The organism is Mixta theicola, from assembly GCF_002895925.1.
Taxonomy (GTDB): Bacteria; Pseudomonadota; Gammaproteobacteria; order Enterobacterales; family Enterobacteriaceae; genus Mixta; species Mixta theicola.
Window position 1 is genome coordinate 1 of the sequence record NZ_NWUO01000019.1, and the last position, 51,696, is coordinate 51,696.

At 53.3% G+C, this 51,696-nt stretch carries 40 protein-coding genes, 1 tRNA gene and 2 pseudogenes; 31 read left to right on the forward strand and 12 right to left on the reverse strand.

Features of this window, described 5'->3' with window-relative positions; translation table 11 throughout:
- The 5 genes from COO59_RS18445 to COO59_RS18470 all read left to right on the forward strand — a co-directional run.
- Nucleotides 1–332 (forward strand): flagellin (locus COO59_RS18445; protein WP_276308280.1); only part of this gene is annotated, 332 nt, incomplete at its 5' end.
- Between the two features lie 185 nt (nt 333–517).
- A complete protein-coding gene (locus tag COO59_RS18455; RefSeq protein WP_103061186.1) occupies nt 518–4,045 on the forward strand; it encodes a glycosyltransferase in 3,528 nt (1,175 codons plus the stop codon).
- A gap of 210 nt (nt 4,046–4,255) precedes the next feature.
- The gene (locus tag COO59_RS18460) at nt 4,256–5,386 is read left to right on the forward strand and encodes a DegT/DnrJ/EryC1/StrS family aminotransferase (protein WP_103061187.1); all 1,131 of its coding nucleotides are present in this window, start codon (nt 4,256–4,258) and stop codon (nt 5,384–5,386) included.
- Nucleotides 5,386–6,468, forward strand: coding sequence for an ATP-grasp domain-containing protein (locus COO59_RS18465; RefSeq protein WP_103061188.1), 1,083 nt, complete (start codon nt 5,386–5,388; stop codon nt 6,466–6,468). Before COO59_RS18460 ends, COO59_RS18465 begins: the two co-directional genes overlap by 1 nt.
- 48 nt (nt 6,469–6,516) lie before the next feature.
- Complete coding sequence (locus tag COO59_RS18470) at nt 6,517–7,302, forward strand: class I SAM-dependent methyltransferase (protein ID WP_103061189.1); 786 nt, start codon at nt 6,517–6,519, stop codon at nt 7,300–7,302.
- Between the two features lie 243 nt (nt 7,303–7,545).
- Here COO59_RS18470 and glgX read toward each other — a convergent pair whose 3' ends face one another.
- The 6 genes from glgX to rfbA all read right to left on the reverse strand — a co-directional run bounded on the left by glgX (nt 7,546) and on the right by rfbA (nt 16,509).
- Nucleotides 7,546–9,621 carry a glycogen debranching protein GlgX gene (gene glgX, locus COO59_RS18475; protein ID WP_103061190.1) on the reverse strand — a complete coding sequence of 692 codons (2,076 nt, stop codon included), beginning with the start codon at nt 9,619–9,621 and terminating at the stop codon, nt 7,546–7,548.
- Nucleotides 9,622–9,690: 69 nt separating this feature from the next.
- Nucleotides 9,691–12,225 carry a malto-oligosyltrehalose synthase gene (treY, locus tag COO59_RS18480; RefSeq protein WP_103061191.1) on the reverse strand — a complete coding sequence of 845 codons (2,535 nt, stop codon included), beginning with the start codon at nt 12,223–12,225 and terminating at the stop codon, nt 9,691–9,693.
- Nucleotides 12,222–14,009 (reverse strand): malto-oligosyltrehalose trehalohydrolase, encoded by a 1,788-nt coding sequence (treZ, locus tag COO59_RS18485; protein ID WP_103061192.1) that lies wholly within the window; start codon nt 14,007–14,009, stop codon nt 12,222–12,224. The genes treY and treZ overlap by 4 nt, the downstream gene beginning before the upstream one ends.
- A gap of 258 nt (nt 14,010–14,267) precedes the next feature.
- A complete protein-coding gene (rfbD, locus tag COO59_RS18490; protein ID WP_103061193.1) occupies nt 14,268–15,110 on the reverse strand; it encodes a dTDP-4-dehydrorhamnose reductase in 843 nt (280 codons plus the stop codon).
- Nucleotides 15,095–15,643 carry a dTDP-4-dehydrorhamnose 3,5-epimerase gene (rfbC, locus tag COO59_RS18495; RefSeq protein WP_103061194.1) on the reverse strand — a complete coding sequence of 183 codons (549 nt, stop codon included), beginning with the start codon at nt 15,641–15,643 and terminating at the stop codon, nt 15,095–15,097. The genes rfbD and rfbC overlap by 16 nt, the downstream gene beginning before the upstream one ends.
- Nucleotides 15,640–16,509 carry a glucose-1-phosphate thymidylyltransferase RfbA gene (gene rfbA / locus COO59_RS18500; protein ID WP_103061195.1) on the reverse strand — a complete coding sequence of 290 codons (870 nt, stop codon included), beginning with the start codon at nt 16,507–16,509 and terminating at the stop codon, nt 15,640–15,642. Before rfbA ends, rfbC begins: the two co-directional genes overlap by 4 nt.
- 426 nt (nt 16,510–16,935) lie before the next feature.
- Here rfbA and COO59_RS18505 point away from each other — a divergent pair, with 426 nt between their 5' ends.
- The 7 genes from COO59_RS18505 to COO59_RS18535 all read left to right on the forward strand — a co-directional run bounded on the left by COO59_RS18505 (nt 16,936) and on the right by COO59_RS18535 (nt 23,117).
- On the forward strand, nt 16,936–17,658 hold the full coding sequence (locus tag COO59_RS18505) for an RNA polymerase sigma factor FliA (protein ID WP_103061196.1): 723 nt from the start codon (nt 16,936–16,938) through the stop codon (nt 17,656–17,658).
- Between the two features lie 45 nt (nt 17,659–17,703).
- Nucleotides 17,704–18,207, forward strand: coding sequence for a flagella biosynthesis regulatory protein FliZ (fliZ, locus tag COO59_RS18510; RefSeq protein ID WP_103061197.1), 504 nt, complete (start codon nt 17,704–17,706; stop codon nt 18,205–18,207).
- Nucleotides 18,208–18,355: 148 nt separating this feature from the next.
- The gene (locus COO59_RS18515; protein ID WP_103061198.1) at nt 18,356–19,342 is read left to right on the forward strand and encodes a D-cysteine desulfhydrase; all 987 of its coding nucleotides are present in this window, start codon (nt 18,356–18,358) and stop codon (nt 19,340–19,342) included.
- A 257-nt stretch (nt 19,343–19,599) separates the two neighbouring features.
- Nucleotides 19,600–20,400 (forward strand): cystine ABC transporter substrate-binding protein, encoded by an 801-nt coding sequence (gene tcyJ, locus COO59_RS18520; RefSeq protein WP_103061199.1) that lies wholly within the window; start codon nt 19,600–19,602, stop codon nt 20,398–20,400.
- Entirely contained in the window at nt 20,400–21,068 is a 669-nt protein-coding gene (gene tcyL / locus COO59_RS18525) for a cystine ABC transporter permease (protein WP_103061200.1), read from the forward strand. The genes tcyJ and tcyL overlap by 1 nt, the downstream gene beginning before the upstream one ends.
- Complete coding sequence (gene tcyN, locus COO59_RS18530; RefSeq protein ID WP_103061201.1) at nt 21,065–21,817, forward strand: L-cystine ABC transporter ATP-binding protein TcyN; 753 nt, start codon at nt 21,065–21,067, stop codon at nt 21,815–21,817. The genes tcyL and tcyN overlap by 4 nt, the downstream gene beginning before the upstream one ends.
- Nucleotides 21,818–22,043: 226 nt before the next feature.
- Entirely contained in the window at nt 22,044–23,117 is a 1,074-nt protein-coding gene (locus COO59_RS18535) for an acyltransferase family protein (protein ID WP_103061202.1), read from the forward strand.
- A gap of 111 nt (nt 23,118–23,228) precedes the next feature.
- Here COO59_RS18535 and COO59_RS18540 read toward each other — a convergent pair whose 3' ends face one another.
- On the reverse strand, nt 23,229–24,224 hold the full coding sequence (locus COO59_RS18540; RefSeq protein ID WP_103061203.1) for an Rpn family recombination-promoting nuclease/putative transposase: 996 nt from the start codon (nt 24,222–24,224) through the stop codon (nt 23,229–23,231).
- A 110-nt stretch (nt 24,225–24,334) separates the two neighbouring features.
- A complete protein-coding gene (putA, locus tag COO59_RS18545; protein ID WP_103061204.1) occupies nt 24,335–28,285 on the reverse strand; it encodes a trifunctional transcriptional regulator/proline dehydrogenase/L-glutamate gamma-semialdehyde dehydrogenase in 3,951 nt (1,316 codons plus the stop codon).
- 435 nt (nt 28,286–28,720) lie between these two features.
- Here putA and putP point away from each other — a divergent pair, with 435 nt between their 5' ends.
- The 6 genes from putP to phoH all read left to right on the forward strand — a co-directional run bounded on the left by putP (nt 28,721) and on the right by phoH (nt 35,111).
- Nucleotides 28,721–30,205, forward strand: a complete 1,485-nt coding sequence (gene putP / locus COO59_RS18550) for a sodium/proline symporter PutP (protein WP_103061205.1) — start codon at nt 28,721–28,723, stop codon at nt 30,203–30,205.
- Between the two features lie 263 nt (nt 30,206–30,468).
- On the forward strand, nt 30,469–31,302 hold the full coding sequence (efeU, locus tag COO59_RS18555) for an iron uptake transporter permease EfeU (protein ID WP_103061206.1): 834 nt from the start codon (nt 30,469–30,471) through the stop codon (nt 31,300–31,302).
- Nucleotides 31,303–31,353: 51 nt separating this feature from the next.
- On the forward strand, nt 31,354–32,475 hold the full coding sequence (gene efeO / locus COO59_RS18560) for an iron uptake system protein EfeO (protein WP_103061207.1): 1,122 nt from the start codon (nt 31,354–31,356) through the stop codon (nt 32,473–32,475).
- Nucleotides 32,476–32,480: 5 nt separating this feature from the next.
- Complete coding sequence (gene efeB, locus COO59_RS18565; RefSeq protein ID WP_103061208.1) at nt 32,481–33,758, forward strand: iron uptake transporter deferrochelatase/peroxidase subunit; 1,278 nt, start codon at nt 32,481–32,483, stop codon at nt 33,756–33,758.
- 297 nt (nt 33,759–34,055) lie between these two features.
- Nucleotides 34,056–34,256 (forward strand): hypothetical protein, encoded by a 201-nt coding sequence (locus COO59_RS20810; protein ID WP_133158622.1) that lies wholly within the window; start codon nt 34,056–34,058, stop codon nt 34,254–34,256.
- A gap of 66 nt (nt 34,257–34,322) precedes the next feature.
- Nucleotides 34,323–35,111: a phosphate starvation-inducible protein PhoH gene (gene phoH / locus COO59_RS18570; RefSeq protein WP_103061209.1), complete on the forward strand. Its 789-nt coding sequence runs from the start codon at nt 34,323–34,325 to the stop codon at nt 35,109–35,111.
- 355 nt (nt 35,112–35,466) lie between these two features.
- Here phoH and COO59_RS18575 read toward each other — a convergent pair.
- Nucleotides 35,467–35,554, reverse strand: a tRNA-Ser gene (locus tag COO59_RS18575).
- Nucleotides 35,555–35,787: 233 nt separating this feature from the next.
- Here COO59_RS18575 and phoA point away from each other — a divergent pair.
- Complete coding sequence (phoA, locus tag COO59_RS18580; protein WP_103061210.1) at nt 35,788–37,197, forward strand: alkaline phosphatase; 1,410 nt, start codon at nt 35,788–35,790, stop codon at nt 37,195–37,197.
- Nucleotides 37,194–37,331 (forward strand): annotated as a pseudogene (locus tag COO59_RS18585) (type II toxin-antitoxin system HicB family antitoxin); the annotation flags it as partial. The gene phoA and the pseudogene COO59_RS18585, both read left to right, overlap by 4 nt.
- 49 nt (nt 37,332–37,380) lie before the next feature.
- Here COO59_RS18585 and msrA read toward each other — a convergent pair.
- Both msrA and COO59_RS18595 read right to left on the reverse strand, forming a co-directional pair.
- On the reverse strand, nt 37,381–37,920 hold the full coding sequence (msrA, locus tag COO59_RS18590; RefSeq protein ID WP_103061211.1) for a peptide-methionine (S)-S-oxide reductase MsrA: 540 nt from the start codon (nt 37,918–37,920) through the stop codon (nt 37,381–37,383).
- Nucleotides 37,921–38,043: 123 nt separating this feature from the next.
- On the reverse strand, nt 38,044–38,607 hold the full coding sequence (locus COO59_RS18595) for a flavin reductase family protein (RefSeq protein ID WP_103061212.1): 564 nt from the start codon (nt 38,605–38,607) through the stop codon (nt 38,044–38,046).
- A 199-nt stretch (nt 38,608–38,806) separates the two neighbouring features.
- Between COO59_RS18595 and COO59_RS18600 the strand changes: the two genes are divergently transcribed.
- The 3 genes and pseudogenes from COO59_RS18600 (at nt 38,807) to otsA (ending at nt 42,038) form a co-directional block, all read left to right on the forward strand.
- On the forward strand, nt 38,807–39,490 hold the full coding sequence (locus COO59_RS18600) for an SOS response-associated peptidase family protein (RefSeq protein ID WP_103061213.1): 684 nt from the start codon (nt 38,807–38,809) through the stop codon (nt 39,488–39,490).
- Between the two features lie 321 nt (nt 39,491–39,811).
- Nucleotides 39,812–40,605, forward strand: a pseudogene (otsB, locus tag COO59_RS18605) (trehalose-phosphatase).
- Nucleotides 40,602–42,038, forward strand: a complete 1,437-nt coding sequence (gene otsA / locus COO59_RS18610) for an alpha,alpha-trehalose-phosphate synthase (protein ID WP_103061215.1) — start codon at nt 40,602–40,604, stop codon at nt 42,036–42,038. Before otsB ends, otsA begins: the two are co-directional and overlap by 4 nt.
- Before the next feature lie 93 nt (nt 42,039–42,131).
- On the opposite strand, the gene COO59_RS20980 is transcribed toward otsA, so the two are convergent.
- The gene (locus COO59_RS20980) at nt 42,132–42,302 is read right to left on the reverse strand and encodes a hypothetical protein (protein ID WP_165786541.1); all 171 of its coding nucleotides are present in this window, start codon (nt 42,300–42,302) and stop codon (nt 42,132–42,134) included.
- 757 nt (nt 42,303–43,059) lie between these two features.
- Here COO59_RS20980 and flhD point away from each other — a divergent pair.
- From flhD to COO59_RS18650, 8 genes are all read left to right on the forward strand, one after another.
- Complete coding sequence (gene flhD / locus COO59_RS18615) at nt 43,060–43,407, forward strand: flagellar transcriptional regulator FlhD (RefSeq protein ID WP_103061216.1); 348 nt, start codon at nt 43,060–43,062, stop codon at nt 43,405–43,407.
- Nucleotides 43,407–43,985: a flagellar transcriptional regulator FlhC gene (gene flhC / locus COO59_RS18620; protein ID WP_103061217.1), complete on the forward strand. Its 579-nt coding sequence runs from the start codon at nt 43,407–43,409 to the stop codon at nt 43,983–43,985. Before flhD ends, flhC begins: the two co-directional genes overlap by 1 nt.
- A gap of 135 nt (nt 43,986–44,120) precedes the next feature.
- Nucleotides 44,121–45,008 (forward strand): flagellar motor stator protein MotA, encoded by an 888-nt coding sequence (gene motA, locus COO59_RS18625; protein WP_103061218.1) that lies wholly within the window; start codon nt 44,121–44,123, stop codon nt 45,006–45,008.
- Nucleotides 45,005–46,036 carry a flagellar motor protein MotB gene (gene motB, locus COO59_RS18630; protein WP_103061219.1) on the forward strand — a complete coding sequence of 344 codons (1,032 nt, stop codon included), beginning with the start codon at nt 45,005–45,007 and terminating at the stop codon, nt 46,034–46,036. The genes motA and motB overlap by 4 nt, the downstream gene beginning before the upstream one ends.
- 11 nt (nt 46,037–46,047) lie before the next feature.
- Nucleotides 46,048–48,051 carry a chemotaxis protein CheA gene (gene cheA / locus COO59_RS18635; RefSeq protein WP_205960890.1) on the forward strand — a complete coding sequence of 668 codons (2,004 nt, stop codon included), beginning with the start codon at nt 46,048–46,050 and terminating at the stop codon, nt 48,049–48,051.
- Between the two features lie 24 nt (nt 48,052–48,075).
- Nucleotides 48,076–48,573, forward strand: coding sequence for a chemotaxis protein CheW (gene cheW / locus COO59_RS18640; protein ID WP_103061221.1), 498 nt, complete (start codon nt 48,076–48,078; stop codon nt 48,571–48,573).
- Nucleotides 48,574–49,076: 503 nt separating this feature from the next.
- Complete coding sequence (locus COO59_RS21520; protein ID WP_103061222.1) at nt 49,077–50,738, forward strand: methyl-accepting chemotaxis protein; 1,662 nt, start codon at nt 49,077–49,079, stop codon at nt 50,736–50,738.
- A gap of 138 nt (nt 50,739–50,876) precedes the next feature.
- On the forward strand, nt 50,877–51,696 hold an 820-nt coding region (locus COO59_RS18650; protein ID WP_121494953.1), incomplete at its 3' end, for a Tar ligand binding domain-containing protein.

The following is a 51,696-nucleotide window of genomic DNA, read 5'->3' on the forward strand; positions in this document are numbered from 1 at the left end:
TAGGTTTTGACGTACTGAAAGGTAAAGTGACCGGCGGCGCAAGCGGCGCTGCTTCAGGCTCTACGCCGCTGGCAGATATCGATGCGGCGATCAAATCTGTTGACAACCAGCGCAGCCTGCTGGGTGCATCTCAGAACCGTTTTGAGTCCACCATCACCAACCTGAACAACACGGTGAACAACCTGTCTGCAGCCCGCAGCCGTATTCAGGATTCTGATTACGCGACGGAAGTGTCCAACATGTCCCGCGCGCAGATCCTGCAGCAGGCTGGCAGCTCCGTACTGGCTCAGGCTAACCAGGTTCCGCAGACCATGCTGTCCCTGCTGCGTTAATCGTTTACCGCTTACGCACAAAAACGCCCTCCTTGCGAGGGCGTTTTTTTTTTGCTAAAAAGCAGGATTGAGCCTTTTTTTGCATGATATTACCGCGATTGCTTTTAGAAGGAGCGGATAAAGTAAAGCAGTAAATAAAATATGGCTGATGTGTCATCAGCAGCGTGCAAAAGAGGAGCATCAGCATGGCTGGGCAGGTTGTTGTTAGTATTATTATTCCGGCTTATAAAAGTACCTGGTTCGAAGTCGCTCTTCGCAGCGCTATTGAGCAAGATTATCCCCACTGCGAAATCATTATTGGCGACGACAGCCCTTTAAATGAAATCGAGCGTATCGTAGATAAACTCAGGACTCAGTCTTCCTTTCCGATCTTTTATCGTCGCAACACGCCTGCCCAGGGTGAAATGAATAATATCACCACCTCACTTGAGCAAGCGCGCGGCGAGTTCATTAAATTTCTTTATGACGATGACTTACTGAAACCAAACTGCATTAGCGCGTTGGTTGAAGCCATCAATCGGCATCCAGACATTATTATGGCGACTTCACGTCGTGATCTGATTGATGCAGCAGGAAAGCATCGCCCTGACTTTTTAGCGACTGTTCCGCCCGTGAGTCAAGACAGCGTATTATATGGACCAGATTTAGCAAGATTTCAGGCCGATCAGATTATTAACTTTGTTGGCGAGCCCAGTACTGTTCTGATACGCACTGCTGTTTTGCATGATTTGCTTGCTACAGGTGAGAAATTGCCGGCCCTTATCGGAGAGGATATGCCTTTCCTGGGCGATCTTGCTCTCTATACGAAAGTGCTTCGTCATGGACACCTTGCTTACCTTTGTCAGTCGCTTTCCCAGTTCCGTATTTCTCGTACCCAGGTAAGCCAGCAGGCGCGTGATGATGACTCTGTGGCCTGCGTAACTCATCGAAAATATCCAGAATTTGTTAGACAGTTGGGCTGGTATAACGACGTACTCAAACCGGGACATATGCGAGTTGCTCCTCTGGTCGCGCCAACCAGCTTCACTGAGCAAGATATTGCCAGTGAACTGAATAATGGCTTGACCGACAGTCATTTTAAAGAATGGTTTGCGCAACGCTGCATGCTGCCTGTTCAGGATAAACTGATTGAAGACTGGTTTTCAGGTCACGGTAAAAGCACTCTTTGCACGCTCTTTATTGATGTCCGCACCAGTGATGAAGCGAGCTGGCGTAAAACATGGCAAAGTTTGCCGATAAAAGTTGCGGGATTGAGTTGGCAAATTATTGCTTTGGTCGACGTAAAAGCTGATTTTATTCCGGTCGATATAGAGCAAATTTCTATAAATCAATCACAAGGCATCGCTGTGCTGAATGAAAGGATGGCAGAGCTGCAAAGCGATTGGATATTGTTAGTTGACAGCGGCTGTGAACTACTCCCTTCAGGTATTGCTGCATTAGCTACCGGACTGAGCAATGCAACAGGCTGCCACGCTATTTTTGCGGATGAGATTTACCCGCTCAACGGGAAATTTATTGGTGCCTCTTTCCGCCCAGATTTTAACCTGGATCTGTTTTTAAGCTACCCGGCACAAATGGCCCATCACTGGCTGTTGCGACGTGAATGGCTGGTCCAGACCGGAGGATTTAATCCTTCTTACAGCGTTGCCTTTGAGTTTGAAGCACTGGTTCGTCTGATTGAGAATCAGGGTTTTTCCTCCATTGGCCATTTACCGGAGCCTTTGGTCGCTAACGTCCATGCTTTAACGGGGAACGCAGAAGAATTACAAGTACTCAAAGCGCATTTATCCCGCCGTGGTTATACCAATGGGGAGGTTGATGCCACTGCTCATGGCCCGTATCGGATAAAATACCAGCATGCAGAAACGCCGCTGGTAACTATCGTTGTGCTGGCACGTGAATTAATTAATCTAATCGCTTGTATTACCTCTCTGTTAGAGAAAACAACGTACTTAAACTATGAATTGTTAATCGTCGCCGATGATACTGCAGATTCTGGCAGAAAGAATTGGTTAGACAACGTTAAAGAGATCGATCCGCAACGGATTAAAGTCGTTAAATTTTCAGGGGCTTGGCAGCGGGCAGCAATGATTAACGTAGCCGCAGATAATGCGCAAGGGGATTATTTGCTATTTTTACATGGCGATATTGCTGTGATAAACCCTGACTGGCTTAATAATATGCTGAACCATGCGCTACGTCCTGAAGTGGGAATTGTCGGCGCTAAGCAAATTCATGCCAATAATTTAATTCGACACGCAGGCTATATTCTTGGAATCAACGGCGTTGCCAGCGAGCCCTTTTATGGCATGGATGACAAACTGACTGGCCACATGAGTCGCCTGCAGGCGGATCAAAACTACTCCGCAGTTTCCGGTGATTTTATGCTGGTGCGTAAAGAAATCTTTAGTGCCGTGGGCGGGTTTGATACCGATTTAGAACATTTTGATGATATAGATTTTTGTTTACGGGTGCGTCAACTGGGCCTGTTAACAGTGTGGACCCCTTATGTTCGTGGGCTGCGTCAGCCAGCCAAAAACGAAGCGCAGGATTGCGCGCTGGAAAATAATAAAGCATTACGTGAGCAGAGCGAAGCCGTTATGTTTGAACGTTGGCTACCGATAATCAGCCAGGATCCGGCTTATAACGTTAACCTTACTTTATCAAATATAAATTTTAATATTGGGGCCGATAGTCAATTAAGCTGGCGGCCGCTTTCCTGGCATCCGTTACCGGTAGTGATGCCGCATATGGCGGATATGGCTGGCTGTGGCTACTACCGTATTATTAAGCCTTTTGAAGCGATGCAAAAAGCGGGGCTGGTTGACGGTAAACTTTCGGCAAATATGCTGGGCCTTCCCGAGTTGGAACGTTATAAGCCAGACTCAATGATCATCCAGCGCCGTATCGGTCCTGAATTTCATGAGTGGATGCATAAAATAAGCAAATTTAACAAATCATTTAAGGTCTATGAACTTGATGACTATTTGCCTAATATCCCGTTGAAAAATCACCATCGGTCGCAGTTCGGTAATGACGTTTTAAAAATGATCCGTCGTAGCCTAAGTTTTATGGATCGCTTTGTGGTTTCTACAGAACCGTTGGCAGAGGTCTTCACTAATTATCATCATGACATTGTGGTGATGCCAAACCGCCTCTCTGAAGACTGGTGGGGCAACTTGCAAAGCTTGCGTAATCAAGGCAAGAAGCCGCGCGTCGGTTGGGCTGGCGGATCCAGCCATACGGGCGATCTGGAAATGATCGCGGATGTGATTAAAGAATTCGCTAATGATGTTGAGTGGGTTTTCTTTGGTATGTGTCCAGCGAAGCTGCGCCCTTACGTACATGAATTCCATACAGGGGTAGATATAGAAGCTTATCCAGCGAAACTGGCTTCTCTTAACCTGGATCTGGCATTGGCACCCGTTGAAGATAATCTTTTTAACGCCTGTAAGAGCAATCTGCGCCTACTGGAGTATGGTGCCTGTGGCATACCGGTAATTTGTAGCGATATGCCCTGTTATCGCGGAAGTTTGCCAGTCACCCGCGTACGCAACAGATTTAAGGATTGGCGTGACGCCATTAGAATGCATCTTAACGATCCTGATGCCAGTGCCCGGATGGGGCAAGAACTAAGGCAGGTTTTGCGACAAGACTGGATGTTAAATGGTGACAACCTTGCCCGTTGGTCAAAGGCCTGGATACCTGGTTAACGTTTAACCGCAATTCACGATGCGGCTGACAGATAGTCTGTCACGTTGTACGAGCTAGTACCGCCGCAGCTACACTTGTTGTAGCTGCGGATACAGAGAAGCAATAGCCAGAATAAAATAGCTATTATCTGCTTTCTGGAGTGATTGACTTAGCGAATGCTAAGTAAACTGGGTTGAATAGCTCAGGCTTAAAGTAGGGTAAGATGCAAAATGAAAAATAATCAAACGTTAGTGACCAGTCCTTTACTTCCTCCGTTAGAAGAGTTTATACCCTACCTTGAAAATATCTGGCAGAGCCGCCGGTTAACTAATGGTGGCCCCTTTCATGAACGTCTGGAAAAAGAACTAGCCGATTACCTTGGTGTAAAATATTTGAGCCTGTTTGCCAACGGAACGCTTGCCTTAATGACGGCCTTACAGGCACTGGATATCAAAGGCGAAGTGATCACTACACCTTATTCCTTTGTCGCGACGTCGCATTCTCTGTTATGGAATAATATCAAGCCGATTTTTATTGATATCGATCCTGCAACAGGAAATCTCAACCCTGAGTTAATTGAACGTGCAATTACTGCTGAAACATCGGCGATTTTACCGGTCCACTGCTATGGTATACCCTGTGATTATAATAATATTAAAAAAGTAGCAGATAAGCATAATCTCAAAGTTATTTATGATGCGGCGCACTGCTTCGCTGTCCGTAACCACGGAGAGAGCATACTGCAGTATGGCGACCTGTCAATATTAAGTTTTCATGCGACAAAAGTTTTTAATACTTTTGAAGGCGGAGCAATTATCTGTCCGGATTCGGAAACTAAAAAAAGGATAGACTATCTGAAAAACTTCGGCTTCGCTGATGAGGTAACCGTTGTTGCGCCCGGAATTAATGGAAAAATGAATGAATTCCAGGCGGCATTTGGTCTGTTACAGATAAAACATCTTGATGCGGCAATTGAAGAAAGAAAGAAGATTTATCAACGTTACGTGGCTGAGCTAATAGGTATTCCGGGGGTCTCTCTTTTAACTATTCCCGACACTGTGGACTGGAATTACTCGTATTGTCCAATTTTCATTAATGAACAGATATTCCCTGTCAGCAGAGATGAACTTTATGCTTGCTTCCGTGAAAAGAATATATTTGTACGGCGTTATTTTTACCCGCTTATTCCCGAGTTTCCTATGTATTTTAACGAGGCAGACAATATTATCGAAACTATGCCAAATGCCTGGAATACATCGCGTTCAGTACTCTGCCTGCCCATTTACCCCGGATTAACAGAAGAGCAACTCGCTGAGGTTGTAGGGATTATTACTAGTTTTATACAAATAAGAGTAGCCTGATGGATCGTTTTGTTATTTTTTCGGGAGCTAACGAACGGGCAATTATCGCAGCATGCCGTTATTTTACCCGGCATAAACAGATGTTCTCGATTATTGCACGTCCTGATGCAGATAAAATCAAGCTGACATCTTTTAAAAAAAATATCGCCTGCACGCGTAGCTGCGCGACGCTGGATGTGTCAGATTTATTGCGTCATATCGCTGTATTAAAACACTGCTATCCTGGCGAACGATTGATTTATCTGCCGACAGCAGAATCCATTAACCGTATCCTGCTGGCATATCGAAAGCAGTTCGAACAGGCAGGGCTTGATGTCGGTCTGGTGGACGAAGCGTTATATATGCTGATCTCTGATAAGTTTAGTTTCCAGGCCTGTGCTGCCAGTAATGGTATAGCTACGCCGGGAATTATTGCTGATCCGAACAACGCCTCGTTCCCTTTTGTAGCAAAGCCGAAACAGGAATTTTCTTCCGTTCATGGCAACAAGATATATCCATATCTGATCTTTACGCCTCAGGATTATAACCGGTTTATTGTCAGTGAAGTAAAAGACGACTTTTTTTTTCAGCAATATATTAGCGGACAAAGTTTTTATTATCTGATGTTTTTTCCCGATAATGGCCAACCGGTAGTGGCTTATCAAAAAAATCTGTTACAGCAAAGCGGTGGAAAATCAATAATTTATGCCGAAGCGTGTGGCTGTCCTGATAAAAAATTTGAAATAAAGTTAATAAATATGTTAGAAACACTTAAATTCCGTGGGTTTATTATGGTTGAAGTGATTAAAAATAATGATTCTACTGTCATTATCGAAGCTAATCCTCGTCTATGGGGACCTTATGAATTAGCTATCAAACAAGGTCTGACGCCTGATTTATTAATCACTGATCGGCCTTCAATTAAGGAAGCCTCTATCAGGAAAGGTTATCTCTGGTTAAATGGCTTATTGTTGACGTTGACGAAAGCGGAAAAACCCAAGTGCTATGGAATCAAATTTTTGATTTTATGGGGTATTTTAAAAATACATTTAACGATATCCATTTCCATTTCGACAGCCTGGCAGTTTATCGTACTGAACTGAAGCAGGTTTTTACTAATATTGTCCAATTAATTACAGGCTGGTGCCGTCATGTCTTCACAAAAAAATAATTTAATGTACGAACTAGAAGCCTACCTGAATGTTGAGCATCAGGCGGGAAAACATACGGTTTATCAAAAAATTGCCCGTAGCGTGCTTAATGTAATTCGCGATCCGCGTATCCAGACGGCAGTTCGCTATGAAGAAGAACGCTTCGACTATATTAAAAAGTTTGTTTCATTAAACGATGCGAGCGTTATCGATATTGGTTGTAACTTGGGTTATTTTGCTTTTTCCTCTCTGGAAGAGGGGGCTCAGCAGGTTACCTGTTACGAGGGTTATAAATATCATGCGGAATTTGTTGAAAAAGCTGCCATCTTGACCGATGTGCAGGAAAAATTAATAGTGAAGGCAGAGTATTATGATTTTAGTGTAGATAAAATGCGTTATGACGTGGCTTTTCTCCTGAACGTGCTACATCACGTTGGTGATGATTACGGCGATAAAAATACAACCTGTGATAACGCTAAAAAGCTGATTGCCCAACAAATAAATAATATGGCAACAATAGCGCAAACTCTGGTTTTTCAGTTAGGCTTTAACTGGCGTGGCGATAAAAAATTACCTTTATTTGCAAAAGGCTTAAAGGACGAAGTCATTGACTTTGTAAGCCAAGTTACGCAGCAGTGCTGGGAAATAAAAGCCATTGGCATTGCTGTAAAAAATAGCATGGGTAGAATAGAATATCGCGAATTGGATGATAATAACCGATGCAGAGAGGATACGCTGGGTGAGTTTTTAAACCGTCCTTTGTTTATTATGGAAAGGAAAGACTAATCTATTAATGCTTTTCTTTTAATTTTTCATAGCAGAGCAAAGGTATAACTTTTTGACCATCTGATATTGCGCATCATAAATAAACACGCGACTTGATAAAGTATTATTGCAAAGGAATGGCCAAGTTTTATCTACATCACGGTGGGCTTATGCATTTTATTGTTTATTAATGAAATTCGAGCGAAAAAAACATTTACAAATGGCGGGTTAAACCGCCATTTGCTCGTTTTATCGCCAGCACCCTTACGGCCTTCTGAACAGCACAATGCTGCGGCCTTCCAGTTCAAAATCTCTTTCACGCGTAATCACCAGGCCGCGCCGGTCGGTATCGGAAGTAGAGAGCTCAAGCACCCAACCGCCTTCGCCGAACTGGGGAATACGGAACGGCACATGGCCTTCAAACGGGTTGAGCAAAATCAGGACATCGTGCCAGATGCCTTCTTCCTGCTGCAGATCCGGGCGGCCGATATAGACGCCCAGCGTCGATCCTTCATCCCACTGTTCAGGCTGCTGGAAGCCGCCGCCAGCGTTAAACCACTTAATATCCATGCCGTCGCGCCAGCTCTCGCGGCGCAGCAGCGGCTGCTTCGCACGCAGCGCGATAATATGGCGGGTAAACTCACGCAGCGCGTCAGCGCTTGCCGGTAGATTGTCCCAGTGAACCCAGGAGATCTCGCTGTCCTGACAGTAGCCATTATTGTTGCCCATCTGGCTGCGGCCAAACTCGTCGCCGGCCAACAGCATCGGCGTGCCGTGAGAAAAGAACAGGGTGGCAAGGAAATTGCGCTTCTGGCGTTCGCGCACCGCATTGATGCCCGCGTCGTCGGTCGGCCCTTCGACACCGTAGTTATAAGAGCGGTTATCGTTATGACCGTCGTTATTATCCTCGCCGTTGTCGTCGTTGTGCTTCTCGTTGTACGAAACCAAATCGTTCAGCGTAAAGCCGTCATGGGCGGTAATAAAGTTGACGCTGGCCCAGGGACGACGCCCCCGAAGATCGTAAAGATCGCCGGAGCCGAGCAGGCGGGCAGCGAAATCGGTCGAGACGTTGTCACCTTTCCAGTATTCGCGCACCGTATCGCGGTATTTGTCGTTCCACTCGGCCCAGCCAGGCGGGAAACCGCCGACCTGATAGCCGCCCGGACCAATATCCCAGGGTTCGCCAATCAGCTTCAGCTTAGACAATACCGGATCCTGCATTACCGCATCGAAAAAGCCGCCGCGCTGATCAAAGCCTTCCGGCTCGCGGCCAAGAATGGTGCCAAGATCGAAGCGAAAGCCGTCAATATGCATCGTTTCCGCCCAGTAGCGCAGCGAGTCCATCACCAGCTGCAGCACACGAGGATGCGAGGTATTAACGGTATTGCCGGTGCCGGTATCGTTGATGTAATAGCGGTGCTGATCGGGCAGGGTACGGTAATAGGAAAAATTATCAATACCCTTGAAAGAGAGGGTCGGGCCCAGCTCGTTACCTTCTGCCGTATGGTTGTACACCACGTCCAGAATCACCTCGATCCCGGCATCGTGGAAGGCACGCACCATATCGCGGAACCCCTGAATACCTTGCGGGCCATAGTAGCGCGAGGCGGGTGCGAAGAAGGCTAACGAATTGTAACCCCAGAAATTTTTCAGATCCTTATCGAGCAGATGCTGATCGTCCGGGAACCAGTGAACCGGCAGCAGCTCCACCGACGTAATGCCGAGGCTTTTAATATAATCAACGGAGGCCTTGTGGCCCATCCCTTCGAAGGTGCCGCGCAGTTCGTCGGGCAGGGCGGAATTAAGCTGCGTAAAACCCTTTACGTGGGTCTCATAAATCACGGTATTGGGCCAGGAAACCGTGGGCCGATTATTATCCTGCCAGTCAAATTCACCCGGATCGATCACCCGGCACTTCGGCGTAAACGGCCCGCTGTCGCGCGTATCGAAGGTCAGATCCTTATCTTCGTGCAGCAGATCGTAAGCGAAATGCGCTTCATTCCACTCTATATTGCCAGCCAGCTCCCGCGCATAAGGATCGATTAACAGTTTATTGGGGTTAAAGCGGTGACCGTTTTCCGGGTCGTAAGGGCCGTGGACGCGATAACCGTAGAGCGCGCCCGGCTTCAGGCCTGGTACATAGCCATGCCAAATTTCATGGGTATATTCCGGCAGATCCAGCCGGGCAATTTCTGTCTGGCCGCTCGGATCGTAAAGGCACAGCTCGACGCGCTCGGCATGCGCGGAGAAGATGGCGAAGTTGACGCCGTCGCCATCGTAGTTGGCGCCAAGAAGATGGCTGGATCCCGCCGTGATTTCAAAAGGCTTACCGTTTGACATACATCTCTCTCCATTGAAAGATAACTTTTAAGCACAACAGCAATTTATAACGTTTTTATTTAGCTAAAATCATGCACTTACCAGTATGACAGACGAGCTGCAGGCCACCGACTCCAGGCTGTAGCGGTCGGTTAGCGAGATAATTTCTCCACTAAGTATGTCACGGTAACGGCGGTTGGCGAGCCGCTCTGCCAGGGCGATTTCCGTTTCCAGCCAGCGCTGCGGCTGCGGCTGGGCCAGGCTGCCATCAAGCGCGCTAAAAACCAGGCGCGGAGCGATAACGATCAGCGCGTCGTCGCCTGCCACCCGTGCGAAAGCGATGACGTTCTCTGCCCGCTGGCCGCTGGCGGCGAGCGGCAGATAATCGCCCTGGCGAAACAGCGTGGGGTTCTGCTGACGCATATGCAGCAGTCGCGCAATAACATGCTGCTTTAGCCGACCGCTTAGCCAGCTTTCTTCCGTTGCGGACTCCGGCGTTTCGTGTCCATGCAGCATCGCGTCGAGCGCGACGAAATCGGGCTCGCGGCGGTTATCGGGATCAACAAGGCTGAAGTTCAGCGCTTCGCTGCCCTGATATATATCCGGCACGCCCGGCGCGGTCAGCTTGATGATGGTTTGGGTGAGGCTGTTGACCAGACCGGCGCGAATAAACGGCTGCAGCGCGTCGCTAAAGTCCTGCAGAAAAGCCTGATTAGCCGGTGTGAGCAGGTGACGCACATAGTCGAGCACCGCCTTTTCATAGGCATCGTTGCTGTCGGCCCAGTCGGTGCGCAGCTTCGCTTCCCGCAGCGCCTTTTCGACAAAAGGAAGGAAGCGCTCTTCCAGCGCCTGCAGTCCCGCCTCATCCTGCGGATGCAGCGTCGGCGGCCAGACGCCGGCCAGCGCCTGATAAAGCATCCATTCGACGGCCGGTTTGGGAGCCGGGCCATCTTCCAGCACGCTGACGTTAGCGCGGTTCATCTGTCGCCAGCGGGCAACGCATTCGGCCCAGCGCTCCGGCGCTTCGGTAAGCGTATACAGCCGGGCGCGGGCATCTTCGCCGCGTTTGGTATCGTGGGTTGAGGTGCCGGAAAGCGCATCGGGCTGCCGTTCCAGCCGCGTTTTCATCTCGCTGTGGAAGCGATCGAGCGAGAAGGCGCGCGGGATTGGCTCCGCTCCCACTTCGTTCAGCGCCAGCTCCATGTTTTGCCGGAAAAACAGCGTATCTTCGACCGATTTCGCCATCAGCGGGCCCGTTAGCTGCTGGAAGCGGATGCGGAAAGCGGTCGCTTTATCGCCAGCCTCCGGCGATATTTCGCCGCTCAAAATACGGGTCAGAAAATCAAGCGCCTCAGGCGCGGGCGCGTTGGCGCTGGTTCTCACTTTTTCCGCCACCCGTTGTAGCATCTCGCTGCTTTGTGCAGGCAGTCCTGCTGCTGTACCGTAGGTGCGATAGACTGGAAAAGCGATCAACAGCTCGCGCAGGGCCGCGCGCACGGCCTGCTCTTCCAGCGCCACGTTATCGGTGCTGGCGATGCCCATCGCCAGATGCAGCAGGGTAGAGAATTCTCCGGCAAAGTTTCTGTCCGTCATCAGCAGCTTGGCCGCGCGCAGCTCGGCAGCCATATTGACCGGCTTACCCGTCACGTCATCATAGGCTTTACGCAGCAGGCGGATATTCTCGCCGTCCACCAGCACATCGGAGAGCGATTCGATAAACTCATAGCCGGTGGTGCCGGAAATCGGCCAGTCCGCCGGGATCTGCTCATCTTTGCCGAGAATTTTTTCAACCGTAATATAGCAATCCGGCCCCGCCTGCTGGCGCAAACGCTCAAGATAGGCTTTCGGATCGGCCAGCCCGTCCACGTGGTCTACCCGCAGCCCGTCAACCGCGCCGGAATGAACCAGTTCAAGAATGAGCCGGTGCGTATCATCAAAAACGGCGGGGTCTTCAACGCGGACGCCTACCAGCCCGGTGATCTCAAAGAAGCGACGATAGGAGAGATCGTGCGGCGCATCGCGCCACGACATAAGGCGCCAGGGCTGACGTTCATGCAGTTTGGCGATCTCCGCCTTATCGGTAAGCCGCAGCACCTCTTCTTCGCGGCCCTGCCAGGTTTCCGGGGCCAGCGGATAAAAGCTTTCATAGTAGGCTAACGCAGGTTTACCGGTTTTCGGATCGGCCCTGACGCTTATCTCGCCGTTTTCCAGGGCGGCTTCAAAGGTATCCCCCAGGAAGGGCAGCGTCAGGCGGCGCGACCAGTTAATGTCGAAATGGCGGGCGTAGCGGCTGTTTGCGCCGTGCTCAATAACATCGCGCCACCACGCATTTTCCAGCGAGGCGGCCATATGGTTCGGCACAATATCCAGAATCAGCCCCAGCCCGGCCTCCTGCAGGGCCCTGACCATCCGGTCGAAGCCTGCGCGTCCGCCAGAAATGGGATCGATCTCGTTAGCGTCGGTGACGTCGTAGCCGTGGGTTGAGTCAGATGGCGCGGTAAAGATCGGCGAGGCATACAGATGGCTGATGCCGAGCCGCTGCAGATAGGGCACCAGACCAGCGACACGATCGAAAGTCATGCCGTTGCGAAACTGAATACGATAGGTAGCGGTCGGGATCTTCACTTTGCATCTCCTGAAGCAAGGCGGACGATAATCGAGTTCTGCGGCAGCTCCGCTGACGCCTGCGGCCAGGCAAAGAGAGTTTCACCTGGCAGGTCGGGAAGCGGCTGGGCGGCTGCGCCAATATTAAACGCCAGCGACAGCGTACCGGCCGGGAAAGTCCAGCTCACGGCAACGAAGCCTGCTGCCGTCTTAAGCACTTTGCCCGCGTTGCCGCCCGCGCAGGCCAGCAACGGCACGATATGCTGCTGGCGCAGCGCTAACAGTTCACGGGTCAGCGCCAGCCACGCTTTACCCGGCTCGCTTTCCAGCTTCCGCCAGTCAAGCTTCGAGGCGGCAAAGGTGGTTTTGGCGTTGGGATCGGGCACGCTTTCATCTGCATGATCCGCGTGTCCCGCGAATTCCCTGGCGCGGCCTTCGCGCACCGCTTTAGCGAGATCGCCATGAAAATCGGTGAAAAACAGGAAAGGGTTGGTCTCGCCATATTCTTCTCCCATAAACAGCAGCGGAATATGCGGCGAGAGCAGCAGCGTGGCGAACATCACTTTAGTGCGTTCAACGCCGGCCAGCTCAATCAGCCTTTCGCCCTGAGCGCGGTTGCCGACCTGATCGTGGTTCTGGATAAAATCCACGAAGGCAACCGGCGGCTGGCTGCTGCTTTTAACGCCGCGCGGCTTGCCCGTCTGCGGAGAAACTTCGCCCTGATAAGCGAAACCTTCCGCCAGTATCCGCGCCACGCGTTTTTCCGGCTCGCTGGCAAAATCCTGGTAGTAGGCGTGCGTCTCGCCGGTAGCCAGCACATGAACGGCATTATGAAAATCATCATTCCATTCGCCGGTGAACAGCGGCACGGAGCCATCCTGTTCGCGCGGATGCAGAAAGATAACGTTGCGGCTGTCTTCGGTGGTCAGATGGACTGGTCGGTCGGTAATCCCGGCGCGAATGCGCTCGGCAATCTCAATCAGCACATGCTTTTCAGAAATATCTTCGATTTGATCGATGGCATCGAAGCGCAGGCCGTCAAGGTTGAACTCTTTCAGCCAGTAGAGCGGCGCCTCGACGATGTAACGCCGGGCGGCATCAATGTCATAGGCGATAGCGGCACCCCAGGGCGTCATCCGCTCCTGATGAAAGAACGCTGGCGCCAGCAGCGGCAGATAGTTGCCTTCCGGGCCGAAATGGTTAAGGACAATATCCAGCACCACCGAAAGCCCATGACTATGGGCGGCATCGACAAAAGCTTTAAAATCTTCCGGCGTGCCATACGCTGAGTGCGGCGCGTAAAGCAGCACGCCGTCATAACCCCAGCCTCGGTTGCCGCCGAATTGCGCAACGGGCAGCACTTCGATCATGGTGATACCGAGTTCGGCCAGCCGCGGCAGCTGTTCAATGGCGGCCTGGAACGTACCCTGCGGCGTAAAGGTGCCGATATGCATCTCGTAGACCACGGATTCTTCCCACGCCCGGCCCTGCCATGCGCTGTTTTGCCAGGCGTAACGGGTGGGATCGATAACCAGAGAAGGGCCGTTAACATCCGTTTTTTGAGCGCGGGAAGCGGGGTCCGGCACCACCATGCCATCGGCAAGGACGAAATTATATTCCGCGCCAGGGGCGACATCGGTTGTCAGCAGTTCGAACCAGCCGTCGTCGCCGGCATTCATCGTGCGGTCTGCGCCGTTGATCCGCAGGGCTATCGTCTGCTGGCCGGGTGCCCAAAGACGAAAACGAACGGTACCGGCGGCCTCATATTCGGCGCCCCAACTTTTATGAAATGATTTTGACTCCATTCATTTTCCTCGCTTAACGCAGAAACGACTAATGGACGGCATGTGGTTTTGTTCGGTGACGCAAGCTGCAGTAGCTTAAATACACAGAACAATCATAGTCTATGCAGCGAGAGTTGATGTGCGGCGATAGCGGAACGGCGCGTCAGCTATTTTTAACGATGATTTTTTTCGGGAAGCGCGGGTGAAGGGCAAGCCAGCAGCGATGACTGCTGGCTTTTATGAGGTATCCGGCGGGAAATGTCTTTATTGCTCCGCCTTTCAGGCTGACAGTACCGTTTCCAGCGCTTTATCCCAGCAGGAAGCCTGATGCGCTGTTCTTTCGCTTGCCATTACCGAGTTAACCGGACGGCACGCCTGTTGTTTCCAGCTTGCCGCAGAGATGGGGCAGACCTCAACCGAGCGCAGCGCAGGATATTCGTCGCTAAAGACGCTGAATATCGTCAGGGCGAATTCATACCAACTGACCGCCTTATCACCGCAGTAATGATAAATCCCCGCCGCGTTCGCATCGGCGGCTAAGGTAATCATCGCCTGCGCCAGATCGCCCGCATAGGTTGGACAGCCGCGCTGATCGTTCACCACGCGAATGGTTTGCTGCGTTTGCGCCAGGCGCAGCATGGTTTTGACAAAATTATTACCATATTCGCTAAATACCCATGAGGTACGCACGATAATGGCGCGCGGCAGCATTGCCTGCACACGTTTTTCGCCTTCCCATTTGCTTAAGCCATAAAAGTTAACCGGGCAGGGCGCGTCGCTTTCGACATAGGGCGTCGGTTTCATGCCGTCAAAAACATAATCGGTAGAAATATGGATCAGCTGAGCGCCGGTATCACGCGCTGCGCGCGCCAGGTTTTCCGGGCCGATGGCGTTGACTTTCATGGCGCGGATGCGATCGGTCTCCGCCTTATCTACCGCCGTGTAGGCGGCGGCATTCATAATCACCTGGGGACGAAACCGGCGCACAATGCGATCTACCGCCGCCCGGTTGGTAATATCCAGCTCGGCTGAACCGCAGGCCAGCAACACCCAGTCGGCAGGAAAGCGATCCAGCAGGCTCCGGCCCAGCTGGCCGTAAGCGCCGGTTAACAATACGCGCATGGCAACAACTCCGTAAGAGGCAAACCTTTTTTATCTTTTTCCGACAGCAGCGGATCTTTCACCGGCCAGTCAATATTTATACAGGGGTCATTCCACAGCAGACAGGCTTCATCCTGTGGGTTGTAGTAATCGGTACACTTATATTCAAAATCCGCCAGGTCAGAAAGCACCAAAAAACCGTGCGCCAGACCGGGCGGGATCCAGAGCTGCCTCTTATTTTCTTCCGAAAGGATAACGCCTTCCCACTGGCCAAAGGTGGGTGACGCGGGACGAATATCCACGGCGACGTCAAAGACTTCGCCGCGCACCACGCGCACCAGCTTGCCCTGCGGCTGCGTTTTTTGAAAATGCAGGCCGCGCAGGACGTTTTTGCCGGAACGAGAATAGTTGTCCTGCACAAACTCCAGCTTAATATCCAGCAGCTGCTGGTAGCGTTTTTTCTCGAAGGTTTCAAGAAAGAAGCCGCGCGCATCGCCATAGACGGCGGGCTGAATAATTTTTACATCGCAAATACGCGTATTGATTACCTTCATGCTTCCACCAGCAACTGATGCAGATAGGATCCGTACTGGGTTTTGTTGAGATAGTTTGCCCGTTCGTGCAGCTGGCCGGCGCTCAGCCAGCCTTTACGCCAGGCAATCTCTTCCAGACAGGCGACTTTAAAGCCCTGACGTTTTTCAATGGTGTGAATAAAATGCGACGCTTCAAGCAGGCTGTCATGGGTGCCGGTATCCAGCCAGGCGAAGCCGCGCCCCAGTACTTCTACCGTCAGCAGGCCATCTTCCAGGTACATTTGATTAAGCGTGGTGATTTCCAGCTCGCCGCGCTCGGAGGGCTTCACCTGCTTCGCCATCGCGCAGACCTGCCGGTCATAAAAATAGAGGCCGGTCACCGCATAGTTGGATTTGGGCTGAGCCGGTTTCTCTTCCAGCGAGATCGCCTGAAACTGTTGGTTAAACTCCACCACGCCAAAGCGTTCCGGGTCCATTACCTGATAGCCGAACACCGTCGCGCCGCTGTCGCGCGCGCTCACCTCTTCCAGCTTTTTAGCGAAGCTCTGCCCAAAGAAGATATTGTCGCCCAGCACCAACGCGCAGCCTTCGCCGGCGAGAAAATCCTCACCGATGATAAACGCCTGCGCCAGCCCTTCGGGTTTCGGCTGGACGGCAAACTGCAGCTGAATACCGAAACGACTGCCATCGCCCAGCAGCCGCCGGAAGGCCGGTAAATCTTCCGGCGTGGTGATCACCAGGATCTCCTGAATGCCCGCCAGCATCAGTACAGAAAGCGGATAATAAATCATCGGCTTGTCATACACCGGCAGCAGCTGTTTGGATACGCCGCAGGTTACCGGATGTAGGCGGGAGCCCGTGCCGCCAGCGAGTACGATACCTTTCATACAGAGTCTCGATATAACAATATGCAGGGAGCTGTCCCCAGGAATGAGATAAAGATTACGCCTCAGATCCGACGAGTAATGGCGCAAATAAGAGGGCAAAGCGGGGGCTTTATTACGGATAACCTACGGGCGGGAAAGATTTTAGGGCGGCGCTACAGAAAAGTAACAGCCTGCCGATAATAATGGCAAACCCGCCTCTTTTCCCTGATTAACTCATGGCGCTTTTCCGGCGTGTTTATGCGCGTCCATTATATAATTAGCTAAGGCCGTCTCTTTTAATAAAAGTGTGATCTCATCGGTATCGTATCGGTAGTGGTTACACACATTTTCTAAATAACCCGCCTTTTTTATCCCTATTCCACCAATCGATCGCCCTACAGAATCGGATAATCATGCCGATAACGTAACTAACGCAGGGTAGTCAAAGTGAACGATCTCTATACCGCTAATGGCGTGATGGACAAACATTCGCTGTGGCAGCGATATGTACCGCTGGTGCGCCATGAGGCGCTGCGCCTGCAGGTACGGCTGCCCGCGAGTGTTGAGCTGGATGATTTGCTGCAGGCCGGAGGTATCGGGCTGCTGAATGCCGTGGAGCGCTATGACGCGCTACAGGGCACCGCCTTTACCACCTATGCCGTACAGCGCATTCGTGGAGCCATGCTGGATGAGTTGCGCAGCCGTGACTGGGCGCCGCGCAGCGTGCGACGCAACGCGCGCGAAGTTGCGTCCGCGATGCATCAGTGTGAACAGGCGCTGGGGCGTGCCGCATCCGAGCAGGAAGTCGCCAGACAGCTAAATGTTTCGCTGGAAGAGTATCGGCAGATCCTGCTGGATACCAACAACAGCCAACTTTTCTCCTATGACGAATATCGTGAAGAGCATGGCGATAGTGCGGAACTGGTGACGGAAGGACATGAAGATGCCAATCCGCTGCACCAGCTGATGGAAGGGAACCTGCGTGAACGCGTCATTGAAGCTATCGAGGCCTTGCCCGAGCGCGAAAAAATGGTGCTGACACTGTATTACCAGGAAGAGTTGAACCTGAAAGAGATTGGCGCGGTATTGGAGGTGGGGGAATCCCGCGTCAGCCAGCTGCACAGTCAGGCGATTAAACGCCTGCGCGCCCGATTAACGGGAGCGCGCTGACAGCGTCAGCTCTCGCTTTCGAGACATATAATCGGGGGTCTCCTCATGGGAACCAAACTAAAAACGAGGCCATTAAGCCGTTATCTTAAAGATTTTAAACACAGCCAAAGTAATTGTTCACACTGCGGAAAAGTACTCGACAGGATGGCGTTGGTTTTTCGCGGTCAGATCATTAATAAAGAAGCCATATCCCGGATGGACCAGCCGATCGACGATCAGGTCTGGCTTAAATTACAAAACGAACTGACCGCTCTGTGCCGGTTTTGCAGTGATATTTATTGCAATACCCACCCCAATTATTTTGACATTATGGCGTTTAAACAATACCTGTTTGAGCAGACGGAAATGAGCCACAGCACGATACGCGAATATGTGGTTCGTCTGCGTCGCCTGGATGGCATGCTGTCGGCGAAAAATTACCCGGCAGAGAAATTACGCGGCGGAAGCTGGCATGAATGTCTGGAAAAAGATTTACCGGATGCCGGCAATAATAATTACCGTATCGCACTGCGCAAATATGACCAGTTTTTAGGTTGGCAGCGTAATTAAGCGCCCGGCACGGGTGGAATTTCATCCGTGTCGCGCTGATTTTTCCAGCAGCTAAGCGCGCCTGCGCTTTATCCCACGCACTGACCGTAGATCCCCGACAGATCTTCTGCAACACTGTAGCTACAATTCTGTGCGCGTGGAGGCTGCCTTGTCCCTGTCTAATCTGATCCAATTCCCCCGTCTTGAACTGGTTGGCGCCCCGACGCCGCTGGAGCATTTGCCACGTCTTTCCGACTACCTTGGCCGTGATATTTTTATCAAGCGTGATGATATTACGCCGCTGGCGCTGGGGGGAAACAAGCTGCGCAAGCTGGAGTTTCTGGCGGCGGATGCGCTGCGCGAAGGGGCGGACGTGTTAATCACCGCCGGGGCGATCCAGTCAAACCACGTACGTCAAACCGCTGCGGTAGCGGCAAAGCTGGGCCTGAAATGCTTCGCCCTGCTGGAAAATCCGATTCAAACCCAGGCGGAAAACTATCTCGGCAACGGCAACCGGATGCTGCTCGATTTGATGGGTTGCGAAGTTGAGCTGGTGGATGCGCTGCATGCGCCCGCGCAGCAGCTGGAGGAGCTGCGTATTCGTCTGGAAGCGCAGGGCTTTCGCCCGTATGTAGTGCCGGTTGGCGGCTCAAACGCGCTGGGCGCGCTGGGCTATGTGGAGTGCGCGCAGGAGATCGCTCATCAAAGCGAAGGGGTGGTAGATTTCGCCGCGGTGGTGGTGGCCTCCGGCAGTGCGGGCACGCATGCAGGCCTGGCGACAGGATTAGAATATTTACTGCCGGAAACGGAGCTGGTTGGCGTGACAGTGTCACGTAAAGTCGCCGATCAGCTGCCGCTGGTCAGCGGACTACAGCAGCAGGTCGCCAGCCTGCTGGAGACCCGCTGCAGCGCGCCGATTACGCTTTGGGACGACTATTTCGCTCCGCGCTACGGCACGCCCAATGAAGAGGGCATGGAAGCGGTTAAGCTGCTGGCGCGGCTGGAAGGCATTATTCTCGATCCGGTTTATACCGGCAAAGCGATGGCGGGATTAATCGATGGGATTAGCCAGCAGCGTTTCCAGCGTGAAGGGCCGCTGCTGTTTGTGCATACCGGCGGCGCACCGGCGTTATTTGCTTATTATCCTTCTGTCTAAGCGCGAAAAACGAAAAAGGTTTATACCCGTCATACTTCAAGCTGTATCTTTGTTGGCTATCTCGCTCACCCGCATCACTTACTTGTGTAAGCTCATCGGGATCCAATCGGTTGCCGCCGCGATGCAGCTTGAATTATTTAGGGTATATAATCATTCTGTTTAATGATCTTTGCTTTTTGGTAACAAGGCCGGACTATTCGGCTTTGCTTTTTAAATAAAAGCGATTTGCACACAATTCAACAATAAACGGGGTAAATATGATTTTTTCTCAGGTACGTCGTCAGCTGGTACTGGGCGTGATGGCCGTGGCGCTGGTCGCCGGGGTTAACGTAAAAACATTCGCGGCGGAAAACCTGCTGAACAAGGTTAAAGAGCGCGGCAGTCTGCTGGTGGGTCTGGAAGGCACCTATCCGCCGTTTAGCTTCCAGGATGAAAACGGCCAGCTGACCGGCTTTGAAGTGGAGTTTGCCCAGGCGCTGGCTGAGCATCTCGGCGTTAAGGCGAGCCTGAAGCCGACCAAATGGGATGGCATGCTGGCGTCGCTTGATTCCAAACGTATTGATGTGGTGATTAACCAGGTCACCATTTCCGACGAACGTAAGAAAAAATATGACTTCTCCACGCCCTATACCGTTTCCGGTATCCAGGCGCTGACCCGTAAAGATAAAGAAGGCACCATTAACAGCGCGCAGGATCTGGCGAACAAAAAAGTCGGCGTCGGCCTTGGCACCAACTACGAGCAGTGGCTGCGTGAGAATGTGAAGAATGTGGATATTCGCACCTACGATGACGATCCGACTAAATATCAGGATCTGCGCTCTGGCCGCGTTGACGCGATTCTGGTTGACCGCCTGGCCGCCCTCGACCTGGTGAAGAAAACCGGTAATACCATGGCGGTAGCGGGCCCGGCATTCTCGCGTCAGGAAGCGGGCGTGGCGCTGCGTAAAGGCAATGAAGATATGCTGAACGCGATTAACCAGGCGATTGCCGCCATGCAGAAAGATGGCACGCTGAATAAGATTTCACAAAAATGGTTCGGCGCGGACGTTACTAAATAATGCAAGAAAGTATCCAACTGGTGCTGGATTCAGCACCTTTTTTATTAAAGGGCGCGGTCTTCACGCTGCAGCTCAGCATCGGCGGCATGTTCTTCGGCCTGGCGCTGGGCTTTATCCTTGCGCTGATGCGCCTCTCTTCCTTCTGGCCGATTAACTGGCTGGCGCGCATTTACGTTTCTGTCTTTCGCGGCACGCCGCTGATTGCTCAGCTGTTTATGATCTATTACGGTCTGCCGCAGTTTGGTATTGAGCTCGATCCTGTTCCGTCGGCGATGATTGGCCTGTCGTTAAATACCGCCGCCTACGCCTCTGAATCGCTGCGCGGCGCGATTGCCGCTATTGAGCGCGGCCAGTGGGAAGCGGCGGCCAGCATCGGGATGACGCGTTGGCAAACGCTGCGTCGCGTGGTGCTGCCGCAGGCGGCGCGTACCGCTCTGCCGCCGCTGGGCAACAGCTTTATCAGCCTGGTGAAAGATACCTCGCTGGCCGCCACCATTCAGGTGCCGGAGCTGTTCCGCCAGGCGCAGCTGATCACCTCACGCACGCTGGAGGTTTTCACCATGTATTTGGCGGCGTCGCTGATTTACTGGGTGATGGCAACGGTGCTGTCGGCGCTGCAAAACCGCCTGGAAGATTATGTTAACCGTCAGGATCGGGAGGACAAATGAGCGCCATTGAAGTCAGCAAACTGGTAAAACAGTTTAACGGACAGACGGTGCTGCACGGCATCGATCTTGAGGTCGCCTCCGGGGAAGTGGTGGCGATTATCGGCCCCAGCGGCTCAGGTAAAACCACGCTGCTGCGCAGCATTAATCTGCTGGAGGTGCCCGACAGCGGCACCATTAAAGTGGGCGGCATTGAAATCGATGCCGCACTGCCGGTCAGCAAACAGAAAGAGCGCGTACGCCAGCTGCGTCAGCAGGTAGGCTTTGTGTTCCAGAGCTTTAATTTATTTCCGCATCGCTCGGTGCTGGAAAATATTATTGAAGGTCCGGTCATCGTTAAGGGTGAACCAAAAGCCGAAGCGATCGCCCGCGCCCGCGCGCTACTGGAAAAGGTGGGTTTGCACGGCAAAGAGCAAAGCTATCCGCGTCGCCTTTCCGGCGGGCAGCAGCAGCGCGTAGCGATTGCGCGCGCGCTGGCGATGCGTCCTGAGGTGATCCTGTTTGATGAGCCAACCTCTGCGCTCGATCCTGAACTGGTTGGCGAGGTACTCAATACCATCCGCTCGCTGGCGGAAGAGAAACGCACTATGGTCATCGTCACGCATGAGATGAGCTTTGCGCGTGACGTGGCCGATCGCGCTATTTTTATGGATCAGGGGCGCATCGTGGAGCAGGGACCGGCAAAAGAGCTGTTTGCGCATCCTCAACAGGCGCGTACCCGTCAGTTTCTGGAGAAGTTTCTCAGCCAATAGCTGGTCTGGTCGACACCGGGATACTCTTAAATATATCTACCTGACGGGCAGTCAAATTAGCTGACTGCCCGTTTTTTATTGTCTCAATTGCTCTTTGGCTATTATTCATCAGGGCCGCTTATTTTTTTTAAGATAAAAGCTACAGCGATTATATTCACGCCTCGTTAATAATGCAGGCTGGCTATTCCGCCTTTTTACTTCCGTCAACTTAGCGGGAATCACAGCAATGAGCGATAAAAAAAGCAATGAAATTCAGTGGGTCAATACGCTAAAAGGCGGCTGCATCCTGCTGGTGGTACTTTATCATGTGGTGTTGCCTGGATTTGAAGGCACGCTGAAACATCTGACGGCAGGCGGCTTACTGGCCCACCTGTGGGTGGGGTTTAATACCGTGCTGTCACCGTTGCGTATGCCAGCCTTCTTTTTTGTATCCGGCATGCTGGCCGCGCGGGCAATTAATGACAAGCCGTGGAAAAAGGTATTTACCAGTCGGGTAACTAATCTTTTTTATCTTTATATTCTCTGGGGCGTTATTCAGTGGTTTTCTATTTACGGCATCTCCTCTGAAATAACCCATCACCGTATTTCCAGCAATATTAACTCCTCGTATGCTGAATCGCCGCAGGAGTTCGTTTCCCTGATGCTGCTGGCGATGAGCAGTTCCTGGTATCTTTATGCGCTGGGTCTGTTCTTCCTGTTCGCCAAACTGTTCCGCCAACAGCGTCTGCCGCTAGTGATTGCTGCAGTGCTGTTAAATTACGCGGCGGTGGAAAAAATGATGCCTGGCTGGGGCCCGGAAAGTCTCTCGCAATATTTTATCTATTTTATTATGGGATCTTTCTGGAGCGCGCAGGTTATCCATCTGAGCGAATGGCGCAGAAGCAACCTGCTGCCGTGGCTGGGACTGGCGCTGCTGGCCGGAGCGCATCTGCTGCTGGGTTTGCAGAAAAACCTGTTCCTCTGCATCCTGGCCATTCTGGCCTGTATCGCGCTGTGCCGCACGTTAAACGCTCATTTTCGTATGACGTGGATGAACTGGCTCGGTAAAAATACGCTGCAAATTTACGTGCTGCACCGCATCTTTATTGAATATTTCGGCATGACGGCAATCCTGTTCGCGCTTGACCATCACCTGTTTAACTCCGCGCTGTTCTCGATTCTGTGGGCGATGGGCTTTCCCATTGGCATGGTGGCGCTCTGTTCATTCTGTTCGATAGTGGTGTGGAAGCTGCTGAATAAAGGGGTGGGGAAAACGTTGTTTATCTATCCGCGCCTGCTGCGCATGAAGTTCGACGTATAACAGAAAGCCACCCAATCCGTAAGGGCGGGGCGTCAGGCTTTGACGCAAGGTAAGAGGCTGCTGCCAACGTGCATCGGTAACAGTAGCCTCTTCTGAATCAGAAGCGGCGTATCAGTGATGAATTTGCGCCAGTTGGTCTTCAGAAAGACCGGTCATTTTCATCACGACACTGTGATCGATACCGTTCTGTAACATATTACGGGCAATCTTCAGCGCTTCTTCCTTGCGTCCCTTCTCAATACCGCGCAGCTCACCCAGTTCGAGTCCTTTCTCCATGCCTTTCTCCATGCCTTTCTCCATGCCTTTCTCCATGCCTTTTTCCATGCCTTTCTGTTCAAGCTGCTGTGCGATGGTCATCAGTGCGTCCTCGTGTTGTGGCACCCGCCGTGCCAGTTTGCGTACAAAGGCCTCTGCGTCTGAAGTTTCGCCTGCCTGTAAAAGATAGTTTATCAATGAAATCAATTGTTGTCCTGTCATGGGCTCCATTATCAAAAGAATGGCGAGCCGCTCCAGCTGCTCAGCCAGATCACGCTGATGAATATGTTTTTGCAGTAGCGTTAGTGCCGCCATACGGCGATGCTGCATGATGTCGTCATCCGCAATTACCGTCACATCCACCAGGGGAAAATCACTGCTATAAAGCTTGCCAGCCAGCGCGGGATCGTCAAACTCGTGTAGCCAGTTAGTGGAATAGGGGTAGGGGCTGCGTTTGCCGGTATAAAACAGCAACGGGATAACCAGAGGTAATGCAACGTGGCCCGCATCCAGGTGGCGCTGCATGGCCGCCACCGCGTAGCGTAGTAGACGAAAGGCCATATGCCGATCCGGGGTGCTTTGATGCTCAATCAGTACGTATATGTAACCCTCACCCGCCGTCGTTTTCAGGCTGTAGAGCACGTCGCTGAAATATGAGCGCAGGTTTTCTTCAATAAAGCTACCGGACTCCAGCTTTAGTGTTTGAAGATCGCAGAGTGATAATAGATCGGCTGGCAGATGCAGCCTGATAAAATCCCGGGCGGTATCGGGATGCGTGAGAAACTGCTTGAATGCTGCATCGTGCGGCGTTGGGGTAAATTGTTCTCTACTTTTTTCTTCCTGGTCAGTCATGGCGCGCTCCGTTGCTTATGTATCCACCTTCAGCGAGGGGATCATCGTCCAGACGTCAGCATAAAAATAAAGCCGCCCTGATACAAGGCGGCTTGTTGTAACGTGCTGCGTTAGCCAATCGTCATCAGGCTGGCGTTTCCTCCCGCTGCGGCGGTATTAACGCTCAGCGAACGTTCGATCAACAGACGCTCCAGCAGCAGATTGGTTTCGCCACGAGCGAAGCCCTGTACCGAAACGATCGCGCCGCCGCGCGCCGCGACCTTCTCGCACAGCAGACGCAGCTGATCGGCATCGCCGTGATAGATCACCGCATCATAATGCTGTTCTTCAGCCAGCGGATCCTGAGCAAAGTCGATCCGTGCCCGTACTTTTTCCGGCAACGACTGCGCCAGCTTACGGTGCAGCTCATCATCCTGCCACAGGACGCGGCTGCCGACGCTGGTTACCGCCGCCAGCTGTACCAGCGCATCCTGCTCGTTATCCGTCAGACAGAGCACGCGCTCGCGCGGCAGCAGAATATAGGTGTTGCGTTCGCCGGTTGGACCCGGCAGCAAACGCACCGTGCCGCCCTGCGCCAGTTTTTCAAAGCGGGCGCAGGCTTCCGCCAGCTGCGGCTGCGCTTTGGCCCAGTCGCTCAGCGCCTTATGCGCTTCGATCAGGGAAGGGCGCAGCGTCGCGTCAGGCGCCTGTTCGGCATCGTGACGATCGAGCGTCACCTGTAGCGCGTTATCCGGGCGATGCGACAGCAGGCGATAGAGATAGAGCGGACCGCCCGCTTTCGGGCCGGTGCCCGACAGACCTTCGCCGCCAAACGGCTGTACGCCGACCACCGCGCCAACCATATTACGGTTAACGTACAGGTTGCCGACTTTAGCGCGCTGGGTCACCTGGCCGATGGTTTCATCGATACGGGTATGCACGCCCAACGTTAAGCCATAACCGGAAGCATTAATCTGTTCGATCAGCTGCGGCAGCGAGCTGCGCGTATAACGCACCACGTGCAGCACCGGGCCAAAGATCTCTTTATCCAGCTCGTCGATGCTGTTCAGCTCAATCAGCGTCGGCTTAATAAAGGTGCCCTGCGCCCACTCTTTGCTGTCCTGCTGATTTTCCTGCGCCGCCTGGAACACCGTCAGCCCTTTGGCGCGCATTGCCTGAATATGACGTTCGATATTCTCTTTTGCCTCGGCATCGATCACCGGTCCAATATCGGTTGAGAGACGCTCCGGGTTACCCATCCGGCATTCCGCCATCGCACCGCGCAGCATCTTCAGCGTATGATCGGCGGCATCTTCCTGAATACAGAGCAGACGCAGCGCCGAACAGCGTTGTCCCGCGCTGTCCCAGGCAGAGGAGACAATATCCAGCACCACTTGCTCGGTCAGCGCCGAGGAGTCCACGATCATCGCGTTCATCCCGCCGGTTTCGGCAATCAGCGGCGTTGGACGGCCCTGCGGATCGAGACGTCCGGCAAGGTTACGCTGTAACAAAGTGGCGACGGCGGTCGAGCCGGTAAACATGACGCCGCGCACCCGATCGTCGCCGGTCAGCTGGGCGCCAACGGTCTCGCCAGGGCCCGGCAGCAGCTGGATCACGCCAGCTGGCACGCCCGCCTCAAGCAGAATACGCACCGCCTGCGCGGCGATCAGCGGCGTTTGCTCTGCGGGTTTCGCCAGCACGCTGTTGCCTGCCGCCAGCGCGGCGGCGATCTGACCGGTAAAAATGGCCAGCGGGAAGTTCCAGGGACTAATACAGACTACCGGCCCTAATGGACGATGGGTTTCATTATCAAAGTCGCTGCTTACCAGGCCGGAATAGTAATAGAGGAAATCGACCGCTTCGCGCACTTCGGCAATGGCGTTGCTGAAGGTTTTACCCGCCTCGCGCACCAGAATGCCGATAAGCGTTTGCATCTGGCCTTCCATCAGTTCTGCGGCGCGTTCCAGGATGGCGGCGCGCTCCTGTGGCGGCGTGGCAAACCAGATTGGGCCGGCATTCACCGACGCCTGCAACGCCTGCGCCACTTCCTGTTCGCTGGCTTCACGCACTTCGCCAACAATATCGCTGGGATCGGCAGGGTTCAGCACCGGGCGGTAGTCGCCCTGACTCAGTTCGCCGTCCATCATCGGCCCGGCACGCCATACATGCGCGGCGCTGCTTAACAGGGCGCTGGAGAGCGAAGCCAGGCGGTGTTCATTAGCTAAATCCAGCCCGGCGGAGTTGGGGCGCTTATCACCGTACAGATCGCGCGGCAGCGGGATTTTCGGATGCGGCAGACCAATGGCGCCTTCCGTTGCGGCCAGGCGCTCAACCTGCTGAACCGGATCGGCCACCAGCTCATCCAGCGGCAGGGTATTGTCCGCGATGCGGTTAACAAAGGAGGTATTGGCGCCGTTTTCCAGCAGACGACGCACCAGATAGGCCAGCAGCGTTTCATGGGTGCCGACCGGCGCATAGATACGGCACGGGCGGTTCAGCTTGCCATCGGCAGTTTTCCCGACCACCTGCTCATACAGCGGCTCGCCCATGCCGTGCAGGCACTGGAACTCATACTGGCCGGGATAATAGTTATTGCCCGCCAGCTGATAAATGGCCGCCAGGCTGTGGGCGTTATGGGTGGCAAACTGCGGATAGATCAGGTTCGGCACCGCCAACAGCTTGCGGGCGCAGGCCAGGTAAGAAATATCGGTGTATACCTTGCGCGTATAAACCGGATAGCCTTCCAGCCCTTCGACCTGAGCGCGTTTGATTTCGCTGTCCCAGTAGGCGCCTTTTACCAGACGAATCATCAGGCGACGACGGCTGCGCTGCGCCAGATCGATCAGCGAGTCGATCACGAACGGGCAGCGTTTTTGATAAGCCTGGATAACGAAGCCGATGCCGTTCCAGCCTTCCAGCTCCGGCTCGAAGCAGAGCTTTTCCAGCAGATCGAGCGATAGCTCCAGGCGGTCGGCCTCTTCGGCGTCGATATTAATGCCGATGTCGTAAGAGCGCGCCAGCAGCGTCAACGATTTAAGAACCGGGTAGAGCTCTTCCATAACGCGCGCATACTGCGCCCGGCTGTAGCGCGGGTGCAGCGCGGAAAGTTTGATGGAGATCCCTGGGCCTTCATAAATGCCGCGCCCGTTTGAGGCTTTACCAATGGCGTGGATCGCCTGCTGATAAGAGAGCAGGTAGGCTTTCGCATCGCTGGCGGTCAGCGCCGCTTCGCCCAGCATATCGTAAGAGTAGCGGAAGCCTTTTTCTTCCAGCTTGCGCGCGTTGGCCAGCGCTTCGGCAATGGTTTCGCCGGTGACAAACTGCTCGCCCATCAGGCGCATCGCCATATCCACGCCTTTGCGGATCAGCGGCTCGCCGCTTTTGCTGATGATGCGGTTAAGAGAACGCGACAGGTTGGCTTCGTTATGCGTGGAGACCAGGCGGCCGGTAAACAGCAGGCCCCAGGTAGCGGCATTCACAAACAGCGAAGGGCTGCGGCCCAGGTGCGCCTGCCAGTTGCCGTTGCTGATTTTATCGCGGATCAGCGCATCGCGCGTCGGCTTATCGGGAATACGCAGCAGCGCTTCCGCCAGGCACATCAGCGCCACGCCTTCCTGCGAGGATAATGAGAACTCTTGCAGCAGGCTTTGCACCATTCCGGCGCGTCCGGTTGCTCCTTTCTGGTGCCTCAGCTTATCAGCCAGCGACCAGGCAAGCTGGTGGGCTTTCTCTGCCAGCGGAGCAGGCAAACGCGCCTGTTCCAGCAGCATTGATACTGCTTCAGGCTCCGGGCGTCGCCAGGCGGAGGTAATGGCAGCGCGGGCGACCGTTTGCGGCAGGATCTGTTCCGCGAAATCCAGGAACGGCTGATGCGGCTCTTCCGGCAGCGGCTCTTCAGCTTCATTAGCCGTCGCCTGCAACGGAAACTCAGCGGGCTGCGCGCCCTGTTCCAGCTGCTCAAGATAGTTAAAAATCGCTTGTTTAATCAGCCAGTGCGGGGTGCGATCGATATGTTGTGCGGCCAGCTTAATTCTGTCGCGGGTGGCTTCATCCAGTTTGACACCCATGGTCGTAGTTCCCATGCCTTAAACGCTCCTTAAAACCTTATATCACCGTGGTATGGCGCAATATCACCTATGTTGCAACTTTGTGCAACCGTGTTAATTGTGAGCCTGTTAACACTCTGCGCAAACGCCAAATTGTTAAATCAGCGAAAGCGGCATGGATATTGCTGCAAATTTCTCGCCATGTTTGCAGAAGACTGAATTTTCTTACGTTGGCGCGGTTGTTATCGGGGTGTAACCGGTTAAAACGTGACCTGGTGCAACCTTCTGAACTTCTGATGGTAAGGAGGAGTGAATTCACTGTAACAGCTGTGTTAAATGCATTGTGCGTTATAAACCTTTCCGGCAGGATAGCGCGCCACAGCTTAACGCATGATAAAAACCGCTGCGTTCCGGCGGGAATAACAGGGCAAATAACCCTCTGCTTGATACCGATAATAAATGGAGAACCTGATGACAGTAAGCACACCCATGTTGGTGACATTCATCATCTATATTCTTGGCATGGTGTTAATTGGCTTTATGGCCTGGCGCTCAACCAAAAATTTCGATGACTACATACTTGGTGGTCGTAGTCTTGGCAGCCTGGTTACCGCGCTTTCAGCCGGCGCATCGGATATGAGCGGCTGGCTGCTGATGGGGTTGCCTGGCGCTATTTTCCTGTCAGGGATTTCAGAAAGCTGGATTGCTATTGGGCTGACCATTGGCGCATGGCTGAACTGGAAGATCGTCGCCGGTCGCCTGCGCGTGCAAACCGAACATCACAATAATGCATTGACGTTGCCTGACTTTTTTACCAGTCGCTTTGAAGATCGCAGCAAGCTGCTGCGTGTTATCTCCGCCATCGTGATTCTGGTGTTTTTCACCATCTACTGCGCATCCGGCATCGTGGCCGGGGGACGTCTGTTTGAAAGTACCTTCGGTATAAGCTACGAAACCGCACTGTGGGCCGGTGCGGCCGCCACTATTCTCTATACCTTTATCGGCGGTTTCCTGGCGGTAAGCTGGACCGATACCGTACAGGCCAGCCTGATGATTTTTGCGCTGCTGCTAACGCCGATTATGGTGATTGCCGCCGTGGGCGGCCTTGATGACTCGCTGCGGGTTATCGAAGCGAAAAGCCTGGAAAATCTCGATATGCTGAAAGGGCTGAACTTTGTCGCGGTTATTTCGCTGCTGGGCTGGGGGCTGGGCTATTTTGGCCAGCCGCATATTCTGGCGCGCTTTATGGCTGCCGACTCTCATCGTTCGATTCGTACTGCCCGACGTATCGGTATGGCGTGGATGATCCTCTGCCTGGCCGGCGCCGTCGCGGTAGGCTTTTTCGGCATCGCCTATTTCCAGAACCATCCGGAACAGGCGGCAGGCGTTAGCGAGAACGGCGAGCGCATCTTTATCGAGCTGGCGCGTATCCTGTTTAACCCGTGGATCGCCGGGATCCTGCTTTCCGCTATTCTGGCGGCGGTGATGTCCACGCTGAGCTGCCAGCTGCTGGTCTGCTCCAGCGCCCTGACGGAAGATCTCTACAAAGGCTTTCTGCGTAAGAACGCCAGTCAGAAAGAGCTGGTTTGGGTTGGACGGGTGATGGTACTGATCGTTGCGCTGATTGCCATTGCGCTGGCCGCCAACCCTGACAACCGCGTACTGGGGCTGGTTAGCTACGCCTGGGCCGGTTTCGGCGCCGCTTTTGGACCGGTGGTGCTGTTCTCCGTCTGCTGGAAACGCACCACGCGTAACGGCGCGCTGGCGGGCATGGTGATTGGCGCGCTGACGGTGCTGGTATGGAAACATTACGGCTGGCTGGGTCTGTATGAAATCATTCCTGGCTTCCTGTTTGCCGGCATCGCTATCTACGTTGTCAGCCTGATGGGCCGCGCACCTTCCGCTGAAGCGCAGGCGCGCTTCAATGCGGCAGATGCGGAATATAACACGCACTAAGCTTTTTCTGTTGCAGGCCGGTAGCGATACCGGCCTTTTTTGTCCCTGTTATTTATGACGTGAACGACAGCAGGGCTACGTAAACCCGATCCCTGCGCACAACAGTAGAACTAAAACGAACCGGATAAAATTTTCCCAGCGCAAACCACAAATAATCACACCAGGTCACTTGTTTTTTATCTGCCGATAATGATAATCAGTATCGTTTTTGTTTACGCTTCTTTACGCCCATTTACGCTTACGAGAACTACTGAGGATCAGGCATGTTCGTTCCATTCTTAATTATGCTACGCGAAGGGCTGGAAGCGGCGCTTATCGTCAGCCTGATAGCCAGCTACCTGAAACGCACCCAGCGCACCCGCTGGTTCGGCGCCATGTGGGCCGGTGTCTTGATTGCCGCCGCACTCTGTCTGGCGCTTGGCCTGTTTATCAACGCCACCACCGGCGAATTCCCGCAAAAACAGCAGGAGCTTTTTGAAGGCATCGTGGCGGTTATCGCCGTCATCATCCTGACGTATATGGTCTTCTGGATGCGTAAGGTCTCACGCAACGTCAAAGCGCAGCTGGAAGGGGCCGTTGACCAGGCGCTGCAAAAAGGCAACAACAACGGCTGGGCGCTGGTTCTGATGGTTTTTCTTGCCGTCGCGCGCGAAGGGCTGGAATCGGTCTTCTTCCTGCTCGCCGCCTTCACGCAGGATGTCGGCCTGGCACCGCCCGTCGGCGCCGTGCTGGGGCTTATCACCGCCGCCGCTATCGGCGCGCTAATCTACTGGGGCGGCGTCAAACTGAACCTGGCTAAATTTTTTAAATGGACCAGCCTGTTTATCATCTTTGTCGCCGCTGGCCTTGCTGCCGGTGCGATCCGCGCCTTTCATGAAGCGGGGTTGTGGAATCAATACCAAACCATCGCCTTTGACCTCAGCAACTCGCTCTCCACGCATACCCTGGTCGGGACGCTGCTGGAAAGCCTGCTGGGTTACCAGGAAACGCCCACCGTTAGCGAAGTCGCGGTCTGGTTTATCTACCTCATTCCGGCGCTGCTGCTGTTTTTTATGCCTGCCCGGTCTACTGCCGCAGCGGCACGCTCAATACGCTAAAACCACTGGCGCGCCCGCCGCGCCTGTTTATGATTAACAGGGACAATATTGATGACCATTTTCTCTCACCGCAACGCCTTACTGGCTTCTCTGCTGGCGTATTCTGCGGTATCCGGCGCGGCTGATGTGCCGCAGGTTAATGTTAGCGTTAACGACAAACAGTGTGAACCGATGGAACTCACCGTTAGCGCCGGAAAAACCCAGTTTATTATCCGTAACAACAGCCAGAAAGGGCTGGAATGGGAAATCCTGAAAGGCGTAATGGTGGTTGAAGAGCGCGAAAACATCGCGCCGGGCTTCACGCAAAAACTTACCGCCAATCTCCAGCCCGGCGAATATGAAATGACCTGCGGCCTGCTCAGTAATCCGCGAGGTAAACTGATCGTCAAAGCGACCGGCGCTGCGCAGAATAGCGACAAACAGGCCGAGCTGACGCAGCTCAGCGGTGCAATCGCCGAATATAAAACCTGGGTCGTTGGCGAAGTGGCGCAGCTGGTCAGCGGCACTAAAGCCTTTACCGACGCGGTAAAAGCGGGCGATGTGAAAAAAGCGCAGGCGCTGTATGCGCCAACCCGTCAGCACTATGAGCGCATCGAACCGATTGCCGAACTGTTCGCCGATCTGGATGGCAGCATTGACGCGCGTGAAGATGACTACGAACAAAAAGCGGCAGATCCGAAATTCACCGGTTTCCATCGCCTCGAAAAAGCGCTGTTTGGCGATCGCAGCACCGACGGCATGAACGATTACGCCGATCGTCTGTATCAGGATACGCTGGAACTGCAAAAACGAATCAATGAGCTGGCTTTCCCGCCGGGCAAAGTGGTGGGCGGCGCGGCTGGCCTGATTGAAGAAGTGGCAGCCAGCAAAATCTCCGGCGAAGAAGATCGCTACAGCCGTACCGACCTGTGGGATTTCCAGGCCAACGTTGACGGCGCGCAGAAAATCGTTAACCTGCTGCGCCCGCAGCTGGAAAAAGCGAATCCGCAGCTGCTAAGCAAAGTGGATAACAACTTCAAAAAAGTCGATGCCATCCTGACTAAATATCGTACCCAGGACGGCTTCGCCTCGTATGAAAAACTGACCATTACCGATCGTAATCGACTGAAAGGGCCGATTACCGCGCTGGCGGAAGATTTGGCTCTGCTACGTGGCACGCTGGGACTGGATTAAGCAGGATGAAAAAAATGACCGATACGGCGATGCCTTCACGGCGTCGCCTGTTAAAAGGACTCGGTCTGCTGGGCGGCGCCGCTGTGGTTGGCAGCGGCTGTCCGGTAAGCGGCGCGGCGGCGAAAAATTTTTCGCCCGGCACGCTCTCACCCAACGCACGGGAAGAGCGCCAGCCGTTTTACGGAGCGCATCAGGCAGGGATCACCACGCCGCAGCAGGCGGCAATGATGCTGGTGGCCTTTGACGTACTGGCGAATGATAAAAGCGAACTGGTGCGGTTGTTCAAACTGCTCACCGAACGCATCGCCTTTCTGACCGTCGGCGGCATCGCGCCGCCGATCGCCAATCCGCAGCTGCCGCCGCTTGATTCCGGCATCCTCGGTGGACATATCTGGTCCGATAATCTGACGGTAACCGTCTCGGTGGGGGAGGCGTTATTTGACGAGCGCTACGGTCTGGCGGCGTTAAAACCCGCGAAGCTGCAAACCATGACGCGTTTTCCCAACGACGCGCTGGATGCGGAAAGCTGTCATGGCGATCTGCTGTTGCAAATCTGCGCCAACACCAACGATACCGTTATCCATACGCTACGCGATATTATCAAACATACGCCCGATCTGCTGGCGATCCGCTGGCGGCGCGAAGGTTTTATCTCCGACCATGCGGCGCGCAGCAAAGGTAAAGAAACGCCAATCAACCTGCTGGGCTTCAGGGATGGCACGGCCAATCCCAATACGGCAAACCAGGCGCTGATGGATTCCATCCTCTGGGTGACGAAAGATCAGCAGGAGCCCGCCTGGACCGTGGGCGGCAGCTATCAGGCGGTGCGTATTATCCAGTTCCGCGTTGAATTTTGGGATCGTACGCCGCTGGGCGAACAGCAAACTATCTTTGGCCGTGAAAAGCTCAGCGGCGCGCCGCTGGGGATGAAAAACGAACGCGATGAGCCGGACTACACCCAGGATCCGCAGGGAAAAATTATTCCGCTTGATGCGCATATCCGTCTGGCCAATCCACGCACGGCGGAAACGCAAAGCAGCCTGATGCTGCGTCGCGGCTACAGCTATTCCGCTGGCGTAACGTCTGCTGGTCAGCTGGATATGGGGCTGCTGTTTGTCTGTTATCAACACGATTTAGAAAAAGGATTTTTAGCGGTACAAAAACGGCTCAACGGTGAAGCGCTGGAGGAATATATTAAACCCGTGGGCGGCGGCTATTTCTTTGTGCTGCCCGGCGTGACAAATAATCAACGCTATCTGGCGCAGTCGTTACTGGAGACCTGATTAACTTACGGTTTCCCGCCGGGTTATAAATGGCGGGAGACTATTTTTTGTACACGCTTTCTTTTCGCGATTCCTTTTCCTGCCCTGTGATGAAATTTCTGATTTATCTCAGCACTATTTTCGTTTCTTAACCTATTGTTTTATAATTATAAATTAAGAAGTTTCCTTTTTTCTCCGCGTCAAATGATTATTTTTTATTCATTCAGGTAAAGTTGCTGTTGCAAATTTATAAGAATCTGTTGCACTTTATACAGGTCGGTAGTCTGAAATGTTCAGCTTCCTTGATGGAGAATGCGAATGGAAAAGTCCGGTAATGGACAGCCCGTTTCAAATAAAAAACATCGCACGGTTTTTCGCGAGAGTTTTTCTTTCTCCTGGTTATCTTCTTCTTTTTTCAATCCTCCTGGCTTAACTCCCTTTTATGTTTTCCGGCGTATGCCTGCGGCGTGCGCTCATTCATTAACGGCTCGTAAGGCTCTGAAGGAAGCCACCCTCTAAAGCGTTCACGTAATCGCACCAGACCGGCTCCGGTGCGGGAAATGAAACCAACTGTAAGGTGCCACTATGGGAAGACAGAAAGCAGTGATCAAAGCGCGTCGTGAAGCACGTCGGGTGCTTCGTAGCGATTCACGCAGCCATCGGCAGCGCGAAGAAGAATCGGTCACCTCGCTGGTGCAAATGGGCGGCCTGGATGCCATCGGTATGGCATGTGATTCACGCGACCGTTTACCTATTGAAGCGCGTAATGAGGCGCAGGCGCACTATCTTAACGCCATAGAGACAAAGCAGCTGATCTTCGCAACCGGTGAAGCGGGTTGCGGTAAAACCTGGATCAGCGCGGCAAAAGCGGCAGAAGCCCTGATTCACAAGGATGTCGACAGGATTATCGTGACCCGACCGGTGCTGCAGGCCGACGAGGATTTGGGCTTTTTGCCTGGTGATATTTCTGAAAAGTTTGCTCCCTATTTTCGCCCGGTCTACGACGTTCTGGTTAAACGTCTCGGTTCTTCCTTTATGCAATACTGTCTGCGTCCGGAAATCGGCAAGGTGGAGATCGCCCCCTTTGCCTATATGCGCGGGCGTACTTTTGAAAACGCCGTGGTGATCCTGGATGAGGCGCAAAACGTCACCGCTGCGCAGATGAAAATGTTTTTGACCCGCCTGGGCGAGAACGTCACGGTTATCGTCAACGGTGATATTACCCAGTGTGATTTGCCTGCGGGTGTGACATCGGGCCTGGCCGACGCGCTTGATCGTTTCGTCGAAGATGAAATGGTAAGCGTGGTGCGATTTGGTAAAGAGGATTGCGTGCGTTCCGCGCTCTGTCAGCGCGCGCTGCATGCTTATAGTTGATTGAGTGAGTAGTCTGTAGCCCAGGCCCGGACGCAAGTCCGGGCTTTTTTACGCGGGCAGCCTGCGGCTGTCCAACCGGCAAGGCCGGTTGTCGAACCCGACGGGGCTTCTCATCACCCCTTTCAGAGTGCTTTATGCCAATAAAAAAGCCTGAACTTTCGCTCAGGCTTTCTTATGAAATATGGCGGTGAGAGGGGGATTGACTCGCGCTAACGCGCTCGCCCTGCGGGCAGCCTGCGGCTGTCCAACCGGCAAGGCCGGTTGTCGAACCCGGCGGGGCTTCTCATCACCCCTCTCAGAGTGCTTTATGCCAATAAAAAAGCCTGAACTTTCGCTCAGGCTTTCTTATGAAATATGGCGGTGAGAGGGGGATTCGAACCCCCGATACGTTGCCGTATACACACTTTCCAGGCGTGCTCCTTCAGCCACTCGGACACCTCACCGCATTGTCTGTTAACACCGCTCTGGGTGGCAACGGGGCGCTACTATAGGGAGTTGTCATTACAGGGTCAAGCACTATTTTTCCCTTTTGTTATCACCGGTTAAGGCTTATACAATTCGCTATCTTTAGCAGGGCTGTCATAGAAACGACATCGAAGCGTAAGAAAAAATACATCACCCTGACTTACGCTTCTTTATACAACCTCGCAATAAAAATTTACAAAGGATTAAGTAAATGAAAAAGCAGCCCTTATTAACGCTTTCCCTGCTGGCAACCCTGATCGGCGGCAACGCTATGGCGGAAATGGCGACCCTTTCACGCGCCGCGTCTGGCGATATTACCCAGCAGGGCGGCGCACGCCGTTTTAGCGGCGACCAAACCGCAGCGCTCAGGGCATCGTTAAGCAACGCGCCGGTAAAAAACGTTATTTTGCTGATTGGCGATGGCATGGGCGACTCGGAAATAACGCTGGCGCGTAACTATGCTATGGGCGCAGGCGGCTTTTTTAAAGGTATCGATGCGCTACCGCTCACCGGACAATATACCCACTATTCGCTCGATAAAGAGACGCATAAACCTAACTATGTTACCGACTCGGCCGCCTCGGCAACCGCCTGGTCCACCGGCGTAAAAACCTATAACGGCGCGCTCGGCGTTGACGTTAACGGTAAAGATCACGTAACGCTGCTGGAGCTGGCTAAAGCTGCGGGTAAAGCCACCGGTAACGTCTCTACCGCTGAGCTGGAAGATGCAACGCCCGCCGCGTTAATTTCTCATGTCACCTCGCGCAAATGTTACGGTCCGGTAAAAACCAGCGAGCTTTGCGCCAGCAATGCGCTGGAAAAGGGTGGCAGAGGATCGATTGCCGAGCAGCTGCTGGTCACGCGTGCCGATGTTACGTTGGGCGGCGGCGCGGAAACCTTCAGTGAAGTGGCCAAAGCGGGGAATTACCAGGGAAAAACGCTGCGCGAACAGGCTGCAGCACGCGGCTATCAGCTGGTCAACGATCTGCAAACGCTGGAGGCGGTAACCGTAGCCAACCAGCAGAAACCGCTGCTGGGCCTGTTTAGCGATGGCAATATGCCGGTGCGCTGGCAGGGCCCGAAAGCCAGCTATCACGGCAATATCGATAAGCCCGCCGTTACCTGTGAAGCTAATGCGCAGCGTCCGGCCAACACGCCGACGCTGGCGCAAATGACAGATAAGGCTATCAGCCTGCTCAGTACCAATAAACAAGGTTTCTTCCTGCAGGTTGAGGGCGCCTCGATCGATAAACAGGATCACGCCGCCAATCCCTGCGGACAAATTGGCGAAACGGTAGATTTAGATGAGGCGGTACAGAAAGCGCTGGAATTTGCGCGTAAAGATGGCAATACGCTGGTGATCGTTACCGCTGACCATGCGCATTCCAGCCAGATCGTTGAAAACGGCACGAAAGCGCCGGGCCTGACGCAGGCGTTAAATACCAAAGATGGGGCGGTAATGACCGTCAGCTACGGGAATTCGGAAGGGGAATCGCAGGAGCATACCGGCACGCAGCTGCGTATTGCCGCCTACGGTCCGCATGCGGCTAATGTGGTTGGCCTGACTGACCAAACCGATCTCTTCTTTACTATGTACGATGCGCTGGGACTGAAAAAATAACAGGCGAGCCTGAGGCCGGAGACGACAAGCACGCCTACGGCGTAACGGTTTCGGATCTGCCTGGTTGCTTTTCCGCGGGTGATAACCTGGATGAGGCAATCGCCAACGCTAAAGAAGCGATCGCTGCGGCCATAATGCAAAAGCCCCGCCCTGAACTGACGGGGCTGCTTGCTTAAGTGCGGTTTAAGAAGACGTTTTCACGCGATTAGCAAAACTCTTACGCAGTTTCTGCAGCTTCGGCGGGATCACCGCCATGCAGTAGCCGTTGCGCTGGCCTGCGCCTTCCCAGTAATCCTGATGATAAGCTTCCGCCGGATAAAATTCTTTCAGCGGCTCGATAGTGGTGACGATCGGGTCGCTGTGATCCTGCTGGGCGCGCGCGATCGCCGCTTTGGCTTCCGCTTCTTGCTCTGCGTTCGCCGGGAAAATAGCGGAGCGATACTGGGTGCCGATGTCGTTGCCCTGACGATTCAGCTGGGTCGGATCGTGCGTGACAAAGCTGATGTCCAGCAGATCGCCAAAGCTGACTTTTTCCGGATCGAAACCGATGCGGATGGCTTCAGCATGGCCGGTTGCGCCGCTGCATACCTGCTCGTAGGTCGGGTTAGGGCGCGTTCCGCCGGTATAGCCGCTCTCTACTGATTCAACGCCGATAATGTCCTTAAACACCGCTTCGGTACACCAGAAACATCCGCCTGCAATTACCGCATATTCAATTGCCATTCTTTTACTTCTCCAGATTGGGTCGTGACGCTAAGCCAGCCATCCTCGCATAATCTGCTATTCACCGGCAATTAGCGCCGCTCTTTCTGTTCAGCTAACCGCCTAACAGGAAAATTTTTCATGTTAAATCAGCATCTCCGGCTTAAATTTCTTATGCTGATCGCTGGTTTGCTCGCCCATCACGCGGAACAGGCCTTCACCGGTATAGTGCAGCGTGGCAGGCAGTTCCACCTGCGGATCGACATGCGCTTTAACCACTTCAAAAATAAAAAAGTTGTAATTATCAACCAGCGCGCCGTCGTAAAGCCGACATTCAAAGCTGGCGAAGCATTCGGCAATCAGCGGCGCTTTAACCACGCAGCCCGGCTCAGCGGTAAGGCGGTTATCCGCGAATTTATCGATCTCATCGCCGTGGCTGTTGCCAATGGCCACCACCCGATCGATTAACTCGCGGGTGGGAATATTAATTACACATTCGCCGCTGTTGCGGATCAAATCGTGGCTGACGTTCATACTGGCGATCATGCAGCCCAGCAGCGAGGGCGAAAATTCCAGAATGGTATGCCAGCCAAGCGTCATAATATCGCTCTGGTTTTCCCAGCTTGACGTCACCAGAACCACCGGGCCCGGCTCCAGATATTTGCGCACTTTTTCTACGGGAAAGTTTTGCTTATCGTAAACAGCCATAATGCCTCCACTGGTGAAAGAGACTCTTCTCTCAGTGTAGCGGCTGACGCGCGCGGCACCAGCCGCAGGCACAGCATTAACGGCTGCGCAGACGAATGACGCCGGCAGGAAAAATCCCGCTCATCGCCGTACCGACCGGGTTGCCGCGCCGCCTAATCCCTGCGCGCCTTCTATACTACTGCTAAATAAAGGAGGCGCTATGTGCGGACGTTTTACTCAAATTCAATCACGCGAAGCCTGGCTGTCAGCGCTTGAGGGCCAGGCCGAGCGCAATATTGCCTGGGATGAGCAGCCGATCGGACGCTATAACGTCGCGCCCGGCAGTAATGTGCTGTTGTTGAACTACCGCGACGATGCGCTGCATCTCGATCCGGTTTTTTGGGGCTATGCGCCGCCCTGGTGGCATAAAGCGCCGCTGATCAACGCCCGGGTAGAAACGGCGGCGAAAAGCAAAATGTTTCGCCCGCTGTGGCAGCACGGTCGCGCTATTGTCATGGCCGATGGCTGGTATGAGTGGAAGCGCGAAGGCGAAAAGAAACAGCCTTATTACATCTGCCATCGCCAGCGCCAGCCGCTCTTTTTCGCGGCGATAGGCCATGCGCCCTATGCGCGCCAGCAGGAAAAAGAGGGCTTTGTGATTATCACCGCCGCCAGCGATCGCGGCATGGTTGACCTGCACGACAGGCGACCGCTGGTGCTGGAGGCGCAGGCGGTAAGCGAATGGCTGCATCCTGACACGTCTGCCCAACGCGCCGGGGAACTGACAGAGCAGGCGGCGACAGATCCGCAGCAGTTTAGCTGGCATCCCGTCAGCCGGGCGGTAGGCAATCCGCATCATCAACAGCCGGAGCTGGTGGAGCCCATTGCGGACCCACTGTGTTAAATGCGCCAGGTCCACCATTTTTTGCAAAATTCAGTCTGTTCTGAAAATTCGCTTCTCGCTGGCGAAGCCGGAATTGGCGACTATACTGGTTTGGTACGATGTCCGCATGAAGTGATGCGAGATAGGCAGTCGGCTCAGGGCCGACCAGGCAACAGGTCAACCCAGGGAGAGTCGCTTCATTAGCTATCCAGCATTGTGCCACTTATCTCATTTAGCCGCGCTGTAAACCTGTCCTGTTTCGCCATCCTTCTGCTGCATCAAAAGTTCTGCGTGCGTTAACCCAATGGCGTTAACCGCGTTAATTCGGGCAGGAGGAAGAGTGTGAAAACCGTAGCAGCAGAAAACCACGTATTACCTTCCCTGAGCGGCGGCCTCTACGCATTCTTCTTTGATGTTGACGGTACGCTGGCTGCCATCCAGTCGCGTCCCGATGAAGTTTTTATTCCTGAGCCGGTGCGAAAATCACTCCAGACGCTTTCACGCTTAAGCGATGGCGCGCTGGCGCTGGTCTCCGGGCGACCGGTTCACGAGCTGGATATGCTGGCAGCCCCGCTACGGGCGCCGGCGGCTGGCGTACATGGCGCTGAACGACGCGATGCCAGCGGCGAGCTGCATCGTATTTCTCTTCCGGCCTCAATGGGGCAGCAGCTAAGCGATACGCTGCACAACGCTATGGCGCAGTGGCCGGGTACGTTGCTGGAAACCAAGGGAATGGCGTTTGCGTTGCACTATCGCCGTGCCGTGCAGTATGAAGACGAAGTGATGCAGCTGGCGCAAAAGCTGGTTGAACGTTTCCCGACGCTGGCGCTGCAGCCGGGTAAGTGTGTGGTGGAGATAAAGCCACAGGGCGTGGATAAAGGTGAAGCGATCAAAGCTTTTATGGGAGAAGCGCCGTTTGCCGGACGCATACCGGTATTTGTTGGTGATGACTTGACGGATGAAAAAGGATTTCGCGCGGTCAACGCGCTGCAGGGCATATCCGTTAAAGTCGGTGAAGGCTCAAGCGAGGCTCACTTTCGCCTGAAAGGGGTGAGTGACGTATATACCTGGCTGGAGCAAATTAAATTACAACTAGAGCAAGACAAGACAACGTCGGTAAGGAGTCAAGGTTATGAGTCGCTTAGTAGTCGTATCTAACCGTATCGCTGTACCAGATGGGTCCACAGCCAGCGCCGGTGGCCTGGCGGTCGGTATCCTGGATGCGCTGAAAACTACCGGTGGATTATGGTTCGGCTGGAATGGTGAGATTAGCGCCATTAGTGAAGAAGATGATGAAGAGATCGATATCGTTAAACAGGAAGGCATTACCTACGCCTCTTTCCCGCTGAATCAAAACGATTACGATCTCTACTATTGTCAGTTCTCCAATACCGTTATTTGGCCCGCTTTTCATTACCGTCTCGATTTAGTGCAGTTCCAGCGTGAAGCGTGGGACGGCTATTGTCATGTCAATGAGCTGCTGGCAGAACGCCTGCTGCCGCTGATCGAGCCAGACGATATTCTGTGGATTCATGATTACCATCTGCTGCCGTTTGCCGCCGAGCTGCGCAAACGCGGCGTAAATAACCGGATTGGTTTCTTCCTGCATATTCCTTTCCCAACGCCAGAAATTTTCAACGCGCTGCCGCCGCATAAAGAGCTGCTGGAGATGCTGTGCGATTACGATCTGCTGGGCTTCCAGACGGAAAACGATCGTCAGGCTTTCCTGGAGTGTATGGCGCTGCTGACTCAGGTACAGCATAAAGGGCCGAAGCTGCATCGCGCCTTTGGCAATACCTTTGCGACCGAGGTCTATCCGATCGGCATCGAGCCGAACAGCATTAAAGAGATGGCGGAAGGGCCGCTGCCGCCGAAAATGGCCGCGATGAAACGCGAACTGGGCGATGCGAAAAACATTATCGCCTGCGAGCGTCTGGACTATTCCAAAGGTCTGCCGGAGCGTTTCCTGGCCTATGAAGCGCTGCTGGAAAACTATCCGCAGCATCGCGGCAAAATTCGCTACTCGCAAATTGCGCCAACCTCACGCGGCGACGTGCAGGCGTATCAGGATATTCGTCATCAGCTGGAGACGGAAGCAGGGCGCATCAACGGCAAATATGGCACGCTGGGCTGGACGCCGCTCTACTATCTGAATCAGCATTTCGACCGTCGTCTGCTGATGAAAATTTTCCGCCTGACCGACGTCGCTCTGGTTACGCCGCTGCGTGACGGGATGAACCTGGTGGCGAAAGAGTACGTTGCCGCACAGAACCCTGAAGATCCGGGCGTGCTGGTACTGTCGCGTTTTGCCGGCGCGGCGAACGAGCTGACGTCAGCGCTGATCGTTAACCCGTACGACCGCGATGAAGTCGCGGCGGCGCTGGATAAAGCACTAACCATGTCGCGTACGGAACGTATTTCCCGCTATAACGACATGATGACGGTGCTGCGTAAAAACGACATTAGCCACTGGCGTGAAAGCTTCCTGCAGGATCTCCGCGCGATTACGCCGCGCTCCGAAGATGGCAAGGCGGACAATAAGGTCGCCACCTTTCAACGTCTTGCCTGATTAAGCGGACGCATCGACAGGGAAGTTGATGCGTTTTCGTTTTTGCGGGCGCGCTCAATCTGCCGTTACGTCTGGTTACGCTGAAATAAATGCTTAACGCAGGCGCGCAAAAACCGCAGAAAATAATGCATTTCCTCTTAATAATAGATCGAATATAAAAAGGGCAAAAAAGCGATTGCCGCCCGGTTTTTGTTCGTCTGCCTCGCATTTGCAAAAAAAAGAGCGGTTATCAATAAAGAATCGCTTATCGGTGCCGATAGTCACTGTAGAACTCTTCGCCTTTCCGCTAAATCATTCATATCCCTTATGTAACCGCTTGTTACACCTGCTGATGCGCTTCATACAATGCCGCTTCACTGTTAACGAACCGTTGTCATAAAACGGTCATCTCACCTTTTTTGCCCCGACAGGGTAATCGTCTTCGTTCGAAACGATTGCGGTAAGTGATTAATATCCCAATGAGATTGGCAGCTCATAACCAGCATTAAATATGGCATTGGAAAAAATATTCAGATGTTAATTTTACGTAACGGTGGTTTTTACCTTCGCCTGGCAGAGAATGGTTAAAAAGCAAACTTTTGATGCATTTTTGTTATTGGGAAGCTAAAAATTTAACAAAAAGTGGCTTTATTGGTTGCGTAATACCCTATTCACAAGCGTTGCTGATGGATTTTTTACAAAAATTTGCCTTAAAAGTGTGACGTAGATCACACTTTATCTAAAATTTTACCGATCGCTCGTTGTATGTCGAAATCAGAGGGGATACATTTGCACTGCTTTCGGAATTATCTTAAAAAACTGTAAGCGAACGTCACGGAAGGCAGGTACAACTTAAGTAATACATGGCCTGGAATTATGGCTGTTACTGACGCAGTATCCCGGTGGGATGTGAAAAACGTTCAGAAAATGTTTGGCTTCTGCCGCTGATTTTTTGCCATCTTTAGATTTACCAGCCAGCAACCAAGAATGCGGTAACCATTCCGCACAGTTAAAAGTAGTGTTAGTCAGGATGGGAAAAAAAATGGGTACCTCCGAATTATTAAAACATATTTACGATATTAACTTGTCATATTTGCTGCTTGCACAACGTTTAATTAATCAGGAAAAAGCCTCTGCCATGTTCCGTTTGGGCATTGATGAGCAGATGGCTGATACATTATCGCAGTTAACGCTGCCGGAGATGGTGAAATTAGCGGAAACCAACCAGTTGGTATGTCAGTTCCGCTTTAACGACCATAACCTTATTAACCGCCTGACGCAGGAGTCGCGTGTGGATGATTTGCAGCAAATTCACACCGGCATTTTATTATCCAGCCGTTTATTACGCGATGCTGCAAAAGATGAAGCGCCGAAAAAGAGGGCGGTATAATGAGCGAAAAAAGTATTGTTCAGGAAGCACGTGATATTCAACTGGCGATGGAATTAATTTCGCTGGGTGCGCGCCTGCAAATGTTGGAAAGTGAAACGCAGCTTAGCCGTGGCCGTTTAATCAAATTATATAAAGAGCTGCGCGGCAGCCCGCCGCCAAAAGGAATGCTGCCTTTTTCGACCGACTGGTTTATGACCTGGGAACAGAATATTCATGCGTCAATGTTCTGTAACGCCTGGAAGTTTCTGCTGAAAAGCAAACTCACCAGCGGCGTGGATGCGGTTATTAAAGCGTATCGTCTGTATCTTGAGCAGTGTCCGCAGTCGGATGATGCCCCACTGCTGGGCCTGACGCGCGCCTGGACTCTGGTGCGTTTTGTTGAAAGCGGCATGCTCGAACTGTCCGACTGCAAATGCTGCGGCGGCAGCTTTATTAACCATGCGCATCAGCCGGTTGGCAGCTTTGCCTGCAGCCTGTGCCAGCCGCCATCACGTGCGGTAAAAAGACGTAAACTTTCGGCAGAGGCTGCCGATAACATTTCACAACTGCTGGATGAACAGGTTAAACACGCCGTTTAAGTTTGTTCGCACTGTGAAATGGCATCCAGCAGCGGTTTTTAACCGCTGCTTTTTTTTTGCCTTCACGCTGACGAATAACGCCTGCGGCTCTCTGGCTTAACTTCCACCAACACGTTACTGACGTAAGGATTTATTGTGCTGGTTATTTTGGGTTATATCCTCGTTGTTGGCTCGGTGTTGGGCGGCTATATGATGGTCGGCGGCCACCTGGGCGCACTTTATCAACCTTCAGAACTGATCATTATCGGAGGGGCAGGTATTGGCGCTTTTGTCGTCGGAAATAATGGCAAAGCAATCAAGGCAACGTTAAAAGCGTTACCGCTGCTGTTCCGCGGCTCTAAATATAATAAAGCGCTGTATATGGATCTGATGGCGCTGTTATATCGCCTGATGGCTAAATCGCGCCAACAGGGAATGATGTCGCTGGAACGCGATATTGAAAACCCAAAAGAAAGTGAAATTTTCGCTAATTACCCGCGCATCCTGTCCGATAACAAGTTAGTGGATTTTATCACCGACTATATGCGGTTAATGATTAGCGGCAATATGAACGCGTTTGAAATTGAAGCGCTGATGGATGAAGAGATCGAAACCTACGAGCATGAATGCGACGTACCAGCGCAAAGTATTAGCGCCATCGGCGATTCGCTCCCGGCGTTCGGTATCGTGGCGGCGGTAATGGGCGTGGTGCATGCGCTGGCCTCGGCGGATCGTCCGGCGGCAGAGCTGGGCGAGCTGATTGCCCATGCGATGGTCGGTACGTTCCTCGGCATCCTGCTGGCATACGGTTTTATCTCGCCGCTTTCCGCAGTGCTGCGGCAGAAATGCGCGGAAACCACCAAGATGATGCAGTGCATCAAGGTGACGTTGCTTTCCAGCCTGAACGGCTACGCGCCGCAGATTGCCGTAGAGTTTGGCCGTAAAACGCTTTATTCCACCGAGCGTCCGTCGTTCACCGAACTGGAAGAGCACGTACGCAACGCGAAATCAGCCGGTAAGCAGACTTCGGGCCAGGACGCATGAATAACAAAAATCACCCCATAGTGCTGGTTAAACGGCGCAAGCATAAAAAACATGAGGGTGGTCACGGCTCATGGAAAATCGCCTACGCCGATTTTATGACCGCAATGATGGCGTTTTTCCTGGTGATGTGGCTGATCTCAATTGCCAACCCGAAACAGCTGACGCAAATCGCGGAATATTTTCAGACGCCGCTCAAGGTGGCGTTAAGCGGCGGTCAGCGCAGCAGCGACAGCGAAAGCCCCATCCCCGGCGGCGGCGACGATCCGACCAGGAAGGAAGGGGAAGTACAGAAACATGTCGATATGGACGCGGAAAAACGCAAGCTGGATGAGATCCGTCTTAATCGCCTGCGTGAGCGCCTGGACCAGCTGATTGAGTCCGATCCGCGCCTGAAAGCGCTGCGGCCGCATTTGATTATCAACCTGGTTGAGGAAGGGTTGCGCATCCAGATTATCGATAGCCAGAACCGGCCAATGTTTAAAACCGGCAGCGCCCAGGTCGAGCCTTATATGCGCGATATTCTGCGGGCGATTGCGCCGATTTTGAACGATTTGCCAAACAAGATCAGTCTTGCCGGCCACACCGATGATTTTCAGTACGCCACGGGCGATCGCGGCTACAGCAACTGGGAACTGTCGGCCGACCGCGCCAACGCCTCACGTCGTGAGCTGGTGGCCGGTGGCCTGGATGGCAGCAAAATGCTGCGCGTGGTGGGTATGTCCGACACCATGCGGCTGAAAAACCGCGGCGGCGATGAGGCGATTAACCGTCGCATCAGCCTGCTGGTGCTGAATCACGACACTCAGGCGCAAATCGAAAAAGAGAATGCTGAAAGTGACGCCGTACAGCTAAGCGATCCGCAGAGTATGAAACAAATTACCGCGCCGGCTCAGCCGTCTGCTGCGGATATAAACCCAGATCATCAACCCTCGCAGGCCGCGCCGGTCAGTCAGGAGCAGCCGGTAACCGATTTACCGCCGGCTCCTGCCAGTACGCCGCAGCCTGATCGCGACTCACAGCAGAGGTGATAACCGTGAGCATGGATATCAGCGATTTTTATCAGACGTTCTTCGATGAAGCTGACGAGCTGTTGGCGGACATGGAGCAACACCTGCTGGGGTTAGACCCGCAGGAGCCAGATTCGGAACAGCTTAACGCCATTTTCCGTGCGGCCCATTCGATTAAAGGCGGGGCTGGCACCTTTGGCTTCGTGGTTTTGCAGGAAACCACGCATATTCTGGAGAATATTCTGGACGGTGCGCGCCGGGGCGAAATGCAGCTCAGCACTGACATCATCAACCTGTTTTTGGAAACCAAAGATATTATGCAGGAACAGCTCGATGCCTATAAGGCGGGTCAGGAGCCTGACGCCGAAAGCTTTAAATATATCTGCGAAGCCCTGCGCCAGCTGGCGCTGGAGGCGAAAGGCGAAACCATCGCTCCGGCGAAAAAAGCTGACGCCGCGCCGGTTGCCGCCGCGCCTGCTGCTGCTGCATCCGGTCTGCGCCTGAAGCTGAGCGATCTGAAGCCGAACGAAGTCGCTTTGCTGCTGGAAGAGCTGGGTAACCTTGGCACCGTTAGCGATGTGCAGCGGGGCGAGACCAGCCTGGAGACCACGCTCGACACCACCATCGATAAAGACGATCTGGTGGCCGTGCTCTGTTTTGTGATTGAAGAATCGCAAATCAGCTTCCCGGACGCGGCATCAGCGCCTGTGGCCGCTGAACCCGCTGCGTCTGCGTCTTGTGTGCCGACCACCATGGCCGAAGCGGAGATCACCGCGACGCCGGCAGCGGTAACCGAGCTGGCGTCGGCGGTAAAACGCGAAACCAGGAAGGCCGCCCCGGCGAAAACCAGCGAATCGAGCAGTATTCGCGTGGCGGTCGAAAAGGTCGATCAGCTGATCAACCTGGTCGGCGAGCTGGTGATTACCCAGTCGATGCTGGCGCAGCGCTCCGGTGCGCTGGACCCGGTTGCCCACGGCGATTTGCTGAACAGTATGGGCCAGCTGGAGCGTAACGCGCGCGATCTGCAGGAATCGGTCATGTCGATCCGTATGATGCCGATGGAATATGTCTTCAGCCGCTTCCCACGTCTGGTGCGCGATCTGGCCAGCAAGCTGGGCAAAGAGGTAGAGCTGACGCTGCTGGGTAGCTCCACGGAGCTGGATAAAAGCCTGATTGAGCGCATTATCGATCCGTTAACGCACCTGGTGCGTAACAGCCTTGACCACGGGATCGAATCGCCGGATAAGCGCGTTGCCAACGGTAAAAGCGCGGTAGGCAACCTGACTCTGTCAGCCGAACATCAGGGCGGCAATATCTGCATCGAAGTGATCGATGACGGCGCCGGTCTGAATCGTGAACGTATTCTGGCGAAGGCGCTCTCATCTGGTCTGCCGGTCAGCGACGCGATGAGCGATGAAGAAGTCGGTATGCTGATTTTCGCCCCTGGCTTCTCTACCGCCGAGCAGGTTACCGATGTTTCGGGCCGTGGCGTCGGTATGGATGTGGTGAAACGAAACATTCAGGAGATGGGCGGTCACGTTGAGATCGCGTCGAAGCAGGGTAAAGGCACCACCATTCGTATCCTGCTGCCGCTGACGCTGGCGATCCTCGACGGCATGTCAGTACGCGTAGCGGATGAGGTGTTTATTCTGCCGCTGAATGCGGTAATGGAATCGCTTCAGCCGCGTGCGGAAGATTTGAAGCCGCTGGCGGGTGGCGAATGCGTGCTTGAAGTGCGCGGTGAATATCTGCCGCTGGTGGAATTGTGGAACGTTTTTGATGTGCAGGGCGCGAAAACCGAGGCGACTCAGGGCATCGTCGTGATATTGCAGAGCGCGGGCAAACGCTACGCCTTGCTGGTTGACCAGCTGATTGGTCAGCATCAGGTGGTGGTGAAAAACCTTGAAAGCAACTATCGCAAAGTGCCGGGTATTTCCGCCGCCACCATCCTTGGCGATGGCAGCGTCGCGTTGATCGTTGATGTCTCTGCACTGCAATCCTTGAACCGTGAGAAGCGCGTGGCCGGCGCCGCGTAAACGTAACCAATTAGGGGCAAACCTATGACTGGAATGGCAAATGTAACGAAACTGGCCGGTGAGACCGTCGGACAAGAGTTTCTGGTTTTTACGCTCGGTGACGAAGAATACGGCATCGATATTCTGAAAGTGCAGGAGATCCGTGGTTACGATCAGGTGACCCGTATCGCCAATACCCCGGCGTTTATTAAAGGGGTAACCAACCTGCGCGGCGTGATTGTACCCATTATCGATCTGCGCGTGAAGTTCGCGCAGCCGGACGTCCAATACAACGATAACACCGTAGTAATCGTGCTTAATTTAGAGCATCGCGTGGTGGGTATTGTGGTTGATGGCGTATCTGACGTGCTGTCGCTGACCACCGATCAGATTCGTCCTTCCCCGGAATTTGCCGTCACCATGTCCACAGAATACCTGACGGGACTAGGTGCGCTGGGTGAGCGTATGCTCATTCTGGTTGATATTGAGAAGCTGTTGAGCAGCGATGAAATGGCGTTAATGGATACATTGCGTAGCGCATAAAATATACCGCTAACCCCGACAGGTAATAAACCTGATGAATTATAACGGGGTGACAGGATAAAAAAAGGGCGTCATAATGGCGCCCTTTTTCTATGCCTTTAAGAAATTTCTTATTCGTTAATCGTTAAATACATCCAGGCCGTTTCAGCATAATGGATGGCGAAAAAAGCCTTATTAGTTAAATTAAGGCCTGGGCTTGCAAATATCAGGACTAAATATGTTAAAAGGGATTAACATTAATCAGCGATGGCCCGCACGACAAATAATGGCCCACACAAAAACGCCGCGGCCCAACAGGAGAGCTGTACTAAGCGGCGGCCATCATTATGGTTCATTTTGTTCTCCTTCTGCTTTTTCTGCCAAAAGAGATCGCTTATTCCTTGTGGCGCGCAAACCTAAACCTTCATCAGGCTCACTAAGCACCGTGGCTTATCGACAATAACCCGTACAGAGTAATTCCGTGCGCTTATTGTTGCTGTTATGTTTTACAATAAGGGAACTATATGTTTAAAAATATAAAGATTGTAACGGTGCTGTATGCAGTGCTGATATTATTCAGCGCAATGCAGTTAACAACTAACGGCTTATTTTATACTTCTCTGCAAAAAAACCAGGAGAACCTGGATACCGATCAGCATATGCGTGAGCAGCGATCCTATTTACATAATATTTGGGTCGATCTGTTAAAAGTGCGTAATTCATTGAGCCGTTCCGCGCTTTATTCAAATCTCAATACCAAAGAGAAAAAGCACCTGGATTTTGCGCAAAGTATGCTGGAGCTGGCCGCAAAGCAGCTGACTGAGGCGGAAGTTAAATATAATGAATTCTATCAGTCGCTGCAGCGGTACACGGAGGTAAACGGCGAGGACGTTATTACGGCATATCGTGAACTGTATCAGGCGCTGACCGAACTGAAAGAGATGTTAAGTAAAGGCGATATGGCGGGCTATCTGGCGCAGCCGACGCAGCAATATCAGAATCGCTTCGACCAGGCTTACGAAAGCTGGCTGGCAAAAAACCAGTTGCTGATTGGCGAGACCAAAACGGCTAATGAGCAAGTCCATCATTATTCGATAGGGCTGTCCATACTTATGCTGGTACTGGCGCTTATCAGTATCGGTTTCATGTGGGTCATACTGCAACGCATCCTGCTGAGGCCGCTGGCTAAAACGATGGAGCACATCAGGCATATTACGCGCGGCAACCTGACGGAAACCATCAGCGTTGAAGGCCGGAACGAAATGGGCCAGCTGGCGCTCAGCCTGCGTGAAATGCAGCAATCCCTGACGCGCACCGTCAGCGACGTGCGCAGCGGGGCGAATATCATTTATACCAGCGCCAGTAAAATCTCTTTCGACAGCGGCGATTTAGCCTCCAGAACCGAACAGCAGGCGGCTTCACTGGAAGAGACGGCCGCCAGCATGGAGGAGCTGACCGCCACGGTGAAACAGAACGCCGATAATGCCCGTCAGGCCTCGCAGCTGGCCTTGAACGCGTCGGAAATCGCGCTGCGCGGCGGCAAGGTGGTGGACGGCGTGGTCACCACCATGAGCGAAATTTCCCATAGCTCGAAAAAGATTGCCGACATTATTAGCGTGATTGACGGCATCGCCTTCCAGACCAATATCCTGGCGCTGAATGCGGCGGTGGAGGCGGCGCGCGCCGGTGAGCAGGGACGCGGCTTTGCGGTGGTCGCCGGTGAAGTGCGCAGCCTGGCCCAGCGTAGCGCGCAGGCGGCGAAAGAGATCAAAGATCTGATTGTCGAGTCCGTCAGCTGTGTGGATACCGGCTCCGTGCTGGTGAGCAGCGCGGGTGAAACCATGAATGAAATCGTCGGCGCGGTAACACGCGTTACCGATATTATGGCGGAAATCGCCGCCGCCTCAGATGAGCAGAGCCGCGGGATTGAACAGGTTGGTCAGGCGGTGACCGAGATGGACAGCGTAACTCAGCAGAACGCTGCGCTGGTGGAAGCCTCCGCCGCCGCCGCCGCCGCGCTGGAGGAGCAGGCCAGCCGTCTGGGGAAAGCGGTGGCGGTATTTACGCTGCCGGGCAGCGAAAACAGCCTGAGCGAGAGGCAGAGCGTGACGTTACCGCCGCCGAAAAACAGCGCTAAGCTGGAAAACAAAGCGCAATCTGCTGAAGATAACTGGGTAACGTTTTAACCGCTGACTTTTTCTTTCCGATGCCGTCATCCGACGGCATCATTTTTATCGCCGCGCTTTTTTTCTCCAGTAAATAAATGTTACTTCGGGTTTGCCGATAACTGTCTGGTAGTCATTTTCTTATTACCAGGGGTAAACATGTTAAAGCGAATCAGAGTGGTGACCAGCCTGATCATAGTGCTGGTCATTTTTGGCGCAATGCAGCTGCTGTCGGGTGGGCTGTTTTTCCATGCGCTAAATAAAGACAAAACCAATTTTTTAATCTCCCAAACCTCCAGTCAGAACGTCGCGGCGTTAACCGATGCCTGGATAGGGCTTAACCAGACGCGGATTACGCTTAACCGCGGCATGCTGCGTCTGCAAAGCTCCCTGGCCAGCGAGATCAATGGCGGCGGGCTGGATGAGTTGGTACAGCAAAGCCGGGCGCAGCTGACAGAGGCGGATAAGCATTACCGTGAATATAAGGCGATGCCCGACACGCCCGGACTGGACAACAACCTCTCAAAGCGGATGGAAGAAAAATATGTCACGCTGGCGAAGACGCTGTCTGATATGACCGACCTGCTGGCGGCTAAGCAGCTGGAAGAGATGCTTAAAAAGAATATCGAACAGAAGCAGGATGACACTCAGGCGGTATATACCGAATGGCGCAGCGCTCAGGCCGAGCTGTCAGCGCAAGGCGTCGCACAGAACGAAAGCGCCTTTACCACCATGCTGTGGATCCTGGGCACCATTATGGTGCTGGTGGTGGCGGTTATCGTGCTTTGCTGGTTCGGCCTACAGAGCATTCTGCTGCTGCCGCTGCAAAAAATTATGCAGCATATTAAAGCGATCGCCGCAGGCGATCTGACGCAGCCGATCGAAGCGGAAGGGCGCAATGAGATGAGCCAGCTGGCCGCCAGCCTGAAGCATATGCAGCAGGCGCTGGTACGCACCGTCAGCGACGTGCGCGACGGTT

Coding starts and splice junctions, on each gene's coding strand:
- glgX (WP_103061190.1), bottom strand. CDS start 9,621: ATGTCAAACGGTAAGCCTTTTGAAATCACGGCGGGATCCAGCCATCTT.
- tcyN (WP_103061201.1), top strand. CDS start 21,065: ATGAGCGCCATTGAAGTCAGCAAACTGGTAAAACAGTTTAACGGACAG.
- putP (WP_103061205.1), top strand. CDS start 28,721: ATGACAGTAAGCACACCCATGTTGGTGACATTCATCATCTATATTCTT.
- COO59_RS18600 (WP_103061213.1), top strand. CDS start 38,807: ATGTGCGGACGTTTTACTCAAATTCAATCACGCGAAGCCTGGCTGTCA.
- msrA (WP_103061211.1), bottom strand. CDS start 37,920: ATGGCAATTGAATATGCGGTAATTGCAGGCGGATGTTTCTGGTGTACC.
- tcyJ (WP_103061199.1), top strand. CDS start 19,600: ATGATTTTTTCTCAGGTACGTCGTCAGCTGGTACTGGGCGTGATGGCC.
- rfbA (WP_103061195.1), bottom strand. CDS start 16,509: ATGAAAGGTATCGTACTCGCTGGCGGCACGGGCTCCCGCCTACATCCG.
- flhC (WP_103061217.1), top strand. CDS start 43,407: ATGAGCGAAAAAAGTATTGTTCAGGAAGCACGTGATATTCAACTGGCG.
- efeU (WP_103061206.1), top strand. CDS start 30,469: ATGTTCGTTCCATTCTTAATTATGCTACGCGAAGGGCTGGAAGCGGCG.
- motB (WP_103061219.1), top strand. CDS start 45,005: ATGAATAACAAAAATCACCCCATAGTGCTGGTTAAACGGCGCAAGCAT.
- COO59_RS18540 (WP_103061203.1), bottom strand. CDS start 24,224: ATGACTGACCAGGAAGAAAAAAGTAGAGAACAATTTACCCCAACGCCG.
- cheA (WP_205960890.1), top strand. CDS start 46,048: ATGGATATCAGCGATTTTTATCAGACGTTCTTCGATGAAGCTGACGAG.
- phoA (WP_103061210.1), top strand. CDS start 35,788: ATGAAAAAGCAGCCCTTATTAACGCTTTCCCTGCTGGCAACCCTGATC.
- COO59_RS18535 (WP_103061202.1), top strand. CDS start 22,044: ATGAGCGATAAAAAAAGCAATGAAATTCAGTGGGTCAATACGCTAAAA.
- COO59_RS20810 (WP_133158622.1), top strand. CDS start 34,056: ATGGAAAAGTCCGGTAATGGACAGCCCGTTTCAAATAAAAAACATCGC.
- efeO (WP_103061207.1), top strand. CDS start 31,354: ATGACCATTTTCTCTCACCGCAACGCCTTACTGGCTTCTCTGCTGGCG.
- fliZ (WP_103061197.1), top strand. CDS start 17,704: ATGGGAACCAAACTAAAAACGAGGCCATTAAGCCGTTATCTTAAAGAT.
- COO59_RS18455 (WP_103061186.1), top strand. CDS start 518: ATGGCTGGGCAGGTTGTTGTTAGTATTATTATTCCGGCTTATAAAAGT.
- tcyL (WP_103061200.1), top strand. CDS start 20,400: ATGCAAGAAAGTATCCAACTGGTGCTGGATTCAGCACCTTTTTTATTA.
- otsA (WP_103061215.1), top strand. CDS start 40,602: ATGAGTCGCTTAGTAGTCGTATCTAACCGTATCGCTGTACCAGATGGG.
- treZ (WP_103061192.1), bottom strand. CDS start 14,009: ATGGAGTCAAAATCATTTCATAAAAGTTGGGGCGCCGAATATGAGGCC.
- COO59_RS18470 (WP_103061189.1), top strand. CDS start 6,517: ATGTCTTCACAAAAAAATAATTTAATGTACGAACTAGAAGCCTACCTG.
- rfbC (WP_103061194.1), bottom strand. CDS start 15,643: ATGAAGGTAATCAATACGCGTATTTGCGATGTAAAAATTATTCAGCCC.
- rfbD (WP_103061193.1), bottom strand. CDS start 15,110: ATGCGCGTATTGTTAACCGGCGCTTACGGCCAGCTGGGCCGGAGCCTG.
- phoH (WP_103061209.1), top strand. CDS start 34,323: ATGGGAAGACAGAAAGCAGTGATCAAAGCGCGTCGTGAAGCACGTCGG.
- efeB (WP_103061208.1), top strand. CDS start 32,481: ATGAAAAAAATGACCGATACGGCGATGCCTTCACGGCGTCGCCTGTTA.
- COO59_RS18465 (WP_103061188.1), top strand. CDS start 5,386: ATGGATCGTTTTGTTATTTTTTCGGGAGCTAACGAACGGGCAATTATC.
- cheW (WP_103061221.1), top strand. CDS start 48,076: ATGACTGGAATGGCAAATGTAACGAAACTGGCCGGTGAGACCGTCGGA.
- flhD (WP_103061216.1), top strand. CDS start 43,060: ATGGGTACCTCCGAATTATTAAAACATATTTACGATATTAACTTGTCA.
- COO59_RS18595 (WP_103061212.1), bottom strand. CDS start 38,607: ATGGCTGTTTACGATAAGCAAAACTTTCCCGTAGAAAAAGTGCGCAAA.
- COO59_RS18460 (WP_103061187.1), top strand. CDS start 4,256: ATGAAAAATAATCAAACGTTAGTGACCAGTCCTTTACTTCCTCCGTTA.
- COO59_RS21520 (WP_103061222.1), top strand. CDS start 49,077: ATGTTTAAAAATATAAAGATTGTAACGGTGCTGTATGCAGTGCTGATA.
- putA (WP_103061204.1), bottom strand. CDS start 28,285: ATGGGAACTACGACCATGGGTGTCAAACTGGATGAAGCCACCCGCGAC.